Origin of the sequence: Cellulomonas marina (assembly GCF_900111925.1) — a bacterium.
Classification (GTDB): Bacteria; Actinomycetota; Actinomycetes; order Actinomycetales; family Cellulomonadaceae; genus Cellulomonas; species Cellulomonas marina.
The window spans coordinates 1-57,671 of record NZ_FOKA01000001.1 but is presented as its reverse complement, the minus strand read 5'-3'; the positions used below and the strand labels follow the sequence as shown (position 1 = coordinate 57,671).

Annotated in this window: 43 protein-coding genes (1 of these 43 running past the window's edge); 22 read left to right on the top strand and 21 right to left on the bottom strand. The window is 77.2% G+C overall.

What is annotated here, in order from left to right; genetic code table 11:
- Positions 1–1,720, bottom strand: partial view of a glycosyltransferase gene (locus tag BM048_RS00210; RefSeq protein WP_239078939.1) — the 5' end (the start) only. It extends 2,036 nt beyond the left edge of the window; only the first 1,720 of its 3,756 coding nucleotides appear in the window; it begins with the start codon at positions 1,718–1,720; its stop codon lies off the left edge, out of view.
- A 78-nt stretch (positions 1,721–1,798) separates the two neighbouring features.
- Positions 1,799–2,128, bottom strand: coding sequence for a WhiB family transcriptional regulator (locus BM048_RS00205; RefSeq protein WP_090029729.1), 330 nt, complete (start codon positions 2,126–2,128; stop codon positions 1,799–1,801).
- Between the two features lie 197 nt (positions 2,129–2,325).
- Between BM048_RS00205 and BM048_RS00200 the strand changes: the two genes are divergently transcribed.
- From BM048_RS00200 to rfbA, 5 genes are all read left to right on the top strand, one after another.
- A complete protein-coding gene (locus BM048_RS00200) occupies positions 2,326–3,096 on the top strand; it encodes a TIGR03089 family protein (RefSeq protein WP_239078940.1) in 771 nt (256 codons plus the stop codon).
- Positions 3,097–3,121: 25 nt separating this feature from the next.
- Positions 3,122–3,982, top strand: coding sequence for a glycosyltransferase family 2 protein (locus tag BM048_RS00195; RefSeq protein WP_090029727.1), 861 nt, complete (start codon positions 3,122–3,124; stop codon positions 3,980–3,982).
- Positions 3,983–3,990: 8 nt separating this feature from the next.
- Positions 3,991–5,307, top strand: a complete 1,317-nt coding sequence (locus BM048_RS00190; RefSeq protein ID WP_090029725.1) for a hypothetical protein — start codon at positions 3,991–3,993, stop codon at positions 5,305–5,307.
- Between the two features lie 153 nt (positions 5,308–5,460).
- Positions 5,461–6,291 carry a polyprenol monophosphomannose synthase gene (locus BM048_RS00185; RefSeq protein ID WP_203708944.1) on the top strand — a complete coding sequence of 277 codons (831 nt, stop codon included), beginning with the start codon at positions 5,461–5,463 and terminating at the stop codon, positions 6,289–6,291.
- Between the two features lie 32 nt (positions 6,292–6,323).
- Positions 6,324–7,199 carry a glucose-1-phosphate thymidylyltransferase RfbA gene (gene rfbA, locus BM048_RS00180; RefSeq protein WP_090030346.1) on the top strand — a complete coding sequence of 292 codons (876 nt, stop codon included), beginning with the start codon at positions 6,324–6,326 and terminating at the stop codon, positions 7,197–7,199.
- Positions 7,200–7,225: 26 nt separating this feature from the next.
- Here the strand turns inward: rfbA and BM048_RS00175 are convergent, their stop codons facing one another.
- On the bottom strand, positions 7,226–9,097 hold the full coding sequence (locus BM048_RS00175) for a S8 family serine peptidase (protein WP_090029721.1): 1,872 nt from the start codon (positions 9,095–9,097) through the stop codon (positions 7,226–7,228).
- A gap of 193 nt (positions 9,098–9,290) precedes the next feature.
- Entirely contained in the window at positions 9,291–10,139 is an 849-nt protein-coding gene (gene rfbD, locus BM048_RS00170; RefSeq protein WP_090030344.1) for a dTDP-4-dehydrorhamnose reductase, read from the bottom strand.
- 170 nt (positions 10,140–10,309) lie between these two features.
- On the opposite strand from rfbD, the gene BM048_RS00165 reads away from it, so the two are divergent.
- Complete coding sequence (locus BM048_RS00165) at positions 10,310–10,924, top strand: dTDP-4-dehydrorhamnose 3,5-epimerase family protein (RefSeq protein ID WP_090029719.1); 615 nt, start codon at positions 10,310–10,312, stop codon at positions 10,922–10,924.
- Between the two features lie 52 nt (positions 10,925–10,976).
- Here the strand turns inward: BM048_RS00165 and BM048_RS00160 are convergent, their stop codons facing one another.
- The gene (locus BM048_RS00160; RefSeq protein WP_090029718.1) at positions 10,977–12,152 is read right to left on the bottom strand and encodes a glycosyltransferase family 4 protein; all 1,176 of its coding nucleotides are present in this window, start codon (positions 12,150–12,152) and stop codon (positions 10,977–10,979) included.
- The gene (locus BM048_RS00155) at positions 12,149–13,132 is read right to left on the bottom strand and encodes a glycosyltransferase family 2 protein (protein WP_175499154.1); all 984 of its coding nucleotides are present in this window, start codon (positions 13,130–13,132) and stop codon (positions 12,149–12,151) included. The genes BM048_RS00160 and BM048_RS00155 overlap by 4 nt, the downstream gene beginning before the upstream one ends.
- 268 nt (positions 13,133–13,400) lie before the next feature.
- On the opposite strand from BM048_RS00155, the gene BM048_RS00150 reads away from it, so the two are divergent.
- The 6 genes from BM048_RS00150 (at position 13,401) to BM048_RS00125 (ending at position 21,885) form a co-directional block, all read left to right on the top strand.
- The gene (locus BM048_RS00150) at positions 13,401–14,615 is read left to right on the top strand and encodes a DUF4214 domain-containing protein (protein ID WP_175499153.1); all 1,215 of its coding nucleotides are present in this window, start codon (positions 13,401–13,403) and stop codon (positions 14,613–14,615) included.
- A gap of 110 nt (positions 14,616–14,725) precedes the next feature.
- Positions 14,726–17,005, top strand: a complete 2,280-nt coding sequence (locus BM048_RS00145) for a DUF4214 domain-containing protein (protein ID WP_139224249.1) — start codon at positions 14,726–14,728, stop codon at positions 17,003–17,005.
- Between the two features lie 35 nt (positions 17,006–17,040).
- Entirely contained in the window at positions 17,041–18,186 is a 1,146-nt protein-coding gene (locus tag BM048_RS00140) for a glycosyltransferase family 4 protein (RefSeq protein WP_239078941.1), read from the top strand.
- Between the two features lie 64 nt (positions 18,187–18,250).
- Positions 18,251–19,996 carry a glycosyltransferase family 4 protein gene (locus BM048_RS00135; RefSeq protein WP_175499151.1) on the top strand — a complete coding sequence of 582 codons (1,746 nt, stop codon included), beginning with the start codon at positions 18,251–18,253 and terminating at the stop codon, positions 19,994–19,996.
- Positions 19,996–20,874 carry a WavE lipopolysaccharide synthesis family protein gene (locus BM048_RS00130; RefSeq protein ID WP_139224248.1) on the top strand — a complete coding sequence of 293 codons (879 nt, stop codon included), beginning with the start codon at positions 19,996–19,998 and terminating at the stop codon, positions 20,872–20,874. The genes BM048_RS00135 and BM048_RS00130 overlap by 1 nt, the downstream gene beginning before the upstream one ends.
- 42 nt (positions 20,875–20,916) lie before the next feature.
- The gene (locus BM048_RS00125) at positions 20,917–21,885 is read left to right on the top strand and encodes a polysaccharide pyruvyl transferase family protein (RefSeq protein WP_175499148.1); all 969 of its coding nucleotides are present in this window, start codon (positions 20,917–20,919) and stop codon (positions 21,883–21,885) included.
- On the opposite strand, the gene BM048_RS17615 is transcribed toward BM048_RS00125, so the two are convergent.
- From BM048_RS17615 to BM048_RS00085, 9 genes are read right to left on the bottom strand one after another with little or no spacing between them, the layout of a single operon-like run.
- The gene (locus BM048_RS17615) at positions 21,852–23,141 is read right to left on the bottom strand and encodes a glycosyltransferase (RefSeq protein ID WP_139224247.1); all 1,290 of its coding nucleotides are present in this window, start codon (positions 23,139–23,141) and stop codon (positions 21,852–21,854) included. The genes BM048_RS00125 and BM048_RS17615 overlap by 34 nt on opposite strands.
- On the bottom strand, positions 23,138–25,135 hold the full coding sequence (locus BM048_RS17610; protein WP_139224246.1) for a glycosyltransferase family 2 protein: 1,998 nt from the start codon (positions 25,133–25,135) through the stop codon (positions 23,138–23,140). Before BM048_RS17610 ends, BM048_RS17615 begins: the two co-directional genes overlap by 4 nt.
- Positions 25,132–26,118: a class I SAM-dependent methyltransferase gene (locus BM048_RS00115; protein ID WP_139224245.1), complete on the bottom strand. Its 987-nt coding sequence runs from the start codon at positions 26,116–26,118 to the stop codon at positions 25,132–25,134. Before BM048_RS00115 ends, BM048_RS17610 begins: the two co-directional genes overlap by 4 nt.
- Positions 26,119–26,125: 7 nt before the next feature.
- A complete protein-coding gene (locus tag BM048_RS00110) occupies positions 26,126–28,231 on the bottom strand; it encodes a hypothetical protein (protein WP_090029705.1) in 2,106 nt (701 codons plus the stop codon).
- Positions 28,228–28,575, bottom strand: a complete 348-nt coding sequence (locus tag BM048_RS00105; RefSeq protein WP_090029703.1) for a cupin domain-containing protein — start codon at positions 28,573–28,575, stop codon at positions 28,228–28,230. The genes BM048_RS00110 and BM048_RS00105 overlap by 4 nt, the downstream gene beginning before the upstream one ends.
- Entirely contained in the window at positions 28,572–29,306 is a 735-nt protein-coding gene (locus BM048_RS00100) for a sugar phosphate nucleotidyltransferase (protein ID WP_090029701.1), read from the bottom strand. The genes BM048_RS00105 and BM048_RS00100 overlap by 4 nt, the downstream gene beginning before the upstream one ends.
- Positions 29,303–29,935 (bottom strand): HAD family hydrolase, encoded by a 633-nt coding sequence (locus BM048_RS00095; RefSeq protein ID WP_090029700.1) that lies wholly within the window; start codon positions 29,933–29,935, stop codon positions 29,303–29,305. The genes BM048_RS00100 and BM048_RS00095 overlap by 4 nt, the downstream gene beginning before the upstream one ends.
- Complete coding sequence (locus BM048_RS00090) at positions 29,932–30,642, bottom strand: PI-PLC domain-containing protein (RefSeq protein ID WP_090029698.1); 711 nt, start codon at positions 30,640–30,642, stop codon at positions 29,932–29,934. The genes BM048_RS00095 and BM048_RS00090 overlap by 4 nt, the downstream gene beginning before the upstream one ends.
- Entirely contained in the window at positions 30,639–31,394 is a 756-nt protein-coding gene (locus BM048_RS00085; protein WP_090029697.1) for a glycosyltransferase family 2 protein, read from the bottom strand. Before BM048_RS00085 ends, BM048_RS00090 begins: the two co-directional genes overlap by 4 nt.
- Positions 31,395–31,709: 315 nt before the next feature.
- Here BM048_RS00085 and BM048_RS00080 point away from each other — a divergent pair, with 315 nt between their 5' ends.
- Positions 31,710–34,229, top strand: coding sequence for a glycosyltransferase (locus tag BM048_RS00080; RefSeq protein ID WP_090029695.1), 2,520 nt, complete (start codon positions 31,710–31,712; stop codon positions 34,227–34,229).
- 55 nt (positions 34,230–34,284) lie between these two features.
- Here the strand turns inward: BM048_RS00080 and BM048_RS00075 are convergent, their stop codons facing one another.
- The 3 genes from BM048_RS00075 to BM048_RS00065 are packed head-to-tail and all read right to left on the bottom strand — an operon-like array spanning position 34,285 to position 38,774.
- A complete protein-coding gene (locus tag BM048_RS00075; protein ID WP_203708942.1) occupies positions 34,285–36,810 on the bottom strand; it encodes a glycosyltransferase in 2,526 nt (841 codons plus the stop codon).
- A complete protein-coding gene (locus BM048_RS00070; RefSeq protein WP_090029693.1) occupies positions 36,807–37,784 on the bottom strand; it encodes a GDP-mannose 4,6-dehydratase in 978 nt (325 codons plus the stop codon). Before BM048_RS00070 ends, BM048_RS00075 begins: the two co-directional genes overlap by 4 nt.
- A gap of 3 nt (positions 37,785–37,787) precedes the next feature.
- Positions 37,788–38,774, bottom strand: a complete 987-nt coding sequence (locus BM048_RS00065) for a GDP-mannose 4,6-dehydratase (RefSeq protein ID WP_090029691.1) — start codon at positions 38,772–38,774, stop codon at positions 37,788–37,790.
- A gap of 107 nt (positions 38,775–38,881) precedes the next feature.
- Between BM048_RS00065 and BM048_RS00060 the strand changes: the two genes are divergently transcribed.
- The 5 genes from BM048_RS00060 to BM048_RS00040 all read left to right on the top strand — a co-directional run bounded on the left by BM048_RS00060 (position 38,882) and on the right by BM048_RS00040 (position 45,272).
- Entirely contained in the window at positions 38,882–39,820 is a 939-nt protein-coding gene (locus BM048_RS00060) for an FkbM family methyltransferase (RefSeq protein WP_239078945.1), read from the top strand.
- A 68-nt stretch (positions 39,821–39,888) separates the two neighbouring features.
- On the top strand, positions 39,889–41,403 hold the full coding sequence (locus BM048_RS00055; protein ID WP_139224244.1) for a glycosyltransferase: 1,515 nt from the start codon (positions 39,889–39,891) through the stop codon (positions 41,401–41,403).
- A complete protein-coding gene (locus BM048_RS00050) occupies positions 41,400–43,037 on the top strand; it encodes a glycosyltransferase (protein ID WP_090029685.1) in 1,638 nt (545 codons plus the stop codon). The genes BM048_RS00055 and BM048_RS00050 overlap by 4 nt, the downstream gene beginning before the upstream one ends.
- A 70-nt stretch (positions 43,038–43,107) precedes the next feature.
- Positions 43,108–44,010: an ABC transporter permease gene (locus BM048_RS00045; RefSeq protein ID WP_090029683.1), complete on the top strand. Its 903-nt coding sequence runs from the start codon at positions 43,108–43,110 to the stop codon at positions 44,008–44,010.
- Positions 44,010–45,272 carry an ABC transporter ATP-binding protein gene (locus tag BM048_RS00040; protein ID WP_090029682.1) on the top strand — a complete coding sequence of 421 codons (1,263 nt, stop codon included), beginning with the start codon at positions 44,010–44,012 and terminating at the stop codon, positions 45,270–45,272. The genes BM048_RS00045 and BM048_RS00040 overlap by 1 nt, the downstream gene beginning before the upstream one ends.
- Positions 45,273–45,364: 92 nt before the next feature.
- Here the strand turns inward: BM048_RS00040 and BM048_RS00035 are convergent, their stop codons facing one another.
- The gene (locus BM048_RS00035; protein ID WP_090029680.1) at positions 45,365–47,044 is read right to left on the bottom strand and encodes a hypothetical protein; all 1,680 of its coding nucleotides are present in this window, start codon (positions 47,042–47,044) and stop codon (positions 45,365–45,367) included.
- A 329-nt stretch (positions 47,045–47,373) separates the two neighbouring features.
- Here BM048_RS00035 and BM048_RS00030 point away from each other — a divergent pair, with 329 nt between their 5' ends.
- Positions 47,374–48,465, top strand: a complete 1,092-nt coding sequence (locus tag BM048_RS00030; protein ID WP_139224243.1) for a glycosyltransferase family 2 protein — start codon at positions 47,374–47,376, stop codon at positions 48,463–48,465.
- A 78-nt stretch (positions 48,466–48,543) separates the two neighbouring features.
- On the opposite strand, the gene BM048_RS00025 is transcribed toward BM048_RS00030, so the two are convergent.
- A complete protein-coding gene (locus tag BM048_RS00025) occupies positions 48,544–50,634 on the bottom strand; it encodes a DUF4214 domain-containing protein (RefSeq protein ID WP_090029677.1) in 2,091 nt (696 codons plus the stop codon).
- Positions 50,631–52,640 (bottom strand): DUF4214 domain-containing protein, encoded by a 2,010-nt coding sequence (locus BM048_RS00020; protein WP_090029675.1) that lies wholly within the window; start codon positions 52,638–52,640, stop codon positions 50,631–50,633. Before BM048_RS00020 ends, BM048_RS00025 begins: the two co-directional genes overlap by 4 nt.
- A gap of 270 nt (positions 52,641–52,910) precedes the next feature.
- Here BM048_RS00020 and rfbB point away from each other — a divergent pair, with 270 nt between their 5' ends.
- From rfbB to BM048_RS00005, 3 genes are all read left to right on the top strand, one after another.
- On the top strand, positions 52,911–53,906 hold the full coding sequence (gene rfbB, locus BM048_RS00015) for a dTDP-glucose 4,6-dehydratase (RefSeq protein WP_090029673.1): 996 nt from the start codon (positions 52,911–52,913) through the stop codon (positions 53,904–53,906).
- Positions 53,907–54,140: 234 nt separating this feature from the next.
- Positions 54,141–55,391 carry an LCP family protein gene (locus BM048_RS00010; protein ID WP_239078942.1) on the top strand — a complete coding sequence of 417 codons (1,251 nt, stop codon included), beginning with the start codon at positions 54,141–54,143 and terminating at the stop codon, positions 55,389–55,391.
- A 736-nt stretch (positions 55,392–56,127) separates the two neighbouring features.
- The gene (locus tag BM048_RS00005; protein WP_239078943.1) at positions 56,128–57,033 is read left to right on the top strand and encodes an LCP family protein; all 906 of its coding nucleotides are present in this window, start codon (positions 56,128–56,130) and stop codon (positions 57,031–57,033) included.
- Positions 57,034–57,671: the final 638 nt, after the last annotated feature.

Genomic DNA, 57,671 nt, shown 5'->3' with positions numbered 1-57,671 from the left:
CGTCCACGCGCGCCACCTCGTCGCGGCGCTGCACCCCGACGGCGCGGGCCAGGCCGAGCGCGGCCCACGGCAGCGCGGCGTGCGCGACGACCGCGCCGAGGCGCCCCTGCCCGAGGGCGACGAGCAGCGCCGGCGCCCCCGCCCACACGAGTGCCGCCCACGCCCGCACGGCGACGGACCGCGTTCCGGCCCCGGCGGCGGCCCACGCACCCCAGCCCGCCAGCACGACGCCGCCCAGCAGCAGCACCGCCACCGCCGCCGATGCCGACCCGCCGGTCACCACGGCGGCCGGCGCCAGGACGGCCAGCAGCGCGTCCACCGGCCCGGCGTGCCCGAGGTCCGCCCCCACCCAGGCGGCGGTGGCGGCGTCCCACAGGTCCCCGGCGCTGCCGGTGGCCGGGGCCAGCGCCTCCCCGACGAGCCGCGCCCCGCGCGTGACCGGCCCGACGAGGGGCCCCAGCGCGACGGCGACGAGCGCGACGAGCCCGACGAGGAGCGCGCCGAGGCCCGCGCGCCGCCGAGCGGTCAGCGCCGCCAGCTCGCGCAGCTCGATCTCGCTCGGGGCGACCACGACCCGGCGCGACTCCGCGCGCGTGAGCCGCTGGTCCCGCCACAGGCGCCACACGTCGCGGACGCCGGCGCGCAACGGCCGCAGGGACCGCCGGGGCCGCGTGCGGGTGCGCGCGTCGAGCCGGCGCGCCCGGAGCAGGTCCCCGGGGTGGGCGAGCAGGCCCGCCGTGGCCGACAGCTCGGCCCGGGCGAGGCCCGGCTCCTTCGTCGCCAGCCGGACGAGGGCCCGCAGCACGCCCGACACCACCGCCGCGAGCAGGACGAACGGCACCGCGACGCCCACGACGCCGGCCGTGCGCACGTGCAGCTGCGCGCGCCGCCGCGCCGCGTAGGAGCGGCGCGGGTCGCCGTGGTCGTGCCCGTCGCGGACGCCCTGGTAGGCGGCCTGCGCGTGGCGCACCACGGCGTCGGGGACGACGACGACGCGGTGCCCGGCCAGGTGCGCGCGCCGGCACAGGTCGAGCCCGTCGCCGAAGGGTCCGAGCGCCGGGTCGGGCCCGCCGAGCTCGTCCCAGACGTCGCGCCGCACGAGCGCGCCGGCCGTGCCGACCGCGAGGACGTCCTCGACGGCGTCGTGCTGGCCCTGGTCGAGCTCGCCCGGCTCCACGCCCGTGAGGCGGCGACCCGAGGCCGAGGTCCGCACGCCGACCTCGAGGAGCCGCTCGGGCTCGGACCACGTGCGCTGCTTGGCACCGGCGACCGCCACGGACGGCGCCCGCGCCACGACGCGCAGGAGCGCCGCCAGCGCCCCCGGGCCGGGGGCGGAGTCGTCGTGCAGCAGCCACAGCCACGGGGTGCGGGACGCGCCGTCGGCGGCCAGCGCGATGCGGACGGCGTCGCCGAAGGTCCGGGCCGCGGGCGCGTGGACGACCCGCACGTCGGGCGCGGCCCCCGACGCCTCGCCCCGTGCGGCTGCCTCGGCGGCGCCGGCGACGAGGGCGTCGACGACCACGTCGGCCAGCCAGGGCTCGGCCTGCTCCCCCACGTCGACGACGAGCACGCGGACGGGCCGGCGGGTCTGGACCGCCAGCGCGCGCACGGTCGGCGGCAGCCACGGCGTGGTCCCGCGCGTCACGAGGACCGCCGTCACCGGCGTCAGCACCGGCAGCGACGCGGTGGTCGACGGTGGGGGGTCCACGGTCAGGTCCACGGTCACCAGGGTCTCAGAGGCGGCCGCGGGCCCCCGGCCCACGACCGGGGCGTGCGGCGGCCTCACGCCCGCCCGGCGTCAGACGACACGCCGCTTGAGCTTGCGCCGCTCGCGCTCGGACAGGCCGCCCCAGATGCCGAACCGCTCGTCGTTGGCGAGGGCGTAGTCGAGGCACTCGGCCCGCACCTCGCAGGAGACGCACACCTTCTTGGCCTCGCGCGTCGAGCCGCCCTTCTCGGGGAAGAACGCCTCGGGGTCGGTCTGGGCGCACAGCGCGCGCTCCTGCCACCCCATCGGCCCCTCGTCCTCGCCCGTGTCGGCGAAGAGCGCCAGGACGTTGTCCGCGACGGGTGCCACCGGCCGCGCCGCCGGGCGCTCGCCGTCCTCGTCGTCGAGCAGGTTCCACATGGCGTCCTCCGGTGCGGTCGAGGGGGTCGGGGTGCTGCTCGGGCCGGGCGGTCGCGCCCCTCGTCGGGCCGCCCGACGACGGGCCCCACGGCGGGCCGTGTCCAGAGAATTACACGCGTGTCGTTCCCTGGCGTCAAGCGGAGCGGTGGTAGGAGCGCGCACCCCGGTGGCCACGGGCCGCCGGTAGCCTCGCCGCCGTGACCGCGACCGGCGTCGACGCCCTCCTGCCCCTCCTCGTGTCCGACCCGGGCCGCCCCCGCCTGACCTGGTACGGCGGCGACGGGGAGCGCGTGGAGCTGTCCGGCGCCGTGCTCGTCAACTGGGTGCACAAGACCGCCAACCTCCTCGTCGACGAGCTGGACGGCGGGCCCGGGACGGTGCTCGCGCTCGACCTGCCGCCCCACTGGCGCACGCTCGTGTGGGCCCTGGCCGCCTGGCGCACGGGCACGACGGTCGCGCCGGGGGACGCCACCGCGGGCGGAGGCGTCGACGTGCTCGTGACGGACCGGCCCGTGGCCGGCGGCGACGGTGCCGAAGGACGCGCCGGTGCGCTCGTGGTCGCTCAGCCGCTGCCCGCGCTCGCCCGCCGCTGGGACGGGCCCCTGCCCGTGGGCGTCCTCGACGCCGGCCCCGCCGTCATGGGCTCCGGCGACGCGCTGGGCTGGGTCCCGCCCGCCGAGCCCGCGCGGCCCGCCCTCCTGCCGGACGGGCCGACCTTCGCCGACCTGCCCGCGGCCGCGACGGCCGCCCGCCCGGGCGCCCCCAGGGACCGCGTCCTCGTCCGGCCCGGCACCGCGCGCGACGCCGCCGCCACGACCGCGCTCCTGCTCGCCGCGCTCGGCGTCTGGGCCGACGGAGGCTCCCTCGTCCTGCTCGTCCCGGGCGCCGACGCCGCCACCCGCGACGACGCCCTCGACCGGCTCGTGGCCGCCGAGCGGGTGGACCTCGTCGTGGACCTGCCGCGCTGACGCCCGCGTATCCTCTGCTCCCGCCATGGTCACCCTCCCCTCCGCCGACGTCGTGCGGGTCGTCTGCGTCGCCTACCACCCGGGCGCGGAGCTGGCGTCCTTCGCGGCCACCCTGCAGTCCGCCACCCGCCGGCCCCTCGAGCTCGTCCTCGTCGACAACGGCACCGACCACGCGGTGACGGAGGACGTCGCCGCCCGGTACGGCGCGACCCTCCTGGTCACCGGCCGCAACCTCGGCTACGGCGCGGCCGCCAACCGGGGCGCGTCGGGGGCCCACGGCCGCTGGCTCGTCGTCGCCAACACGGACGTGGAGTGGGAGCCGGGGTCCCTGGACGTCCTGCTGGACGCGGCGGAGGCCGACGGGCGCACCGGCGCCGCCGGCCCCGCGCTCCTCAACCCCGACGGCACCGTGTACCCCTCGGCGCGCGAGCTGCCGTCGCTGGGGACGGGCGTCGGGCACGCGCTGCTGGCCAAGGTCTGGCCCCGCAACCCGTGGACGCGGGCCTACCAGGCCCGGCAGGAGCGTGCCGGCGAGGAGCGGGACACGGGCTGGCTGTCCGGCGCGTGCCTCGCCGTGCGCCGCGAGGCCTACGAGGCCGTCGGCGGGTTCGACGAGGGCTACTTCATGTTCTTCGAGGACGTCGACCTGGGCGAGCGGCTCGGCCGGGCCGGCTGGCGCAACCGCTACGTCCCGGCCGCCCGGGTGCAGCACGTGGGCGGCACCTCCTGGCGGGACCGGCCGGCGCCCATGATCCGCGCGCACCACCGCAGCGCCGCGCGCTACCTCGGCCGCCGCTACCCGGGGCCGGCACGCCTGCCCCTGCGTCTGGCCCTGCGCGCCGGGCTGCGCGTGCGCGAGCTGCTCGAGCTGCGTGCCGCCCGCTGAGGGGCTGCGTGCCGCCCGCTGAGGGCCGCGACGCACCACCGCGCCGGGTCGCGGCGCTCGCGCTGGCCGTCGGACTGCTGGCACCCCTCGTCGCCTGGCTGCGGCTGCCGCCGGTCGCGCGCGGCACGCTGTGGGCGGAGGACGGCGCGGTCTTCCTCGCCGGGGCGGCCGCGGAGCCGGTGGGCACCGCCTGGCTGCGGCCCTACGACGGCTACCTCCACCTCGTCCCGCGCGTGCTGGCCGACCTCGTCACGGGGCTGCTGCCGGCGCCGGCGTGGGCCCTGGGCACCACCGCGGCCGCCTGCGCCCTCGCCGGGGTCGTGGCGGCCCTCGTCGTGCTGCTGTCGGGCGGGCTGGGCGTCGGCCTGCCCGCGCGCGGCGTCCTGGGGCTGCTGACGGTCGGCGTCCCGGGCCTGCCGGTGGAGGTGCTGGGCAACCTGGCCAACGCGCACGCGCTGCTGCTGTGGCTGGTCCCGTGGCTCCTCGTGCACCGCGTGCGCAGCCGGTCGGGTGCGGTCGGCGTCGGGCTCGTCGCCCTCGTCGTCGCGCTGAGCGAGGTGCAGGCGGTCGTGCTGGCTCCGCTCGGGCTCTGGCGGCTGCGGGACCGGGCCGGCCTGCCGGCCCGGCTGGGGCTCGCGCTGGGGCTCGCGGCGCAGGCCGTGGCCGTGCTGGGCACGGACCGGTCCCCTGCCCTCGGCGACGCCCCCGCGGGGCACCTCGTCGCCCTCGCCCTCGGCGCGGGGGTGCTCCTGCCGCTCTGGACGGGCCAGGTCGGCGCGGGGTCGTGGCTGCTCGCCCACGCCGGGCCCGTCGCCCTCGGCGCGGCCGTCCTGCTCGCCGCCGTGCCCTCGCTCCTCGCGCTGGTCGCGGCCCGCCGGGCGGACGGAGGCCGGCGGGCGCTCCTCGTCGCCCTGCCCGTCGGGGCGGTCGCGCTGTGGGCCGTCGCGGTGCTCGTCAACCGGCCGCCGCTGCTGCTGCCCGCCGGGCCCGGGCAGGAGGGGCCGGTGCTGACGGTGCTCCGCTACGCCCCCGCGGTCGAGCTGCTGCTGGCCGCGGCGCTCGTGCTGGCCGCCGGCGGGCTCCGCGCCCGGCGCGGCGGGCAGGCCCTCGTCGCCGGCGGCGCCGCGCTCCTGCTCCTGGCGGCGCTCGCCGGGGCCCGGCCGGAGGCGACGACGCGCTCGACGGGACCGCTCTGGGAGCCCGGCGCGCGTGGCGCGGCCACGTCGTGCGCCCGGCCGGGGGCGTCCGCGACCGTGCCCGTGCCGGTCGCCCCCGCGCCCACCTGGGTGGCCGTCGTACCCTGCTCCGAGGTCACGGAGGGCTGAGCCGCGACCCCCGCCCTCGGCACCGTCGACGGGCCCGACCGTCAGGAGTCCTGCGTGCCCACCCGCGTGCCCGACGAGGCGCACCCCCGCCCGGCGGCCCCCGCACCCGCCGACGACCCGGCCGGGCCCGCGTCCCGTCCCACGCCCCGCACGCTGGTCGTCGTGCCGACGTACGACGAGCGCGACAGCATCGCGCCGCTCGTCGAGGCCGTCCGGGACCGGCTGCCCGCGGCCGACGTGCTCGTCGTCGACGACGCCAGCCCGGACGGCACGGGCGAGCTCGTCGAGAAGATGGCCGAGACGGACGGCCAGCTGCACGTCCTGCACCGCACGGGCAAGCTCGGTCTCGGCTCCGCGTACGTGGCCGGGTTCCGGTGGGGGCTCGAGCGCGGCTACGACGTGCTCGTCGAGATGGACGCGGACGGGTCGCACCCCGCCGCGACGCTGCCCGCCCTCGTCGGGGCCGTCACCGGGGCCGTCACCACGTGCGGCGGAGGGCCCGGCGGCGGGTCGGGTAGCCGCTCCGGTGACCACACCGGTGGCCGCACCGGTGGCGCGACGCCCGGGCTGGCCATCGGCTCCCGGTGGGTCCCCGGCGGCAGCGTCGTGGACTGGCCGCGCTCGCGCGAGGCGCTCAGCCGGCTCGGCAACCTGTACGTGCGCGTCCTGCTGGCCCTGCCGGTGCGGGACGCGACGGCCGGCTTCCGGGCCTACCGCGCGGAGGTCCTGCGCGCCCTCGACCTCGGCGCGGTGCACTCGCGCGGCTACTGCTTCCAGGTCGACATGACGCTGCGCACCCGGGACGCCGGCTTCGGGGTCGTCGAGCTGCCCATCCAGTTCCGCGAGCGCGTGGCGGGGCGGTCGAAGATGAGCCGGGCGATCGTCGGGGAGGCGATGGCCCGCGTCACCGTGTGGGGCGTGCGCCGGCTGGCGCGGCGCGTCGCCGGACGCGCGGTGGGCCGCGTCACGCGCCGACCGGCGTGACGGCCCCGGCCGCGCTGCCACACTGGTCCACCATGCGCGGAATCATCCTGGCCGGCGGCTCGGGCACCCGGCTGCACCCGATCACGCTCGGCGTGAGCAAGCAGCTCGTCCCCGTCTACGACAAGCCGATGGTCTACTACCCGCTGAGCACCCTCATGCTCGCGGGCATCCGCGACGTGCTCGTCATCACGACCCCGCACGACGCGGCCGCGTTCACCCGGCTGCTGGGCGACGGGTCGCAGTTCGGCATCGACATCCGCTACACGGTGCAGGAGCAGCCGAACGGCCTGGCGCAGGCGTTCGTGCTCGGGGCGGACTTCGTCGGCGACGACAGCGCCGCGCTCGTGCTCGGCGACAACATCTTCTACGGTCCCGGCCTCGGCTCGCGGCTGCAGCGGTTCGAGCGGATCGACGGGGCCGCCGTCTTCGCCTACCGCGTCGCGGACCCCACCGCCTACGGCGTCGTGGAGTTCGACGCCGAGGGCCGGGCGCTGTCGCTGGAGGAGAAGCCCACCGCGCCGCGTTCGTCCTTCGCCGTCCCCGGGCTGTACTTCTACGACAACGACGTCGTCGCCATCGCCCGCGACCTGCGCCCCTCCGCGCGCGGCGAGTACGAGATCACGGACGTCAACCGCACCTACCTCGAGCAGGGCCGGCTGCAGGTGGAGGTCCTGCCCCGCGGCACCGCCTGGCTCGACACGGGCACGTTCGACTCCCTGCTGGAGGCCTCGGACTACGTCCGCACCATCGAGCACCGCCAGGGCCTGAAGATCGGCGCTCCCGAGGAGGTCGCGTGGCGGCGCGGCTTCCTGTCCGACGAGGAGCTGCGCGTGCGCGCCGAGGCCCTCGTCAAGTCGGGCTACGGCTCCTACCTGCTGGGCCTGCTCGAGCGCGGCCGCGACGACTGAGACCGGGTCCGCCCGTCGGGGGCGCGTCAGGGCGCGACGGCCCAGAGGCGGCGGCCGCCGGCGGTGACGGCGACCGCGTCGTCCGCGACGGCGACGACCGCGCCGGCACCGGCCGAGGCCGTGCCGGACTGCCAGAGGGCGCGGCGGCCGTCGGCCGTGTAGACGACGAGGTTGCCGTCGCGCTGCAGGACCGCGTACGCGCCGGCGTTGCCGTGGCTGCCCGAGGACCAGAACGCCCGGCCGTGCGCGTACCCGACGAGGTTCCCGTCGCCCTGCATCGCCAGGGTCAGGACGCCTCCCGCGCTGACGAGCTCGTCGCCGGGCCGCAGCACGGCCTCGGCCGTGAGGACGTCCGCGGCGACCGAGGTCCCCGACTGCCAGCGCGCGACGCCGCCGCCGTCGTAGACCACCGCGTTGCCGTCGTCCTGCACGACGAGGCGGGCGCCGGGACGGTTGGCCGTGCCCGCCTGCCACAGCGGGCGCCCGCCCGGCGCGTAGACCACGGCGTTGCCGTCCCCCTGGACGACGAGCGAGGCGCCGGGGTGCCCGCCGGTGCCGCTGTGCCACCGCGCGACGTCCGCGCCGCCGGGGCGGGCGACGTAGAGCACGAGGTTGCCGTCGGCCTGCATCTCCAGGTGCGCCTCGGCCCGCGGGCCGCCCTCCCGCAGCCCCTGACCCGCGACGAGGACCTCGCCGGCGCCCAGCCCCGCCCGGGCCGGCAGCACGCGCAGGAGCCGGTCCGGGCTCGCCCCGAGCGGGCCGCCGAGGACGCCCGTCGTCGCGTCGCCGAGGAGGCGCGCGGCCACGGCCGCCGGGGACGCCCCCGGGTCGACGGACAGCACCGCCGCGGCGGCGCCCGCGACGTGCGGCGCCGCCATCGACGTGCCCGACCGGGCCGCCGTGGCCGTGGCGGTGGCCGGCCAGGCCGACACGACGTCCGTCCCCGGTGCGAACAGGTCCAGGCAGGGCCCGGTGTTGGAGAACGGGGCGACCGCGTCCGCCGGCGTGCTGGCGCCCACGGTCAGGGCGGAGGGCAGCCGGGCCGGAGAGGTCGTGCAGGCGTCGGTGGCCTCGTTGCCCGCCGCGACGGCGACCGTGACGCCGTCGTCGACGACGGCCTGGACCGCCGCGTCCAGGGCCGCGGAGGCCGGTCCGCCCAGGCTGAGGTTGGCGACCGCCGGCCGCCCCGCGGCGTGGTCGCGCACCACCCAGTCCAGCCCCGCGACGACCTGGGAGTAGGTGCCCGTCCCGTCGCAGCCCGCGACGCGGACGGCGACGACCGTCGCGGCCTTCACCACGCCATGGCGCGTCCCGGCGGCCGTCCCGGCGACGTGCGTGCCGTGGCCGTGGCAGTCCTGCGTGCCGCGGCCGTCGTCCACCGCGGTCGCGCCCGGCCGGACCCGGCCCAGCAGGTCGACGTGGTCGGCGCGCACCCCGGTGTCGAGGACGTAGACGTCGACCCCCGCCCCGTCCGCCGTCCAGGTGTAGGACCCGGACAGCGGCAGGGCCGCCTGGTCCACCCGGTCCAGGCCCCAGCTCGGCGCGGGCGCCTGCGTGCCGAGCGTCCGCGCCACCGCGTCCGGCTCGACCGACAGCACCCGCGGGTCCTGCCGGAGCTCCGCCACGGCGTCGGCGGGCAGCTCGGCGGCGAAGCCCTGCACCGCGTGGCGGTACACGTGCTCGACCTCACCGCCGTCGGCGGCCGTGGCCACCGCGCCGGGGTCGACCCCCGGGCGCAGCGCGACGATCACCGCGCTCGTCGGCGGGGACGGGAGCACCGGCGCCTGCGCCGCGGCCGGCGTGGCGACGAGCGCGGCGCACGCGGCGGCGACGGCGACGGCGACGAGAGCGGGTCGGTGGTCGCGACGGCGCTGGCCGTCGACGGGCCGTGCGGGCATGGGGCTCCTCCGGTCGCCGCCCCCGCGGGCCCGGCGACGTGCCGGGCCGCGGCGGAACGGTGTGCCGCCGTCCCATCGACCGGCGGGCCCGCCCGCTGAGGGCGTCACAGTGCCGTCGTCGCCCGTCGTCGCGCCCGCCGGCGGGCCCGCCGTCGTGCCGGTCGTCGTGCCGGTCGTCGTGCCGGCGGGCCCGTCAGCCCCCGAGCACCACGTCCGCGGCCACGTCCCAGCGCGACCGCCAGTCCCCGATCGGCGCCACGCCGGCGGCGACGAGGGCGTCGTGGCCCAGCACCGACCACGCGGGCCGCGGCGCCGGCCGGGCGAAGGCGGCGCTCGTCGTCGTCCGCACCACCGCCGGGTCGAGGCCCGCCGCCGCGACCGCCGCCTGCGCGAAGCCGTGCCACGACGTCCGGCCCGAAGCGGTGCCGTGGTACGTGCCCGCCGGTGCGCCCGCGTCGACGAGCCGCACGACGAGGTCCGCGAGGTCCGCCGTCCAGGTCGGCTGGCCCACCTGGTCGTCGACGACGTCCAGGCCGGCCCGCTCGCGCGCCACGCGCACGATCGTCCGGGGGAAGCACGGCCCGCCGGCGCCGTAGAGCCAGGCCGTGCGCACGACGAGGTGGTCGGGGCACAGGGCCCGCACGGCCCACTCCCCGGCGGCCTTCGTCCGGCCGTAGGCCGACCGCGGCGCGACCGGCGCGTCCTCGGCGTACGGGGTCGTGGCGTGCCCGTCGAAGACGTAGTCCGTCGAGACCTGCACGAGCCGCGCCCCGGCGGCGGCCGCGCCGCGGGCGAGATGGGCGGCCGCGGTGGCGTTGACGTCGAAGGCGGCGGGCTCGTCGTCCTCGGCCGCGTCGACCGCGGTGTACGCCGCGCAGTTGACGACGACGTCCGCGCCGACGAGGGCCGCGCGCACCGCGTCCGGGTCGAGGACGTCGAGCGTGGCCCGGCCCAGGGCCACGACCTCGTCGTCCCGCCTGCCGAGCGTCGCGACCACGTCCTGCCCGAGCATCCCGCCCGCTCCGACGACCACCCAGCGCACCCGCGTCCCCCGCTCCCGCCGACCCCGCGCGGCCGCGTGCCGGCCCGCGCGCCCGGCCGCCGGACGGCCAGGACCCCCGCAGCCTAGGGCCCGGTCGCGGCCGAGCCCGCGCCCGTAGGGTGTGACGCGCGCGGCCGCCGGGCCGCCGACCGACGCCGGGAGGACCACCCATGACGTACCGCGAGCTCGCCGTCCCCGGGGCCTTCGAGATCACGCCCCGCCAGCACGGCGACCCGCGCGGCGTCTTCCTCGAGTGGTTCCAGGGCGCCCCCTTCCGCGAGGCCGCCGGGCACGGGCTCGACCTGCAGCAGGCCAACCTGTCCGTGTCCGCGGCCGGGGTGCTGCGCGGGGTGCACTTCGCCGACGTGCCCCCCGGGCAGGCCAAGTACGTGACCTGCGCGCGCGGCGCCGTGCTGGACGTCGTCGTCGACCTGCGCGTGGGGTCCCCCACCTTCGGCACGTGGGACACGGTCCTGCTCGACGACGTCGACCGCCGCGCGGTCTACCTCTCCGAGGGGCTGGGGCACGCGTTCTGCTCCCTCGAGGACGGGTCGACGGTGCTGTACCTGTGCTCGACGCCGTACGCGCCGGGGCGCGAGCACGGCGTGCACCCGCTGGACCCGGCGCTGGGCATCGCGTGGCCGACGGTCGGCCGGGACGGGTCGCCGCTGACGCACCAGCTCTCGGAGAAGGACACCGCCGCCCCGGGCCTGGAGGAGGCCGCCGCGGCGGGTCTGCTGCCGCGGTGGGAGGACGTGCGGGAGTTCGTCGCCACGCTGGCCTGAGCCGTCGAACCGGACTGCGGCCGTACTCAGCCGGCCCGGCCCGGCGGGGCGCTCAGCCGCCCGCGAGCGCCGCCGACGCGGCGGCGAGGTGCACGCGCGCCGCCGCGTCCCAGGTGAAGAGCGCCGCCCGCTGCCGGGCCGCGGCGCGGAGCCGGGCCGGCGCGGCCGCGTCGTCGAGCAGCGCGGCCAGACCCTGCGCGACCGACGCCTCGTCCGTGCCGCAGTAGGCCACCGCGTCGCCCCCGACCTCCGGCAGCGACAGCTCGCGCGTCGTGAGGACGGTCGCGCCGCACGCCATCGCCTCGAGCACGGGCAGGCCGAAGCCCTCCCCGAGGCTCGGGTAGGCGACGACCGCCGCGCCGCTGAGCAGCGGCGCGAGCTCCGGCAGCGGCAGGTAGCCCGTCCGCAGCACGGTCAGCCCGGGCGGAACCGCCGCGATCGCAGGCTCGACGTCCCCGTCCCAGCCGGGACCGCCGGCGAGCACGAGCGCGGGCCGGTCCGGGTGCGTCGCGGCGACGCGTGCCCACGCCCGCACCAGCGCCGGCACGTTCTTGCGCGGCTCGAGCGTCCCGAGGAACGCCACGTAGGGCCGGGTCCCGAGCCCGAGGCGCTCCCGCAGCCGGCGCTGCGCGTCCTCGTCGGCGGGGTGGAACACCGTCCGGTCGACCCCGTGGTGCGCCACGTGGAAGCGCTCGGCCCGCGCGCCGGGCCCGCCCACGTGGCGCAGCACCTCGTCGCGCGTGGCCGCCGACGGCACGACGAGCGCCCCCGCCCGCCGCACCGCCAGCCGCGTCGCTGCCCGGAAGAACCGCGCCTTCACCGGCGAGTGCAGCTCCGGGTGGCTGAAGAAGGTGGCGTCGTGCAGCGTCACGACGACGGGCAGCGGGGCCCGGACCGGCATCGTGTAGTGCGGGCTGAGGAGGACCTGCGCCCCCGTGCGCCGCGCGAGCGCCGGCAGGCCCGCCTGCTCCCAGGCCAGGCGCACCGGCACCCGGGCCGCCGGACCGGGCGCCGTGACGACCTCCGCCGCGGGTGCCAGGCCCGCCAGCAGCGCGGCGTCCCGCTCCTGGCACGCGACGACGAGCCGCGCGCCCGCCGCCACGAGCGCGGGCACCAGCGCGTCCACGTACCGGCCGACGCCGCCGCGGTCGGCCGGCACGGCGGTGGCGTCGAGGAGCAGCCGGGGGGAGGCGGCGGGACCCAGCGGCACCGACGCGTCGCCGCTCATGCCCGGCCCCCGCGCGGCGGGGCCACCAGCAGCCGCGCGACCTCGGCGCGCGGCACCGCCGCGCCCGCCCAGATCCGCCGACGCTCCTGCAGCGTCCGCGGCAGCCGCCGCGCCGCGTCGCGCAGACCCCGCACCCGGGCACGCACAAGGGGGTCGCGCAGCCCGGCGGCCAGCGCGGCCCGCACCGCGCCGAGCACCTGCCGGCCCCAGGACCGGGCCAGCACGGCTGCCGGCGCGTGCCGCCCGACGACCACGAGCGAGTTGCGGGTGTTCTGGTACCGGAACAGCGGCGACCCGGCGTCCGACGACGCGGCGTGCCGGTGCAGCGCCACCGCCGCGGGCTCGTGGTGGACGTCCCACCCGGCCGCCCGCAGGCGCCAGCTGAGGTCGGTGTCCTCGTAGTAGAGGAACAGCCACGGGTCGAACGTGCCCACCTCGCGCAGCGCCGCCACCCGCAGGAGCGCCGCCGCGCCGCAGAACCCGAACACCTGCTCCGCGCGCGACTCCTGGCCGCGCGGGACCAGCCAGTCGCGGTCCTGGCCCGTCCCGCGGCGTGTCACCTCCAGCCCGGTGGAGTTCACGCGCGGGGGGCGGCGATCCTCGTCGAGCAGGACGGTGGCGGTCACCGCACCGACCCGCTCCGCACCCGGTCGTCGGGCGTGCGCGACGAGCGCCGCCACGGCCCCCGGCTCGAAGCGGGCGTCGTTGTTGAGCAGGACGACGAACTCCCCGTCGAATCCCTCCGTGCCCCGCGCGGCCCCGCCCGCGAAGCCCAGGTTCCGCCCGGCCTCGACGACGGTCACGGTCGGGTACCTCTCCGCGAGGAGCGCGACCGTGCCGTCCGTCGAGCCGTTGTCGACGACGAGCGTCTCCATCCCGCCGGGCACGTGCTGCGCGAGGAGGGAGTCCAGGCAGGCGGGCAGCAGGTGGGCCCCGTTCCAGGTGACGACGACGGCACGCACGGACGGGGGGCTCACCACGCGACCACTGTAGGCGGGCGGCCCTCCTGCCCGACGTACCCCTCCCGCGCCGGTCGCGCACCCCGCGCGGCCCCGCGGCACCCGTCGCGCACCCGTCGTGCACCCGTCGTGCACCCGGTCGGGTGATGGCGCCTCCCCCGGCTGCAGTCCCCGCCACCGCCTGCCGACGGGAGGGGACGAGAGCGGGGCCGGCTGCACGGGCCCTGCGGGGCGGTCCCGCCGCGGCGGGAGCGGCCGAGGGACGAGCGGACGGGAAGAGGTGGCGAGGGTGAGCGGCACGCACGCGCGGACGACGGGCCGGACGGGCACGGGGGCGACGGCACGGGCCCGACGGGTGGCCCTGCTCGCCGGCGGCCTCCTCGTCGGCACGCTCGCGGGCGTCGTCGTCGCCCCGGCCGCGCAGGCCGCCGACGACTACGCCTGGGCCTGCGTCGCGGACGGCGGGGACGCCTCCCCGAGCCCGACGGCGCCCCCGACGACGAGCCCGACCACGAGCCCGACCACCCGACCCACCACTGCGCCGACGACCGCGCCCACGACCGCGCCCACCACCGCGCCCGTCACCCCGCCCGTCACCGCACCGGCCGTCCTCGCCGTCACCCCCGCCGCGAGCAGCGTGACCGTCCGGTGGGCTGCGACCCCGGGCGCCCAGCAGTACGTCGTCGCCGCGACGCCGGGCGGCGCCCGGGTCACCGTCGCCGGCACGACGACCAGCGCGGTCGTCGCCGGGCTGACCAACGGCACGTCGTACCGCTTCACCGTCACGGTCACGACCGCCGCGGGGTCGGCCACCTCGGCGACGTCCGCCGCCGTCGTCCCGACGGTGCCCGCGCTCGACCGGCGCTCGCTGCCGCAGGCGCGCTCGCTCGTCGAGTCGCTCTACGAGGACCTCCTCGGTCGTGATGCGGACCCCGACGGTGCCGCCGGCTGGGCGCGCCTCGTCGCCGGCGGGGCGTCGTCGGAGCAGCTCGTCGCCCTGCTCACCGCCAGCGAGGAGTACCGCCGGCTGCGCGTCGCCGACGCCTACTCCTCCGTCCTGGGTCGGACCCCCGACGAGGACGGGCTGCGCGGCTGGGTCGCCGGCATCGGCCGCGGCGCGGTGGACGTCGACGACGTCGCCCAGCTCTTCTACGAGTCCCCGGAGTTCTACGTGCGCTCCGGCAACGAGGACGGCGCCTTCATCGCCCGCCTCTACCAGGTCATGCTCGGCCGCGCGCCGAGCGCCGCCGAGACGGCCTTCTGGCGCACGCAGATCGCCACCCGCGGACGCGGGGAGGTCGCCCACGTCGTGTGGCTGTCGATGGAGGCCGCCCAGCAGCGCTCGGGCATCTACTACGGGCTGCTGCTCAAGCGCGAGCCCGAGTGGGAGGGCCGGGTCTACTGGGCGCGCCTCATGCTCGAGCAGGGCCAGGACGCGGTCCGCATCGGGCTGGCCGGGTCCGACGAGTACTGGGTGCGGGCGCTCAGCCGGAACCCCGCCTGACCGATGGGAGGGGCGGGGACGTGACGAGTCCCCCGTGCGGTCCCGGTCACTGCGCCCGGGGCCGCCGCCGTGGCACGATGCCGTTCGCTGCCGACCCCTCTGGAGCCACCATGCCCCTCGGGCACCCGCGCACGCCCGCCGTCACCGTCGACGGAGCCGTGCCCCCCGCCGAGACGCCCGTCGACCGCACCGCCACCGGTCCGCGCGGACCGCGCCCCGGCGCCGGCCGGTCGCGTGCCCGGCGCCTCGTCGCCCTCGTCGCCGCGGCGACGGCCCTGGCCCCGCTCGCGGCACTGCCGGAGGCGCCCGAGGCGCACGCCGCCTCCGCCCAGCTCACCCCCGTCACGACGAACGGCGGCCCCTTCTCGGTGCAGCCGCTCACGCCGTTCGGCGGGCCCGTGCTCGACTCGGGCGCGACGGGCGAGATCTGGTCGTCGGCGGCGGTGGGCGACGTGTCGGGCGACGGCGTGCCGGAGATCGTCGTCGGCGGCGGCCTGAGCAGCGCCCTCAAGGTCTACTCCCTCGACGGCGGGCTGCGGCACCTCGTCGACCTCGGTGGGGTGGACGTGGGCGCCCGCAGCGGCGGCGTCCAGCCCTCGCCGGTGCTCGTCGACCTCGACCTGGACGGCGTGCTCGACGTCGCGGCCGCCTCGACGGCCAACGTCGTGGCCGGCTACCGGTTCCGCGGCGGCTCGGTCACCACGCTGTGGCGGCGGCAGGACCCGCCGATCGTGCCCAGCGGACCGAACGGCATCCTCGGCACCCCGGCCACCGGGTACGTCGACGCCGACGGCTACCCCGACCTCGTCACCGGGAGCTGGGGCCAGGGCCTCACGGCCATGTCCGGCGGCAACGGCGGCAACATCGCCGGCTGGCCGAAGTGGCTGTGGGACACCATCTGGTCCTCCCCGGCCGTGGGCGACGTGGACGGGGACGGCGCGGACGAGGTCGTCGTCGGCGGCGACTGCGCGGGCAACGACATCGGCACCCAGCCCTGCGGCAACGTCGGCGGCGGGTACGTGTGGGTCTTCAACCGCGACGGCTCGGAGAAGTGGCGCTGGTTCCTGCAGGGCCAGGTCGTCTGGTCCTCCCCGGCGCTGGCCGACCTCAACGGCGACGGGGGCCTCGACGTGGTCGTCGGCACCGGCGGCTACTTCGACGACCCGGCCGGGCGCGTGCTGACCGCGCTCGACGGGCGCACCGGGCGCGTCCTGTGGCAGGCGGGCATGCCGGCGCGGGTCGTCGGCTCCCCGTCCGTCGCGGACGTCACGGGCGACGGCCGCGCCGACGTCTTCGTCGTCTCCTACGGCGGCTGGCTGCTGTCGGTGGACGGGGCCACGGGCGCGCCGCGCTGGCGCGCCTGCCTCACCGACGGCGGCACGTGCGGCGACCCGGGCATCGGCACGAAGTCCGGCGTCGCGCTGGCGGACGTCGACGGGGACGGGGCGATCGAGGCCATCACCCAGGGCGAGCAGCAGCTGCGCGTCTACGACGCCCACAGCGGCCGGCTCGAGTGGAGCCGCGGCAGCGGCTACGCCGGCACGGTGCTGGCCCCGGCGAACACCCCGACGGTGGCCCAGGTCGACGGGCAGACGTGGATCGTCCAGCCCCTGCGCGGGTACCGGGACGTCAACGGCCAGCGTCAGCACGAGCTCGTCGTGGGCGTCTGGCGCACGGGCGCCGCGCTGGGCGCCGCGCCGTGGCGGACGGCGCGCGGGAACATGGCCCGCACCGGCGCCGTGCCCGTCCCCGGCCCGTCCTCGGCGCAGCTGCGGCAGTTCGTCGACCAGGTGTACCGGGACTTCCTCGGGCGGCCGCCGAGCGCGGGCGACCTGTCGGGCTGGACGGACCGCCTGGTGCGGCGCCAGGCCTCCCGCTACGAGGTGGCGACGAGCCTGTCGCGCTCGGACGAGTGGGTGCGGCACGTCATCACCGAGTTCTACCGGGACACGCTGGGGCGCGAGCCCGACGCCGCCGGCCTCGCCGGCTGGGTGCGGGCCGCCCAGGGCGGCATGCCCGTCGCCCAGGTGGCCGCCGCGTTCTACGCCTCGCCGGAGTACTACGCCCGCACGGCCGGCAACGACCCCGGCCGCTGGGTCTCGGACCTGTACACGAAGCTGCTCGGCCGCGGTGCCGACGCCTCCGGCCGCGCCGGCTGGGTGGGCGCCATGGCTGCGGGCATGCCCCGCGACCAGCTCGCGCTCGGCTTCTACCAGTCCGACGAGAGCGTCCAGGTCCGCGTCGACGGCCTGTACCGCGAGCTGCTCGGCCGACCGGCGGACGCCGGCGGCGTCGGGAGCTGGCGCCAGTTCGTGCGGGACCACGGGGACCTCGTCCTCGCCTCCGCGCTGGCCGCGTCGGCGGAGTACCTGACGCGCGCCCGGTCCTGAGCGGCGGCGGGGCGGGGCTGCCCCACACTGGGCGCGTGCCCCGCCCTGCCCCGTCCGCGTCCCCGGACGCCGCCCTGCACGTGGCCATGACCGTGGAGCAGTGCTGGCAGCGCGTGCCGGGCGGGTCCGCGACCTACCTCGTCGAGCTCGCGGCGGCCCTGTCGGCGCGGGACGACGTGCGGGTCACGGGCCTGCGCGCGGCGCACCGGCCCGGCAGCCGCCCGGACCCCGAGCCGCCCGTCCCCGTGCGGTCCGCCGCGCTCCCGCGGGTGGCGCTGTACGAGGCGTGGAACCGCACCCGGCTCCCCCGGGCGGAGTGGGCGGTGCCCGGGGCCGACGTGGTGCACGCGACGACGTGGGCGGTGCCGGGCACGCGGCGTCCGCTGGTGGTGACCGTGCACGACCTCGCGTTCCTGCGCGACCCCGCGCTCTTCACCCCGCGCGGCGTCCGGTTCTTCACCGACGCCCTCGCCCGCGTCCGCGACGAGGCCGCGGTCGTCCTGGTGCCCTCGCAGGCCACAGCCGACGACTGCGCCGCCCACGGCATCGAGCCGGCCCGCGTCGTCGTCGTGCCGCACGGCGCCCCGGGCTGGACGGTCACGTCCGCGGACGTGGCCCGCGTACGGGCGCGGTACGGCCTGCCCGAGCGGTACGTCCTGTGGTGCGGCACCCACGAGCCGCGCAAGAACCTGCCCGGGCTGCTCCGCGCGTGGGAGCTGCTGGCGCCGCAGGAGCCGGACCTGCACCTCGTCCTCGTCGGTCCGCGTGGCTGGGGCGACGACGGGGCCGCCGCCGGTGCGGACCTCCCGCGCGTGCACGCGCCGGGTCGCCTGCCGGCGGGCGACCTGCCGGCCGCCTACGCCGCCGCGGAGGCGTTCTGCTTCCCCTCGACGTGGGAGGGCTTCGGGCTCCCCGTGCTGGAGGCCATGAGCACCGGCACCCCGGTCGTCACGTCCGCGGGCACGGCCATGGCGGAGGTCGTGGGCGACCACGCCGGGCTCCTCGTCGACCCGCTCGACCCCGCGGCGGTCGCGGCCGCGGTGCAGGACGCGGTCGGGCCCCGGCACGAGGTGCTCTCCGGGGCCGCCCGGCGGCGGGCGCAGGGCTACTCCTGGACAGCGACCGCCGCGACGACGCGCGCGGCCTACGCGACCGCCGCCGGGCGCACCGGCATCGCCTAGGGTGACCGGGTCCGCCGGCCGTCGGCGGCCGGGGACGAGCAGGAGGCAGCGCGAGGTGTCGACCGTGACCAGGCCGGGGCGGGCACCCGCACGCCTGCGCCTCGGGCTCGTCGTCCACGAGTTCGGGCGCACCCGCAACCACGGCGGCATCGCGGCCGTGGCGGCCGACCTCGTCGAGGCGCTGGGCGAGGTGCCGGGCCTCGAGGTCCACGTCGTCACGACGCAGGAGGCGCCGGAGGACGGCGAGCTCGTCGTGCCGGCCAACTGCCGCGTGCACCGGGTGCGGCACCACGAGCAGCGCCACTTCGCGGCGGTCGCCGACCTCCTCGACGCGCTCGACCTGCACCACGTCGAGGTAGCGGACGCCTACGCCCTGGGGGTGCAGTTCCTCGTCCGCCGGGAGCTGGGCCTGACCCGGACGCGGCCCGTCGTCGAGGTGTGCCACCACACGGGCCACCGGGAGATCTGGGAGTGGGGCACCGGTCGACGCGGGCTGGCGGGGGCGCCGGACCACTTCCGGCGCACCGCCCGCCTGGAGGAGGTCCAGACCCGGCTCGCGGACGCGAGCACGGCGCCGTCCACCTTCCTGGCCCGGTACCTGGAGGGGCGCACCCCCGGCCTGCAGGTGGGCGAGCGCCGCTTCCCGACGGTCGACCTGCTGGCGGCTGACCCCGCTGAGGTCTGGCGGCCGGGCACCGCCACGACGGTCCTCTCGCTCGGCCGCTGGGAGGCGCGCAAGCGCCAGGAGGACCTGCTGACCGCCGCCCGCGCCGTGTCGGCCGACGAGCCGGACCTGCTCGTCCACCTCGTCGGCAACACGATCGCGGACCCGCGCACGGGCATCGACTACCGGTACTCCTGCTACGCCGCGCTGCCGCCCACCGCCCGCCGGACCTTCCGCATGCACGAGTTCGCCTCGGCGAGCGCCATGGGCCGCCTCTACGAGGAGGCCGGCTGGTTCTGCGTGCCCTCGCCGCGGGAGAACTTCCCGACGACGGCCGTCGAGGCGCTCGCGCGCGGCCTGCCCGTGCTCGCGTCCGCGGCGTCCGGGGTGGCCGACTACTCCGGCGACGTCCCCGAGGTCCTGTTCGACCCGGACGTGCCGGGCGACCTCGAGCGCGTCCTGCGCTGGGCCGTCGTGCAGGGCCCGAAGGTGCGCGAGACCGTCTGGCGCAGCCAGTTCGACGCGGCCCGACGACTGCTGTCCCGGGAGGCGACGGCGACGCCGCGCGTCGCGGCGGTGGAGCGGGCCGCCGCCCGCGCCGACGCACGCGTCGCCGGTCCGTCCGCGCCCCCGGCGGAGGGGCCGTCCGCGGCCGGCCTGCGCACCCTCCTCCTGCTCCCGCCCGGGTCCGACCAGCCGAGCGCCGCGTCCTTCGCCCTCGGGTGGCAGCTGCGGGTGTCGTCCATCGAGGACATGAGCGACCCCGCCCTCGCCTGGGCGCAGGTCGTCGTGTCCTACCCCTCCGCCCCCGGCGACGAGCGGCTGGAGCGGCTGCACACCCTGCTGGGCAGGTGGGACCTGTCGGCCGTCGCGGGGGGCGCGGTCACCCTGACGGGACGCGACGACGCGGCGCTCGACCTCGACGACGGGGCGCACCACGGCACGGTGCCGGCCGTGGTGCTCGTCCCCACGGCCGAGGACCTCGCGGAGCCCGTGCTGCTCGACGTCGTCGCGGGCCGGCTCGCACGACCCGGGTCGCTGCTGCCGCTGGTGGACGCGCGGGCGGGCGCCACGGGCCACTCCGTCCGCCTCATGCTCGAGCTGCGGGACCGGTCCGCCGGCGTCCGCGAGGAGGTGCGCCCGTGATGTCGCGAGACGTCACCGTGCTCGTGCACGGACCCGTGACGCCCTTCACGCGCCGGACCCTCACGGATGCGCTGCGCCACGCCCGGCAGGACCGGCGGGTCGTGCGCGTGGTGCTGGCCACCTGGGACGACGCGGACACCGACCCCCTCGGCGCGCTGCTCGACGAGGTCGAGGTCCTGCGCGCCCCCGACGTCGCCAACCCGGGCTTCGCCAACCTCAACCGGCAGGTCCGGCTCGTGCGGCTCGGGCTCGACGCGGTCCCCGAGGACCACGTCGTGGTCAAGCTGCGCACCGACCAGACCGTCGACCACGCCGCGCTGCTGCGCCGGCTCGACGAGCGCGCCGCCCGGCTCGAGGCGGACGTCGTCTTCACGACCGACTGCTTCACGCGCACGGACCGGCGCTACCACCCCTCGGACATGCTGCTCGTCGCGCGCCGGCCCGCGCTCGCGCTCTACTACGACCTGCCCGAGGTGCCGACGACCCACCTCGACGACGTCCTCGCCGTCCGGGAGGACCTGCGGCGCGGCGCCGTCGCGGACGTGCGGGACCTGCACCTGTGGCCCGAGGCGCGGCTCTTCATGGCCTACCTGCGGCGCCGTGGCGAGGCGGTGAGCGACACCGACGAGGACAGCGCGCGGTGCCTGGCGCGCTACTGCGAGCTGCTGTCCGCCTCGGACGTGGGCCTGCGCTGGGAGAAGTTCTACGGCGGCCGGCTGCCGCTCGTGCCCTACCGGTTCTCCATGGCGCCCTTCGAGGGGGGCCCGGTCGAGGAGGCCCGGTGCGTGCCCACGTCCGGCTCGCCCGTGCGGCAGGCCGTCAAGGACCGCCTCGGCGCGCTGCTGTGGGGACCGCGGCTCGCGAGGCTGCGCGCATGACGCCCCCGCGCGGACGCCGGCCCCACCCCGATCGGAGAGCCCGTGCCTGACCCCGTCGCCGTACTCCTGCCCCAGACCGTGGACAACCTGGGCAACGACTGGATCGCCCAGGGCTGCACCGCCCTGCTGGACGAGGTCGTGCCGCCCGCGGGGGCGGTGCGCGTGCGCCTCGGGCGCGCGGCCGACCCGGCCCTGCCGCCGCTGCCGCGCTCCGTGGCGGCGGCGGTGGACCGCTCGTGCTCGGCCGTCGTCGTGCCCTGCGGGTCGCTCGTCCACACGGGGGCCGGCGGCATCGTCGACCTCCTCGCGTCCTTCACCGTGCCCGTGCACCTGCTGGGCCTGGGCTTCGCCGGCTACGTGCCCGAGGAGGGCGGGGTGGCCGCCCGCCTCACCGCCCTCGCCCGGACCGTGGTCTGGCGTGACGCCACCTCCCGGGCGCTCGGCGCCGAGCTGGGGACGCCCGGCGCCGAGGACCGTGACGCGCTGCTCCCCGACCTCGCGCTGTTCGCCCCCCTGCCCACGCCGGTGCTCCCCGGGCGCGGGGGCCACGTGGTGTGGGTGGTCGACTCCGACCACGACGAGGACGCCGCGCGCGCCGCCCGCGACGCGCTGCTGGCGGACCCCGCCGGCGGGTCCGTCGTCGTGACCTCGCAGGACTGCGCCTGGGAACCCCACCCCGGCCCGTACCTCACCGACCTGCCCGCCCCGGTCGAGGTCACCGCGCTCGCCCTGGGTGAGCCCGACGCGGTGCTGCACCTGCTGGCCGGCGCCCGGCTCGTGGTGACGTCCCGGATCCACGTCGTGTTCCTCGCGGCGCGGCTCGGGGTGCCGTGCCACTTCGTCGGCCGCGACGCCGACCACCCCAACGGCCGGCGCTCGCTCCTCTTCTCGCGCCTCGGGCTCGCCCTGCGCACCGGGGAGGTGCTGGCCGGGGTCGCCGACAGGCTCGCGGCGCTCGCGGCGGTCGAACGGCCGGCCTACACGGCGCTGCTGGCGGACCGCCTCCGCTGAGGCACCGTGGCGCGCACGGACCGCACGAAGGGCCCGTCCGGGCCGCCGATCCGGTCCACGAGCGCCAGCGTCGCCGCGCGCAGGGCCGTTCCGCGCAGGAGGGGCGCGCCCGAGGCCAGCACGTCGAGCGCGCGCCGGACCGCCGACGCGGAGCCGTCGGACAGCTCGAGGGCGGGCTCGAGGCACAGCCCGGCGCTGCCCGACCACCCTCCGGCGACGACCGGCAGGCCGCAGACCTGCGCCTCGAGGATCGGCAGACCCAGCCCCTCGTAGCGGGAGGGGAACAGCAGCGCGTCGTGGCAGGCGTACTGCGCCTGCAGCAGCGCGTCCGAGGCGTCGCGGTACCACACGACGTCGGCCCCGGCGTCCGCGAGCGCGGTCAGGGCGCGCCGCGCGTCGTCGGGGGGCATGCGCTCGGCGCCGACGACCGTCACGGCGACGGGCCGCTCCGCCGCCAGCCCCGCGACGGCGTCGACGACCGTCGAGATGCCCTTGCGCGCGTCGAGCGCGTTGACGAGCAGGAGCCGCAGCGGCCCGTCGACGTCGCGTGCGGCGACCGCCCTCCCGGTGGCGGGGATGGCGGGGAACGTGGCGGGGTCGAAGGGCACGTCGACGAGGAGCCGGTCCTCGTCGAAGGGGTACAGCCACGCGAGGTCGTCCCGCGTGCGCGCACTGATGCACACGACGGTCCCGACCTGCCGGAGGTACGCCTCGTAGCCCCGGTGGTGCTCGCCCGCGAAGTGCGGGTCCACGACGGGGACGCCGAGGTCCAGCACGCGGGCGGCGGCGAGGTTCGGGATGGCGTCGTAGGCCACCCCGTGGGTGAAGCGCGCCCCGGGTGGCAGCACGTCGCCCAGCCAGGGGACGGTCACCACGGAGACGTCGTAGCGCTCGGGGCGTGCCGCCCCGGCGCCGGCGAGGGCGCCGGCCGTGGAGCCGTGGCGCGCGGAGCCGGACGCAACGGACGAGGGTGCCGGCGGGGTGGCGGGGCGCGGCCAGGGCTCGCCCGACCGCCAGTGCACCTCGTCCGTACCCCCGCGCCGGGCGTGCAGGACGCGCCGTGCGTGCGCCACCGCCCCCGGCGCCAGCAGCCGGAGGCCCTCCGGCCACGCGACGGCCAGGTCGACCGCCAGGCCGAGGCCCTCGAGCAGCCCGAGGTGGTGCGCGACGACGCGCCGGACGCCGACGTGCCGCTCGAGGAACGCCGGCTCGACGACGAGCAGGGCGGTCCCGGCGTCCCCCGCCGCGTCCGTCACGACCCGTCCCCCGCCGGGCCCACGGGACGCAGCACCGCGTCGTCGGCACCCACCGCCAGCAGCCCGATCCCCAGGGTGCGGTGGTCGCCACCCCGCCCCGCACGGGTCGGCGGCACCGGGGAGAGGACCTCGAACCCGACGTGCAGCACGCCGCCGCAGGTGCTGCCCGCCGGGACGGCGAGCGCGTGCCAGGTCTCCTGCACCCCCAGCTCGAGCACGCCGGCCGGCCGGCCCCCGAGGAGGACGGCGACCGTCTGCACGTCCCGGCCCGGCGGCACCATGCCGCGTGCGTGCAGCAGGAGACGCGCAGCGGGTCCGGGCTCGAGCCCCACCACGAGCGACGGGGTGCGCGAGCGCGACCACCGGCCCCAGTCCTCCGGCGCGTGCCAGCCCCGGCCCAGCAGCCGGTCGCCCGGCCCTCCCGCACCCAGCCGCGTGGTCGGGCCCTCCCCGGTGCCCGGCACCACGGCGACGCGGACCTCCTGGCCGGTCCACGGACGCCCGGCGGCGAGCCGGACCCGGAGGGTGTCGTGCGGACGCACGACCAGCGCGGGCGGGAGGCCGACGGTGCGCACGACGGACGCGCCCGTCCGCGACTCCCCCCAGGGCGGCGCGGCGCTGCCGTTCACGGTGGCCACGACGGGGCCGGGCTGACCGGGCGTCTCGACGACGAGCGACGCCCCCCGCAGGCCCCCCGCCTCCTCGCCCAGCTGCACCGAGAAGGCGAGCACGTGGGGCAGGAGCCCGTCCCCGGGCGGCGTGGCTCCGGGCGGGTCGACCACGACGGCCGGGTGGACGCCGTCCCTGACGTCGACGGCGACCGCCAGCGCGACCCCGGGCGTGCGGCCCAGGGATACCGGTCCGGGTCGCGGGCGCCGCCGCTCGAAGGCGGAGACCTGGTCCGGCCGGGACAGGACGGTCTCGAGCTGCAGGGCGCGGCTGAACCGGGGCACGACCCCGGCGGCCTGCAACCGGCGCGTGAGCTCGACGTCCTCCGCCTCGGCCCAGAAGAGCAGCTCGTTCCAGGGCACCTCGCGCAGCAGCTCCGTGCGCGCCAGCAGCGCGCCCCCGTTGAGGTACACGTCCGGGTGGTAGGCGCCGTGGGGCAGCTCGACGACCGGCGCGAGGCGCACCTCGTGGCCCAGCCCCACCCAGTCCGGGTAGCGCGTCCCGTCGGGGGTGCGTTGCGCCGGCACGACGACGTCCAGGTCCGTCCCGAAGACGCGCAGCCCCTCGAGCCAGTCCGCCGCGACCGTGTACCTGTCGTGGGCGACGAGGACGAGGTCGTGGCGCGCTGCGGCGACGAGGAGGTTCTTCTTGCGGGTGATCCAGCCGCGGTGCGCGTGCTCCTCGGGCTGCTCGACGAGCCGCACGTCGTCCCACAGGGGCGAGGCGAGGTGGTCGACGGACCCCCGGGGACCGCAGACGAGGACCTCGTAGGGCGTGCCGTGGATGCCGCGCACGCCACGCACGCTCTCGACGAACTCGCGCACCCGCTCGGGCTGCCGCCCGTCCGTGACGAGCGCGAACGACAGCCCCGCAGGGGGACGGCCCGGGCCGCCCGTGCGCCCCACCTCCACCGCGGTGACCTGCTGCCCGGTGCCCGCCCACTCCTGGCGGTGCACGATCCGGCAGCGGCCGCCCGACCGGCGGTGCAGCAGGCCCATGAGACCGTGCGCGGCCATGAACGGTCCCGGCGAGTGCCGCACGACGAGCGTGCCGGCGCCGTCGAGCGCCCGCAGCGCCTCGTCGACCACCCAGGGCCAGTGCGGCGAGGCGGACAGGTCGTCCTCGAGCAGCAGCACGGTGTCGACCTGCCCGTGGAGCGCGGGGTCGAGCCGGCAGTCGGCCGCGGGGTCGAGGATCGTGGTGCTCGACAGCGCCCCCGGCACCGGCGGGTGCAGACCCGCCCACAGCGAGCGCCGTCCCGGTGCGACGAGGTCCGCCGCCACCTGCAGCGCGGTCCGGTCGAGCGCGGGCGTCCGCCCGCTCACCGGCCCGCCCGCCCGTGGCGCAGGCCGCCCAGCCGCCGCACCGGTGACGTCCAGCGCCACGAGGAGGAGGCCATCACCTCGTGCAGCGCCACGCGGGTCCGCGCGAGCTCGGCCTCCAGCTGCTCGACCCGCCCGCGCTCGTCCGCGAGCTCGTCCGCCAGCGTCGCGACCTCACCGCCGAGCTGCTCGAGCACCGCGACCAGCCGGACCGCCTCGTCGCGCGCGGCATCGCGCTCCCGCACCGCCGCCCGCCGCGCCGCCAGCTCCCGACCCACCTCCGTGCGTGCCGCCACCACGACGCGGTCGGCGTCCTGCAGCCGCGTGCCGACCGCGTCGACCGACGCCGCGCTCGCGCAGGGCACGGCCCAGTAGCGCGAGCCGTCGTACGGCGGCACACCACGCAGGTGCCGCTCCCCCTCGACCGCGGCGAGCGTGCCCGCCCCGCGCGCGAACACGACGTCGAGCTCGGCCGTCGCCGCGTCGTGCGGCGTCGCGTGCTCGACGACGAACCCGAGCGCCCGGAGGCGCACCACGGCCTCGACCAGGTCGGGCGGCGCGTCCTCGCCGGGCGCCTGCCTCGCCACCGTGGGCGCCACGAGCATCCCGGCGCGCACGTGCGGCAGCCGGTCCCCGCCGCCCGCCAGGACGTCGAGGGGCGCCTCCCGCCCCCCGAGCCGGAGGAAGTCGACGACGTCCGCACCCTGCTCGTCGAGGAGCGCCGCCAGCGTGACGACCTCGACCGCGGGCGGGTGGGGCGTCCCGCGCGTGCCGCCGGCGAGGTCCTGCGTCGCCGACGGCGCCGCCCCGAGGGCGACCTCCACGACCCGGACCCCGCGGAGACCCTCGACGTCCGCCGTGCGCCGCACCGCCGCCGCGAGCGCGGGGTCGGGCTCGACGCAGAGCACGAGGAGGCCGGGGTTGCGGCGGGCGACCTCGAGCCCGAACCCGCCCGTCGCGGCGCCGACGTCCACGACGGCGTGCACCGGTTCCTCACCCACGGCGTCCCCCGGCGAGGAGCGCGTCCCGGAGCCGGTCCGCGAACCCGTCCCACCCGTCGTCCCGCCCGTCGTCCGGCCGCTCGTCGGGCGCGCCGTCCCCGCCGTGCGTCGAGGTGCGAGCGCCGTCCCGGAGCGCGGCGGCGCACCGGTCGGCGAGAGCGCTGGGGCCGAGCTCGTCCACGTCGACGCGGACGCACGGTCGACCCGCCGCCGCGGCGAGCAGCTCCGGCACCGCCGCGAGCGCACCGGGGAGGACCACGACGAGCGCGACCTCGTGGGCGAGCGCGGCGTCGACCCCGGGCGGCAGCGGTCCGGTGGCGGTCACCCGCGTCCCGCCCGCTGCCAGGCGGTCGATCCGGGCCGCCGCCCGTGGCCCGGGCGCGTCACCCGCGACGAGCACGTCCAGCGGCCCGTGCCCGGCGGCCACCACCTCGAGGGCGGCGAGGACCGCGACGAGCACGGTCGGGTCGGCCCCCGGGCTGCTGCGGACGAGCACCGCCGGCCGCAGGGGCGCGGACCGCAGCGCGCGGGCGGCCAGCACGTCCGCAGCCGTCGGCGCCGGTTCGACGACCTGGGCCGGCAGGGCGACGTGCACCACCTCGGCCGCCCCGCCGCGGCCGGCCCGGGCCGTCAGCACGGCCGCTTCCTGCCGTCCGTGCGTCCCCCCGGGCAGCACCAGCCGTCGCGCGTGCCGGGCACCACGCGCGCGGGCGTCGGCGACGTCGTCCTCCGGACCCGTCGGCGCGAGCGTCTCCGGGTAGGCCCACAGCACCTCGGTGCCCGCGGCGGCCAGCGCGGCCGGCACGTCGGGCGCGGCTGCGGCCGCCGCGCCGAGGACGACGACGCGGCCCCCGCCCGGCAGCACCGCGGCGCCGTCCTCCGGCCCGGGGTCGTGCGGGTCGTCGTCGACGTCCTGGTCCGCCCGGCCGTCACCGACCGCCGCTGCCGCGGGTCCGGCCGCACCGCCGAGGACGCGCAGCACGCGGTGCGCGGCGTCGAGCACGACGGCCACCCCGCCCCGCTCGCGCCACCGGGGCGCGAGGCGCGCCGCCAGGAGCGCGCTGCCGTCCCCCGTCGTGGGGTCGGCGACGAGCAGGAGGTCGGCGCCGGGCAGGGACCGCGCCCGTACCACTCCGGTCCCCGGGTCGTCGGTCCCGCCGGGCGTGCCGCCGGCCAGCCCGAGCACCGCGCTGCGCAGACCGGTGCCCGCGCGCCGGTCGGCGAGGGCCTCGAGGTCCGCGGCGCGCGGCACCGCACCGCGCGCCGCCGTGGCCGCGGCCCACCAGGCGGAGGAGCCGTCGGCCTCGTCGTCGAGGCGTGCGACCAGCGCGGCCACCGGGTCGCCCGCGTCCTCCGCGCCCACGGCGCGGGCCGCGTCGACCAGCGCCTCGGGGACCACAGCGGGCAGCCCTCGTGCCACCGGCCCGCGAGGGACCGGCGCGTCGTCCTCGCCGGTGCTCAGCGCGTCGGGGTCCAGGGCCACGAGACGCTCGCGCAGCCGGTGCGAGACCGCGAGCTCGCGACGCCAGGCCCGCTGCGCGTCCCCGGCCCAGCGGACCGCCGCGTCCGCGAAGCCTCGACGGGCCGCGCCGGCCAGCACCGGCACGTCGTCGTCGCCCTGCGGCAGGAGCCCGACGAGGCGCCGGGCGCGCGCCACGGGCACCCCGACGGTCCACCCGTCGGCGCACCGGAGGAGCACGTCGCCCTCCACGCCGCCGGCGCCCGCCGGGTCGTCCGACCGGAGCACCACCCCCGTGGCGCCCAGGTCCTGCCAGCCCCGGGGCCGCGGCCGCGCCGGGTCGTGCGCCACGACCACGATCGTCGGAGGTCCGCCGAGCAGGCCGACCAGGTCCCGCAGGACGGCAGGCACGGGCGGCCCCGGCACGTGGTGCACCCCGGGCACATCGCTGCCCGTCGGCTCGTCGTCCCCGTGGCCCACCGCCACGCCCTGCCACCCGACCGCCGCCAGGGACTCCCAGCCTCCGGCCGGACCGCCGAGCAGCACGAACGACCGCGGCACGACGTCGGCGAAGACCTCGCGCACGAGGTCGACCGCGTCCGCGGGGGTGCGGACCCGGGGCCCCGCGGCCTCGCTCATCGGTCCTGGCCCGCACCCGTCGGCTCGACGAGGTGCTTGTCCCCGATGACCGACGGCCGCTTCACCGCGACCGTCACGGCGTCGGTCAGCGCCCGGAACCCCGTCGCCTCGCCCTTCTCGACGGTGACGATGTCCCCGGCCGACCAGCGCCGGCCGCACATCTCCACCTCGCCGGAGACGACGACGGTGATCTCGTCGGCGAGGTCGTGGCGGTGCACGGGCTCGACGTCGCCGGCTGCGTAGCGCTGCACGGCCACCTCGAACTCGCCCGTCCGCAGCGCGGTCGGCTCGAAGTCGCCCACGAACCAGCCGCGGACCATGTCGTCGAGGTGGTGCTGCTTCACGCCGGCCTGCCTTCCGCCCCGGCGCGCACCTCGCGCGGGTCCGGGGACTTCATCTCGATGTACGCGTCCTGCTCGATCCGGACGGCCAGCACGAGCCCGCCGTCGAGGATGATCTCGTTGAGCACCGGGGCGACGAAGTACGAGTGCTGCACCTCGGCGCGCTTGAGGATCATGGACTTCGCGGCCTCGACGAAGGCGGTGGTCGAGGCGAACCAGTAGACGCCCGCCGTCGCGTGCCGGCTGATGGGGCTCTTCTCGGCGACCTCGACGACCTCGTCGCCCCCCTCCCCCTCGAGCCGCACGTAGGAGTAGCGCGGGTGCAGGGAGTCGAACACGAGGGTGCCGGCCGCCGCGCCGCGCTCCCGGAAGACGCCGACGGCGTCGCGGAGGTCCACGTCGGCGAAGTCGGTGAGGTTGACGACGAGGAGCTCCTCGTCCTCCTCGAGCAGGTCGACGGCCAGCAGGGCCGAGCACGCGGCACCCGCGGTGTCGTGGGCCACGACGATGAGGTGGGCGTCGGGCTCGATGAGGGACACGATGTGGTCGACGTGGTACCGCTCGGCGTCCTCGGCCCGGACCACCACGACGGACTCCCGGGCGACGCGGCCCACCGACCGCAGCGTGCGCTCGAGCATGAGCGTGCGGTCCTGCTCGCGCAGGTACGACGGCTGCTGGTCCTCCGAGCGGCGGCCGGCCCCGCGGGGTCCGGCGCCGAGCAGGACGGCCTTCATGCGACCACCCCCGCGTCGACCTCGGCGATGCGGGCGGAGATCGCCGCGAACGTCACGTCCTCGACCGACCCGACGACGAGCAGGTGGGTGCCGGCCGCACGGGCCGCCGCGATGCCGTTGTCGTTGTCCTCGACGACGAGCACCTCGGACGGGTCGAGCCCGAGCCGCTCGCTGGCCAGGAGGTAGATCTCCGGGTCCGGCTTCGCGCGGGCGACGTCGGCGTTGCAGAGGCTGAAGTCGAGGTACCCGCCGAGCGCGGACCGGCTCATCATGAGGTCCACGGACTCCCGGACGGAGTTCGAGGCGAGCGCGAGGCGGTAGCCCCGCTCGCGCAGCCGGGACAGCGCGTACTCGTGGGCGAACACCGGCCGGCATCGCTCGTGCACGAGCTCGAGCGTGTAGGACTGCTTGAGGTCGTTGATGAACGCGTGCAGCCGGCGCGGCAGGCCCGTGCGCTGCGAGAGCATCTCGAGCTTGGCCCGGGTGGGCAGGCCGTCGTAGATCGCGAGGTGGTCGGCCCGCTCGATCTGCGCGCCGAACAGGGCGAGCGCGCGGTTCAGCGCCTCGTAGTGCCAGTCCTTGGCGTCGATGAGCACGCCGTCCATGTCGAACACCACCGCGCGGATCACGGGACCACCGCCGACCCCGCCGGCACCCCGGCGCCCGGCACGACGCCCGGCACGTCGCCCGGCACGTCGCCCGGCACGGCGCCCGGACCCGCGCCCCACACCGCGGGCCGGTCGGTGCACACGAGCACCTCGCGCTCGTCGAGCCCGTCCGTGGCGAGCAGCGCGTCCGCCAGGGGACGCGGGTCCCGCCCGTGCAGCTCGGGCGAGACGACGACGACGAGCCGGCCGGCGTCCGCGTGCCGCAGCACCTCGGCCGGCCCGAACCAGTCGGACCGGAAGGCGTCGAGCCACACGCCGCGGGCGCCGGCCAGCAGGACCGGCTCGGGCTCGACGTCGCTGTGCCGCGTGAGGTACGGCAGGCCGAGCGCCGCGTAGCGCACGGTCTCGGGCACGGACATGTCGAACGCGAACCACGGCCGTGGCACGTCGGCCAGCGCGGCCGCGAGCGCGGGGGCGATCCCGTCCGCCTTGACGTTGACGGCGAGCGGCCCCCCGCCCGCGGGCATCCCGAGGAACACGTCGGCGAGCGTCGGCTCGCCACCGCGCGGCGGGTCGTGGCTGACGACGAGGGTGCCGCCGCCGTCGCGGACGTCCGTCTCCAGGCCGAACCCGGCGGCCAGCGCCGCGCGCAGCGCGCCCGGGGAGTTGGGCGCGTCGGCGGTGCCCTCCCAGAGCCCCCGGTGCGCCAGGACGCGTGCGGGCCTCACGCCGGCGTGCCGAGCCGGGCGGCGGTGGCCGAGGCGAGGAAGGCGTCGAGGTCGGCGGGCGTACCGAGGCCGTGCATCCCCGCGCCCACCTGCCCCACGTCGTGCACGACGACGCGGTGCCCGGCGCGGATGAGCCCGTTGTAGACCGGCGCGACGTAGAACTCGCCGTTGACGCGCTCGTCCGCGGCGATCATCGCGTCGGCGGCGTCGACGAAGTCCCGGCCGCGGGCGAACAGGTAGATGCCCACCGTCGCCTGGTCGGAGACGACCTCCTTCTCGACGACGCGCGTGACGAGACCCGCGTCGTCGAGCTCGACGAAGGACCACTTCGGGTCGTCCGCCTCCATGGTGAGGATGAGGCCGTCCACGTCCGGCGCCAGGCCGGCGGACACCCAGTCGTCGGCGGGGACGTCGACGTACTGGTCGCTGTTGGCGATGACGAGCGGGTCGTCGGGGTCGATGTGCTCCCGCGCGTGCAGGACCGTCACGGCGGCGCCCTCCGTGATGCCGTCCAGCGGCACGACGACCGCGCCCGGCGCGATGCGCGGCAGGAGGGTGCCGAGGTCGTAGCGCGCCACGTGCTCGGCCTGGCAGATGAACACGAACCGGTGCGGGACCGAGGGCCGGAGGTTCTCCACGACGAGCTCGATCATCGGGCGCCCCAGCACGGGGATGAGCGGCTTCGGCGCCTCGTACCCGGCGTCGGCGAACCGGCTGCCCCGGCCTGCCATCGGCACGACGATGTTCAGCAACTGCTCCCCCTGCGGTGGTCCCGGTGCGGACGGTGACGGCGGGCGTCCTCCCGCCGCTGCTCGGCGTCACTCTAGCCAGGCTTCACCCGCCCGAGGGGCGCTGCGCACCCGGTGGCGGGTCGTGCTGCGGGTCGTGCGGGGGTCGTGCGGGGGTCGTGCGGGGCTCGGTCGCGGTCGGTCGCGGTCGGCCGCGGTCGGCCGCGGTCGGCCGCGGTCGGCCGCGGTCGGCCGGGGCTCGCCGGTCCGGCACGATGGGACTGCCCCGCACACCCCGAACCGGTCCGCGGACCCACCACGCGCAGGAGGACCCCGCCCGTGCCGGTCGTCACCGACCCCCGACTCCTCCTCGCCACGAGCGCGGCGACCGCCCGCGCGGCGGCGCTGACGGTCGCCGCGGCGCGCGCCGTCCTGCCGGGCCTCGCCGTGCACGTGCTGGACCTCGACGGCACCTTCGACCCGGCGGTCCCGGCGCTGCCGGCCGCCCTGCGCACGGATCCCGGCACGGACCTCCCCGCGGCCCCTCGCGCGGAGGGCCGTCACGACCTGCCCCCCGACGTGCGCGACGCCGCCGGGTGGGGCGTCCCCGTCGGGCGCCTGCACGCCCTCGCGCTGCGGCACGGCGGTGCAGGTGCGGCCCGGGCCCTCCTGCCGGACCTGGTGGCGGCGGTGGGCCGGGAGGTGCCCGCCGGCACGCCGCTGCTCGTCCTGGCCCCCGGCGTCCTGCCCCTGCGTCGGCCGGACGCCCTGCTGGCGGGCCTGTCCGACGCCGACCTCGCGCTCGTCCCGCGGGCGCCGGCCCACCCGGGCGACGGGGCGGGGGCGTCGGTCCCGGGCCGCGGCTGGTGGCACCCCGGCGCGCTCGCCCTGCGCGCACCGGGCACCTCCGTGGTGGCCTGGTGGCGCACCGCGACACCCGACGACGACCGGTGGCTCGACGCGCTGGCCGCGGCGGTGCCCCACGCGGCCGTGCGTGAGCCGGCGGCCGTGCTGTCCGCGTGGTCCGGCGCGCCGACGTCCGGCCTCGCCGTCGCCGGTCGTCCGGTCGAGCTGCTCGACCTGTCGGGGCTCGACCCGGTGCGTCCCCGGCTGCTGGACGCGCGCCCGGGCGTGCCGCAGCGGCGGCTCGACGACGAGCGCGACCTCGCGGCCCTCGTCGCCGCCGTCGCGCGCAGCCTGCGCGACGCGCCCGCCCCCGTCGTGCCGGCGGACGCCTTCGACCCCGCCCGCACCGCGCTCGGCGTGCCCGTCGACGACCTCCTGCGCGACGCGCTCGTCGCCCTCGGGGCGCCGCCGGAAGAAGCCGCACCGGGGTCCGGACCCGGCACGCACCCGACGACCCCCGGAGGGGCCGGGGACCCCTACGACCCGCGCACCGCGGACGACCTGCTCGGCCGCCTCACGGCACCCGGGCCGGCCGGTGCCCCGGCACCGGTCCTCGCCGCCCTGCTCGCACGTCGGCCGGACCTGCGGCGCGCCTTTCCTCGCGTGCCGGGGGCCGACACGCCGCGGTTCCTCGCCTGGACACGCGAGCACGCGGTCGCCGACGGGGCCCCGGCAGCCCTCGTCGAGCCCGCCCTCCGGCGCGCCGCCGCCGCACCGCCGCCACCGCCCGCCCCCGCCGGCGCGCCCGAGCCGGGTGTCACCGTCGTCGGCTTCCTGCGCGGCGAGCTCGGGCTCGGGGAGTCGGCGCGCGGCCTCGTCGCCGCGCTCGACGCCGTCGGCGTGCCGCACGCCGCCCTCACCGTCGGGGACGACCTCGTCCGCAGCCGGCAGCGGGCCGTGCGCACGGCCGGGCGCGCCGAGCGGGACGCGGAGGCCGTCACCTTCGACACCACCGTGGTCTGCGTCAACGCCGACCTCACGCCGACGGTCGTCGCGTCGCTGCCGCCGCGCCTGCGCGACCGCAGCCTGCGCGTGGGCATGTGGTACTGGGAGGTGGAGGACTTCCCCGCGGACCAGCACGGCGGCTTCGCGGCCGTCGACGAGGTGTGGGTCGCCACGGACTTCGTCCGCGCGGCGATCGCCCCGCACAGCCCGGTCCCCGTGGTGACGCTCACGCCCCCGCTGCCCCAGCGCGGGCCCGCCCCCGTGGTGCCGCCGCGCGACCTCGGCGTGCCCGACCGGCCCTACGTGCTGTTCGCGTTCGACCACCTCAGCACGCTGGACCGCAAGAACCCCCTCGGCCTGGTCGACGCCTTCACGGCGGCCGTCACGCCCGACGACGGGCCCGTGCTGGTGCTCAAGACCATCAACGCCGAGCACCGGCCGCAGGACGCCGAACGGCTGCGCCGCCGGGTCGTCGACCTCGAGCACGTGGTCCTCCTCGAGGACTACCTCGACGCCGCGGAGCGGGACGCCCTCGTGGCGGGGTGCGCCGCCTACGCCTCGCTGCACCGCAGCGAGGGCCTGGGCCTGACCATGGCGGAGGCGATGGCGTGGGGCCGGCCCGTCGTCGCGACGGGGTACAGCGGGAACCTGCAGTTCATGACGGAGGAGAACAGCTGGCTCGTGCCGTGCTCGCCGGGCACCATCCCGGCGGGCGCCGCGCCCTACCCGGCCGGTGGTCGGTGGGCGGAACCCGACCTCGACGCCGCCGCGGCGGCGCTGCGCGCGGTCCTCGACGACCCCGCCGCCGCAGCCGTGCGCGGACGCCGGGCCGCGAGCGACATCCGCGAGCGGCACAGCCCCGCGGTGGCCGGTCGCGCGATCGCCGCGCACCTCGAGGAGGTCGCCGGACGGCGCCGGGCCCGCGCGCGCGGGGACCTGCGGTTCCGGCTGCGGCAGGTCCGGGGCGCGGCGGGTGCGGCGGCGCGTCGCACCGGTCTCGTCCGCTGACCCCGCCCACCGGACCGGCGGACGGTCCGACGGGCGGGCCGGACCACCGTCCCCGTCAGCCCCGCCGCAGCACCCGCGTCACGCGCCCGGAGGCGCGCCGCGCCACCTCCTGCACGCCGCCCGCCCGCAGGTAGCCCAGCGCCAGCTCCACGTCCTGCCGGACCGTCGGCCGCGGGCGGCGCCGCACCGCCCGGCGCGGCCCCTCCGGCTCGCCGGGCACGGCCAGGTCGGCGGCCCGGCGCGGGAAACGGCAGAACGCGACGAGCGGTGCCAGCGTCCGCGACCAGGCGAACCGCGGGGCGAAGGCCCGCACGGCGGCCCGCGCGGCGTCGGCGGCGCCCTCGTCGTACAGCATCTCGGCCAGCGCCCCGGCGAGCGCGTCCACGTCCTCGGCCGGCACCGCGCGCCCGAGCCCGTGCTCGCGGATGAGCCCCCCGAAGGTGTCGCCGTCCGTGGCGACGACCGGCAGGCCCGCCCAGAGGTAGTCGAGGATGCGCGTGCGGAAGCTGAACGCCGTCTCCACGTGGTGGAAGTGCGTCGACACGCCGACGTCGGCGTCGAGCAGGTAGTCCGCCCGCTCGTCGTAGGGCACCCAGTCCTCGTTGAAGAACACGTGCGTGCCGACCAGGCCCAGCGACTCGGCCAGCTCCCGCGTCTCCCAGGCCACCCGCATGCGCGGGACCCCGGGGTTGGGGTGCTTCATGCCGAGGAAGAACAGCCGCACGTCGGGGTGGTCGTCCTTCAGCCGGTTCACCGCGCGCACGAGCGTGAGCGGGTCGAACCAGTTGTAGACGCCCCCGCCCCAGAGGACGACCTTGTCGTCGGGCCCGATGCCGGGGACGCTGCCCTTGATCCCGTGCCGGCGCTGCACGGGCGGCGCGTCCTCGATGCCGAAGGGCACGACGGCCAGGAGGTTGTCGAGGGTGGCGTCCTCGTCGTACACCGCCGGGCTCACGCGCCCCTGCCCCGCGAGCTGGCCCAGCCAGAAGTCGCGCTGCTTGTCCGAGGCGCACAGCAGGAAGTCCGCGCGGCGCAGCTGCTCGTTGAGCACGCGCGTCGTCGTGGTGACCGCGTCGAGGCGGCCCTCCGCGCCCAGGTCGCGCGCCTGCTCGAGCTGCTCGAGGTGCATGGGGTCGTACACGTCGGCGACGAGCACCTTCGACGAGCCCGCCAGCCACGGCGCGTGCTCGAGGAGGAAGCCCTGGAACACGATGACGTCGGCCCAGTCCGTGGGCTCGCGCAGCCCCGTGCCGCCGGCGTACGACACGGCGAAGTCCGGGCTGCTGCGCCGCGCGCCGGCCGTCGTCACGAGCCGCACGTCGTGCTCGGGCGCCAGCGCCTTCGCGATCTCCCACGCGCGGATCGCCGGGCCCGCCAGGCGCTCCCCCAACGGCTCGCCCGTGACGACGAGGACGCGGTGCCGGCTGCGGAAGTGCTCGTCGAGCCCGAGGGCCTCCACGAGCAGGTCGTGCGTCCCGACGTACGCGGGCTCGCCGTAGGCGGGCTCGATCGCCTCGCGGAAGAGCGGGAACAGGTCGCGGTCGCTGCGGCGGCGGCGGGCCTGCAGGTCCCGGCGCGTCTCGAGCAGGCCGGGCAGCTGCTCGGCGAGGTACTCCAGCGCCCAGGGCCCCGTCAGCGCCGTCTTCGGCACCTCGATGGTGCCCACGTCGTCGCCGCCGGGCGAGCGCTGCAGGTCCAGCGCCGTCGCGTCGACCCCGCTGCGCGCCACCGCGCGCCGCACGGCCAGCAGCATCGCCGCCGGCAGCGTCCGCGCCAGCGTGCCGTCCTCGTAGTTCTTCACCATGGACAGCAGCGCGTTGCGCTCGAGCAGGTAGCTCTCGCGGTAGTCGCCGAACTTCTTCATCGTCACGTGGTGGCGGTGGTAGGCGACCGACCCCGGCACGTACCGCACCCGGTGGCCGAGGAGGTTCAGGCGCCAGCCGAGGTCCACGTCCTCGTAGAACATGAAGAACCGCTCGTCGAACCCGCCCACCTCGCGGTACAGGTCCGCGCGCACGAACATCGCCGCGCCCGTGCCGAACAGCACGTCCTTCGGGGTGTCCCACTGCCCGGCGTCCGGCCGCTCGACCTCGCGCTTGTAGCCCATGCCGAACCACGTGAGCGAGCCGTCGACGTAGTCGACGAGGCGGCCCTCCCAGTCGAGGACCTTGCTGGCGACGGCCCCGACCGTCGGGTCCTCGAACGCCTCGACCGCGGCGCGGACCCAGCCCGCGTCCGGACGGGCGTCGTTGTTGAGGAACGCGACGTACTCGCCCGTGCTGTGCGCCACGCCCAGGTTGCAGCCGCCCGCGAACCCGGTGTTCGACCCCGCGTCGACGACCCGCGCGTGCGGGACGGCGACGCGGATGCGGTCCGCGCCGCCGTCGCCGGAGTCGTTGTCGACGACGACGAGCTCGAGCCGGTCCGCGGGCCAGTCGACCTGCTCGAAGGCCCGCAGCGCCGTGATCGTGTCGTCCGCGCCCCGGTAGTTGACCAGCACGACCGACACGACGCCGGGCCGCACCACCGGCCCCGCGCCGTGCCCGGCCCCGCCCGTCGCGCCGCCGGTCGCCCCGCTCACGCCCCCTCCGCCGCGAGCAGCGCGACGTCGTGGTCGACCATCCGCCCGACGAGCTCGGTGAACGTCACCGTCGGCTCCCAGCCCAGCAGGGTGCGGGCCTTCGTCGGGTCCCCGACGAGGACCGCGGCGTCCACCGGCCGGAAGAACGCCGGGTCGACCTCCACGTGCTGCGCCCAGTCGTCGCCGATGCCCGCGCGGCGCAGCGCCGCCTCCGCGAACTCGCCGACGGAGTGCGTCTGTCCGGTCGCGACGACGAAGTCCTCCGCCGTGGTGTGCCGCGCGGCACGCACCATCGCGTCCACGTAGTCCGGGGCCCAGCCCCAGTCCCGCCGCGCCTCGAGGTTGCCCAGCCGCATGACCCCGTGCCCGTCGTGACCGATGCGGGCCGCGGCGGCGGTGATCTTGCGGGTGACGAACGCCGTGGGCCGCCGCGGCGACTCGTGGTTGAAGAGGATGCACGAGGCCACGTGCAGGTCCCGCCCGCGGTAGACCGCGGCCATGTGGTGCGCGTACGCCTTGGCGGCGCCGTACGGCGAGACCGGCGCGACCGGCGTGCGCTCGTCCTGCGGTGAGCGCTCGGCCTGGCCGAAGATCTCCGCCGACGACGCCTGGACGCACGCGACGCGCCGGCCCGTCCGCTCCTGCAGGGCGTGGGCCGCCTCGAGCAGCACCGCGGCGGCCACCCCGGACAGCTGCGCGGTCAGCGTCGGGTGCTCCCAGGAGTACGCCACGGAGCTGATGCCCGCGAGGTTGTACACCTCGTCGGGCTCGACCTCGTCGACCAGGCCGCGCAGCCCGTCGTGGTCGGCCAGGTCACCGGTGTGCAGGACGAGCTCCGGGTGCGCGGCCGCGAGGTCCGCGGCCGCGCCGTCCCGGGACTGGACGAGGCCGTGCACCTGCACGCCGTCGGCCAGCAGCCGCTCGACGAGGTAGCCGCCGTCCTGCCCCGTGACGCCGGTGACGAGGGCGCGCACCGCTTACTTGCCGGCGAGCGCGCGCTGCTCGACGAGGTCGTTCTCGACCATCATCGTGACGAGCTCGCGGAAGCCGACCTGCGGGGTCCAGCCGAGGACCTCGCGCGCCTTGGCCGGGTCGCCGATGAGCAGGTCGACCTCGGCCGGGCGCATGAAGCGCGGGTCCTGCTTGACGATGCCGGACCAGTCCTCGATGCCGACGGCCGAGAAGGCGACGTCGAGCAGCTCGCCGATGGAGTGCGTCTCCCCCGTCGCCACGACGTAGTCGTCGCCCTCCGGCTGCTGCAGCATGCGCCACATGGCGTCGACGTAGTCGCCGGCGAAGCCCCAGTCGCGCTTGGCGTCGAGGTTGCCCATGACGAGCTCGTCCTGCAGGCCGAGCTTGATGCGCGCCACGGCCTGCGAGACCTTGCGCGTGACGAACTCCGGGCCGCGGCGCGGCGACTCGTGGTTGAAGAGGATCCCCGAGGAGGCGTGCAGGCCGTACGACTCGCGGTAGTTGATCGTCATGTAGTGGCCGAAGACCTTGGCCACGCCGTACGGCGAGCGGGGCCACAGCAGCGTCGACTCGCGCTGCGGCACCTCCTGCACCTTGCCGAACATCTCCGACGACGAGGCCTGGTAGAAGCGGACCTTCGACAGGTCGTCGCCCGCGTAGAGGCGGACGGCCTCGAGCATGTTGAGCACGCCCTTGCCCGTGACGTCGGACGTCAGCATCGCGTTCTCCCAGGAGTACGCGACGAAGGAGATGGCGCCGAGGTTGTAGACCTCGTCCGGCTTCGCGACCTCCATGGCGCGCAGCAGGGACGAGAGGTCCGTCAGGTCGCCCGTGAGGAGCGTGACGTCCGGCACCGTGCGGCGCACCAGGTCGAGCTTCGGGTTGTTCTGGCCCCGGATGAGGCCGAAGACCTCGTAGCCCTTGCCCAGGAGGAGCTCGGCCAGGTAGAGGCCGTCCTGGCCGGTGATGCCGGTGATGAGTGCGCGCGCCATGGTCTCGTTCTCGTTCGGGGACGGTGGACAGCTCGCCGACGAGCATAGCGGCGCGGCCCGCGCCGCCCGGGGAGGCCCGGTGGGCCGCGGCTATGCTCCACGGCGTGATGCCCGGTCCTTTCGTGTCCTTCGCCCAGAACCGTGAGGACGTCGTCCTGTGGCGCGCGCTGCGCGGCGTCGCGGAAGGCCGCTACGTCGAGGTGGGGGCCAACCACCCGCGGACGTTCTCGGTCACGCGCGGCTTCTACGACCGCGGCTGGTCGGGGATCACGGTCGAGCCCGTGCCCACGCTGGCGGCCCTGCACCGCGCCGAGCGCCCGCGCGACACGCAGGTGGAGGCGGCCGTCGTCGACGTCCCCGCCGGCACGCCGGGCGGCACGGTGACGCTGCACCGCATCGGGGACACGGGCCTGTCGACCCTCGACGACCACATCGCCGAGGGCCACACGAGCGCGGGCTACGCGGCCGAGGACCTGCAGGTGCCCGCGCGCCGGCTCGACGAGGTGCTGGCCTCCGCGGGCTGGTCGCCGGCCGACGACCTCCACTTCGTCGTCGTCGACGTCGAGGGCGCCGAGGGCGCCGTCCTGCGCAGCGTCGACCTGCGCACGTGGCGGCCCTGGGTGCTCGTCGTCGAGGCCACCGAGCCGCGCACCACGGCGCCGACGCACGGCGCGTGGGAGCCGGACCTGCTGGCGGCGGGCTACCGCTTCTGCCTCTTCGACGGGCTGTCGCGCTTCTACGTCGCCGAGGAGCACGCCGACCGGCTGGGCCCCCTGCTCTCCTACCCCGCCTGCCCGCTCGACGAGTACGACACCGACCTCGACCTGCAGCGGCGCGCGACCATCGACGGGCTCACGGAGGACCTCGTCCGGTGGCGGTCCGCCGCCCTGGGGCGCTGGGCCGACGCCGTGGCCTCCGCGAGCGCGCCCCCGCCGGACGGCACGGCCGACCACCTGCGCGGCGAGCTCGAGGCCATGCGCCGGACGGTCTCCTGGCGGGTGACCGCGCCCCTGCGCGCCGTCCGCCGCCGGGCCGCGACCCGATGACGCCGACCGCCCGCGCCGCCCGTGCCGCCGGCAGGTCGGCCGGCGCGCCGACGCGCACCTCGACCGGCATGCCCGACGACGAGCCCGACGTCGCCGAGCGCGTCGAGGAGGCCACGGCCGCCCGCCTGCTGGAGGTCGCCCGGGTCGTCCTGGGCCACGTCCCCGACGCCGGCTGGGGCCCGCGGACGCAGGCGTCCGAGGCGCTGTCGGAGCTCGCGCGGGAGCTGGCCCGCACGCGTCGCGCGGACCTGGCGTGGCTGCTGCTCGCCGCCCTCGCCGGCGCCTACCCGTCCGCCGCGGAGGTGCGCACGCTGCAGCGCAGCGCGGCCCTGCAGGGCGAGCGGGAGCTCACGTTGAGCCTCCTCGACGCCGGCGTCGCGCTCGCCCGCCGCTTCCGTTCGGCCCTGCGGCCGCTGCGGGTCGTGACCGGCACGCTCGTCGACGTCGACTCCTGCGCCCGCTACGACTTCCACAACGGCATCCAGCGCGTCGCCCGCGAGGTGGCCCGCGTCTGGGCGGTCGAGCGGGACGTCGAGCTGGCGGGCTGGACGTGGGGCGGCGGCGGGCTGCGCGCCCTCACCCCGGCCGAGACGGAGCGCGCGGCCCGGTGGACCGGCCCCGTCGAGCAGACGGAGGAGGAGGCCGCCGCGGAGGACCGCGCGCGCGACCTGACCCCGCTGCTCGTGCCCTGGCACGCCACCGTCGTGCTCCTCGAGGTGCCGGCGCCCGACCCGCGCTGCTCGCGGCTGGCCGCGCTCGCCGAGCTGTCGGGCTCGCGCGTCGTCGGCATCGGCTACGACGCGATCCCCGTCGTCAGCGCCGACCTGCGACCCCTGGGCGAGCCGAACGGGTTCGCCGAGTACCTCACCGTCGTCAAGCACACACGGCGCATGGCCGGGATCAGCTCCTCGGCGGCGCAGGAGTTCGCCGGGTACGCCGCGGCCATGGCGGCGCAGGGCCTGCCGGGCCCCCGCGTGAGCGAGGTCGCGCTGCCGACGACCGTCCCGCCCGCGCCGCCCGGCTGGACGCGCCCGCGTCGCGAGCGTCCCCTCGTCCTGTCCGTCGGGCGCCTCGAGCCGCACAAGAACCACGGCGCCCTGCTGCACGCCGCCGAGCGGCTCTGGCGCGAGGGCGCGCAGTTCGACCTGTGCCTCGTCGGGCGTCCCGGGTGGGACGTCAGCCGCGTGCAGGGCCAGCTCGACCGGATCCGCGCCGCGGGCCGGCCGCTCGACTGGCGCACCGGCGTCGACGACGACGAGCTGTGGACGCTGCTGCGCTCCGCGTCGTGCACGGCGTTCGTGTCGCTGCACGAGGGGTTCGGCCTGCCCGTCGCGGAGTCCCTGGCCTGCGGCACGCCCGTGCTGACGACCCGGTACGGCAGCCAGGGCGAGATCGCGGCCCTCGGCGGCTGCGTCACCGTCGACCCGCGTGACGACGACGACGTGCTCGCGGGCCTCCGCCGCCTCGTCACCGACGCCGACCTGCGCGCCCGGCTGCGCGCGGAGGCCGCCGCCATCCCGGCGCGGACGTGGGCGGACTACGCCGACGAGCTCTGGGCCGACCTCGTCGAGGAGACCGCATGAGCGCCGCCGGCCGCACCACCTCCGCGGGGGCGTCCGCGCTCGCCCGCTCCGCCGCCGGGCGGGCCGCAGCCGTCGTGCGCCGGGCCGCCCGCGCCGCTGCGCCCGCCGTGCTGCCCGCCGTCCTTCCCGCCGTGCTCCCGGCGCGCGTCCCCGCCGACGTGTGGGAGCGGCGCCTGCGCGTCCTGCTGGCCGCGCTCGACGGCACCGACCCCCTGCGCCCCGTGCGCGGGGGCAGCGCCGCCGACCTCGAGCGGGAGGCCGTCGCCCTGCTGCGCGACGCCGACGACCCGACCACCTGGCTCGCCCTCGCGGTGCTCGCCGCCCGCCTCCCGACGGCCGACGAGGTCGTCGACGCCCGGCGCGCCGCCACCCTCGACGGACCCGCGGCTGTGCTGCACGCGGCCCGCGCCGCGACGACGGGCGCCTCCGCCACCCGCGAGGTGCGCGTGGAGGCGGAGGGGACGCTCGTCGACATGGGCGACCTCGTCCTGTACCCGCTCGGCACGGGGATCCAGCGCGTCGCCCGGCACGTCGGCCGCGCGTGGCGGGACGCGCACGACTACACCGCGGTCGCGTGGACGCCCGACATGGACGCCCTCGTCCCGCTCGCGGACGCCGACCGGGACGCCGCGCTGGCAGGCTGCGCCGTCGCCTCCCCGGCAGGGACGGCTGCCGCGGACACGCGCGGCACGCGCGGCACCACCGTCGTCGTGCCGTGGCGCGGGGCCACCTACGTCCTGCCCGAGCTGGCCATCCAGCCGCGCCGGTGCGCGTCGCTGCAGGGCCTGGGCCGGTACTCCGCGGCCCGCTGCGCCGTCATCGGGTTCGACCTCGTGCCGCTCACGTCGAGCGAGACCTCCGCGCACGGCTTCGCGGCCGTGTTCGCGCTGAACCTCGCCGCCGTCGCCACGTTCGACGTCGTCGGCACCATCTCGCAGGCGGCCGCCACCGAGTACGGCGGCTGGTGCCGCATGCTCGAGGGGGCGGGGCTGACCGGCCCCCGCGTGGCACCCGTGCTCCTGCCGGCGCACGCCCCGGTACCCGACGCCGACGCGCTGGCGGACGCCCGCGAGCGGTTCCTCGTCGGGGACCTGCCCCTCGTGCTGTGCGTCGGCTCCCACGAGCCCCGCAAGAACCACCTCGCGGTGCTGCAGGCGGCGGAGCTGCTGTGGCGGCGCGGCCGCCGGTTCAGCCTCACCTTCGTCGGCGGGAACTCGTGGAGCTCGGAGGAGTTCACCGAGCGGCTCGCCGAGCTCGTCGAGGACGGGCGGCCCGTCGAGACCGCCTCCAAGCTCGACGACCGGCTGCTGTGGGCGGCCTACCGGCTCGCGCGCTGCACCGTCTTCCCGTCCGTCAACGAGGGCTTCGGCCTGCCGCTGGCGGAGTCGCTGGCCGCCGGCACCCCGGGCATCGGCTCGGCGTTCGGCTCCATGCGGGAGATCGCGGACGGCGGCGGCGGGGCCCTGCTGGTGGACCCGCGCGACGACGAGGACCTCGCCGCCGCGCTCGACCGGCTCCTCACCGACGACACCCTGCACGCGCGGCTCGCCGCCGAGGCCCGGGCACGCCCGGTCACCTCCTGGGAGGAGTACTCCGAGCGGCTGTGGACCCTGTTCCACGAGGTGCCCGCCTAGGCCCTCCGGGCACGCCAGGTACGCTGTCGCGGCCGCTCGGTCGGCCGCCGTCCGTCGAGGGAGCACGTCCATGAGCACCAGCCACGACACGCGCGTGGCCCGGCTGGCCGCCGAGCCGCTGCGGGTCACCGGTCCGCAGCCGGGCGTCGCGAGCGGCTTCGTCGCGCAGGTCAAGGACCTGTGGGCGCACCGGGAGCTGCTGGACCTGCTCATCCGCCGCGAGCTCAAGGCGCGCTACAAGGACAGCACGCTCGGGTTCGTCTGGAGCCTGCTGCGGCCCCTGACCCTGCTGCTGATCTACGCCATCGCGATCGGGCAGTTCCTCGGTGCCGCCCGCCAGATCCCCGAGTTCGCGATCTTCATCTACGCGGGCCTGACGATCTGGAACCTCTTCACCGAGACGGTGACGTCTGGCACGGCGTCCATCGTGGGGAACTCGGGCCTCATCAAGAAGGTCTACCTGCCACGCGAGGTGTTCCCGCTGGCGGGTCTGGGCTCTGCGCTCTTCAACTTCGCGGTCCAGCTCCTGCTGCTCGTGGTCGCCACCCTCATCATCGGGGACCCGCCGACCGGCGAACGCTGGCTGTACTTCCCCGCGACCCTGGCCGTCACCGTCGTGTGGGGGCTGGCGTGGGCACTGCTGCTCGCGGCCGTCAACGTCTACCTGCGCGACGTGCAGTACCTCGTCGAGGTGGCCGTCATGGTGTTCTTCTGGGTCTCGCCCATCGTGTACTCCTGGGGTCTCGTCCAGCCCCGCCTCGACGGCTGGCTCGAGGACCTCTACCTGGCGAACCCGATGGCGCTGGCGGTCATGGGCTTCCAGAAGGTCTTCTGGGTGGCCGGGGACGGCCAACCGGTCCCCGAGAACCTCCTGACCCGGCTGGGGATCGCCTTCCTCGTCGGCGTCGTGTTCACCTTCGTCGCCCAGCGCGTCTTCGCGCGCCTCCAGGGCAACTTCGCGCAGGAGCTGTGATGGCCCGCTCGTCCGGTCCGACCGTCGTCCAGGTCGAGGGCGTCTCCAAGCGCTTCGTCATCCGCAAGGAGAAGTCGCTCAAGGAGCGCGTCGTCAACTTCGGCCGCTCCCAGCGCCACAAGGAGGACTTCTGGGCGCTGCGCGACGTCGACCTGTCGATCGAGTCGGGCACCACGGTCGGGCTCATCGGCCCCAACGGCTCCGGCAAGAGCACGCTGCTCAAGACCATCGGCGGCATCCTGCAGCCCACGAGCGGCACCGTGCGCACCCGCGGCCGGATGGCCGCGCTGCTCGAGCTCGGCGCCGGGTTCCACCCGGACCTCACCGGCCGGGAGAACGTCTACCTCAACGCGTCGATCCTCGGGCTGAGCACGAAGCAGACCGACCGGTACTTCGACGCGATCGTCGACTTCTCCGGCATCGAGCAGTTCATCGACACGCAGGTGAAGTTCTACTCCTCGGGGATGTACGTGCGCCTGGCCTTCGCGGTCGCGGTGCACGTGGACCCGGACGTCCTGCTGGTCGACGAGGTGCTGGCCGTCGGCGACGAGCCGTTCCAGCGCAAGTGCATGGACCGCATCCGCTCGTTCCAGCACGAGGGCCGCACGATCGTGCTCGTCACGCACGGCCTCGACCAGGTGGCCGACGTCTGCGACCGGGCGGTGGTCCTCGAGCACGGCCGCCTCGTCGCCGACGGGACGCCCGCGGAGGCGCTGCGCGTCCTGCGCTCGGAGTTCGACCAGATGCGCGCGGAGGACATCGAGCGCGACCAGGAGCGCCGCGCCCGCCAGGAGGCCGAGGCCGCCGCCGGCGGCGCCGTCGCCACCCCGGCGCCCGCGGAGGAGCGGCCCAAGGCGACGATCAGCGCCGTCGAGGTGCTGGACGGCGGCTCCCCGGTCGGCGTCGTCGCCCCGGGGCGGCCGCTCGCCGTGCGCGTCACCGTGGACGCCACGGAGCCGCTGACGGGCGACTGGATCCTCGGCTTCGGCTTCGAGTCCGGCTCGGGGCAGGGCATCTACGGGACCAACAGCCGCCTGCTCGGCGTGCCGCTGCCGACCGTCGTCGGGCGCGCCGCCTTCGACTTCACCATCCCCGCGCTGCACCTGGGCGAGGGCTCCTACACCGTGCACGGCGCCATCGCCGGGCCGACCGGCGCCGAGGTGCACCGCCTCCGCGACGGCGCCCAGCTCACGGTGCAGGCAGACTCCCGCGAGGTCGGGTTCGTCCGCCTCGACGTCGGGCTGGTGCCCGCGACGGCCTGACGTCGCCGACCGGCGGCCGTCCGCGCACGCGCCCGTCGCCCGGCCGCTCCTCCGCGGCCGCGTCCCGCTCGTCGGGCCTGGCGGCGCCCCCGTCAGACCGCGCCCGCGTACTCCAGCACGAGGCACTGCCGCACGGGCGGGCTGCCGAGCTGCGGGGTCGTGCCGGGCACGGGGCACGTCTCCCCCGTAGGCCGCCAGCCCGCCTGCGTCCAGAAGTCGAGGTACGTCAGGCAGAACGCCAGGTCCTCGTTGACGCACACCGCCAGGGGCGGCCCGTCGCCCTCGGCCAGCTCGCGCTCGAAGGCGGCGCGGTAGCCGACCGGGTCGCCACCGCTCTTGAACCCCGTGACGTACGTGGCGTCGCGGCCCGCGTCGAGCGTCTCGTGGAGCAGGGGCCACATGTCCCAGTAGTACCCGGCGAGGAACGTGACGTCGTTCTCCTGCACGAAGTCGCCGGTGGCGCGCACGCCCGTGAGGACGTCGGCCCGCTCCGGCGGCACGAGCGGCCCCGCCAGGGCGACGACGAGCACGCCGGCCGCCCCGACGAGCGGCACCGCCCGGGGCAGGGGCCCGCGGGAGCCGGGCGCCGTCCCCGCGCGCCCGGCCCGTGCGGACCCGCCGCGCGTGAGCCGGGCGGGCACGAGCCCGGGGCGCAGGACGCCCTCGGGCCGCACGAGGCCGACCGCGAGCGCCACGACGGGGACCACGGCGAGCACCACGAGGAACAGGACGACCGGGTAGAAGTACCGGACGGGGTAGCCGTTGACCGCCACCCACGGGTTGCCGGTGAAGACTGCCCAGTACAGGGCGCAGAACACGCCGGCCAGCGCGAGCCGCTGCAGCAGCGCCGCCCGCCGCGCGGGGGCGAGCGCCAGCACGGCCAGCCCAGAGACGACCGCGAGCAGCACGAGCGGCAGCGGCCGGAACGCCCCGGTGACGGCCCCGAGGGAGAGCGGCGTGTCCCGGAGGAACTGCGGCAGGTCGAACGCGAAGTAGCGCTGCTCGGCGTCCGGGATCGGCCCCGCGGTGCCGCCGAACCGCGCCGACAGGACCTGCCACACCGCCAGCCACGCCAGCCAGACCGCGCCGAGCACGAGCCAGCGCACCCACTGGCGGCGTCGGACCATCTCGACGACGGCGAGGAACGCCACGACGAGGACGACCGACGGGTTGAGCCCGGCGGCCGGCCCGACGAGCAGCACCGCGGCGCCGAGCGCCCACGGCGAGCGGCGCTTCCACAGCAGGAACGACCCGAGCGCCATCGACCAGGACAGGGAGTACGGCTGGCTCTCGAGCGCCAGGATGTGCAGGCGGACGGGCGCGATGAGCAGGTGCGCACCGGCCAGCAGCCCGCCGAACAGCACCGCGGTCGCCCACCGGTCCCGCGAGCCCGTCACCGCGCGGACGCCCATCCAGGCCAGCAGCAGCAGCAGCACGTGGAACGCGAGCGCGTTGACGAGCAGGCAGACGAACAGGTTGACGTCGGGGTCCGCGAAGGGCTGCGCGAGCACGGACGTGAACGCGAAGAAGCGGTTCTGGCCCCAGAAGAACAGGTCGACGTCCTGCACGGACATCACCGACTGCTGGACGCCGTCGGCCTGGAGGAAGTGCTGCGTGCGCCGCAGGACCGTCCACACGGACACCCCGACGAGGACGACACCGGCGGCGAGCCACCACAGGAGGCGGTCGCGCCCCCACCGGCCCGTCGCGCCGGTCGTCGTCGCACCGGCCGCCGTTCCGGGGCCGTGGGCGGCTGCGGTGGTCGTCGCCATGCGGGGGTTCCCTCGTTCGGTACGTGTCGGTACGTGGTCGGTACGTGGTCGGTACGTGGTCGGTACGGGCTCGTCACGGGTCCGGTACAGGTCGGCGTGCGGCGCCGCACCCTGCTGCCGCGGCGGCCGCGTACCGGCCCTCGGTCCGGGTCACGGGGCGCGCGGCGCGGGGCCACTGTAGGTCATGGCCCCCGCCCGCCCGGCTACCCTGGGCGCCGGCGGCCACGCGCCACGGCCCGGCCACCGCCGGCCGGACGCGCCCCACGACGGCCCGCCCACGCGACAGCACCCGCCGCGCACCCGCGGTGACGAGACCCGATGGGGGACCTGTGGACACGCACGACGGCACGGTGCGGCGCGAGCCCCCGGGCGGCTGGCCCTGCGAGCGCTGCGCCGGGGCCTCGGTGCTCCTCGTGGTCCCCTGCCACGACGAGGCCGCCACGATCGGCGGCGTCATCGCGGGGTTCCGGGCCGTCCTGCCGGACATCGAGGTGCTCGTCGGCGACAACCTCAGCACGGACGGGACGGGCGACGTCGCCCGCGGCGCCGGCGCGACGGTCGTGCACGTACCCATCAAGGGCAAGGGCCGCGTCGTGCGGCGGCTGCTCGAGTACAGCAACCACGACGTCACGATCATGGTCGACGGCGACGCGACGTACGACCCCGCGGCGGCCGTGCAGCTCGTGCACGAGGTCTACTGCCGCGGCTACGACCTGGTGAACGTGTCCCGGGCGAGCAAGGCCGAGGGCGACGAGTACCGGTCCGGCCACGAGTGGGGCAACGCGGCCCTCACGGGGCTGCAGCGGGCGCTCACGGGCATCGGCCTGCGCGACATCCTCACCGGCTACAAGGGCATGAGCCGCCGGTTCACCGCCTCCATGCCCGTGCGCTCGCAGGCTTTCCAGGTCGAGGTCGAGATCGCCGCGCACGCCGTCGCGCTCGACCTCGCCTACGCCGAGATCCCCGCGCCCTACGGCGCGCGGCCCGAGGGGTCGGTCTCGAAGCTGTCGACCTACGCCGACGGCTGGGCCATCCTGCGCGCGATCCTGCGGCTGTGGCGCGACCACCGGCCGCTGCAGGCGTTCGGCCTCATGTCGGTGCCGTGGCTCGTGGCCGCGGCGGTGCTCGTCGGCGTCGCGATCGCGGGCTTCGTCGAGACGGGCGAGGTGGAGCGGTTCCCGAGCCTCATCGCGGGGGTGGCGTCGTTCATCGTCGGGATGCTGCTGCTGACCGTCGGCTGGATCCTCACCCGCACGCAGACGCTGCGGCGCGACGAGCTGGCCCTCGCCGCCGCGAACGCGATCCGCGACGGCGTGTACCGGCGCCACGTCCGCACGCACCGCACCGGGCCCGACCGCGAGCAGGAGCGCGCCGAGGCGATCCTCGACCGCCAGATCGACGCGTCGGTCCCGGGCGCCTGACCCGGCCTCGACCGCGCCCGACCCGGGCGCGACCCGGCCGGACGCGACGCCCGACCGGGTGCCCGCCGGCCCTCCCGCTCAGGCCGGGAACCGCACCCGCGCGCGGGCCCAGTACTCGTCGGAGCCGGCGATGCCGACCCGCACCACGCCCTCGCCGCGCTCGAGGAGCACCTGCCCCCAGTGCACGCGGCCGGACCACTCCGGCTCGCGCCCGAGGAAGGTGCGGTAGTAGCCGGCGGCCCGCCCCTGCGCCGCCTCGAGCGACATCCACACGCCGAACCCGACGGACCCGCGCCCGGTGCTGCGCACGCGCGCGACCCAGTAGGCGGACTCCTCCGGGCTCGGCGCACGGCCGAGCATGACCGTGTACACGCGCCCGACGTAGGCCGCGTCGTCGGACCCCGACGCGAGGTAGAACTCCGGCGACTCGTACAGCAGCCGCTGCACGTCGTCGATCGTCAGCCGGCCGGCGGCCACGGCGTCGACCCATCCGCGCAGGCCGCCGTCGTCGGCGGGGCGCCCGAGCACCTCGGCGTACGCCTGCCGCACCCGGCGCTCCCGGTACTCCTGCGTCGAGGTGAGGACCCCGACGAGGTCCGCCGACGAGGCGCCGCCGATCAGCAGCCCCGACCACGAGGCGACGCCGGACGGCTCCGCGTCGCGCCCGAGCAGGTCCTGGTAGAGGGCCCGGACGAGCGCGGCGGCGTCGGCGGGCGACAGCGACACCGTGAACCAGTCGCTCTTGAGCCCGAGCGCCTGGCGCACCTCGTTCCCCGTCATCGTGCGCGTGGCCGTGGTGCCCACGACCCGCGCCGACGTGACGCGGCCGCCCTCGGCGCCGAGCCCGTTGCGGCCCGTGACGGTGAAGCTGCGCAGGACGCCGACGCCGAGCCGGGCCCCCGCCTCCCCGACCGTCGTCGCGAGGGTCCACGTGTGGTGCGGGTTGCCCGCCACGGCGTCGCCGTCGTCGACGACCGCGGGGAACGTGCCGCCCGCGGTCCAGCCGCCGGTCGAGGCGCTGAACTCCGTGCGCGCGATGCGCCCGGCCGAGGTGCGCATGACCTGCCCTGACGTCTCGGCGGTCGCCTGGTCGGAGCGGGCGTCCTCGCGCAGCGTCCGGGCCGCCCCCGGGCCCTGCGCGCCCGTCGAGAAGGCACCGCGGTAGACCTGGCACGCGGTGGTGTCGCAGAGGGTGGCGCCCGAGGCGCGCGGGGACGACGCGAGCGCGTAGCTGCGCGCGGCGACCGTCTGGGCGCGCAGGGCCGCCATGCCGTTGGGGGTGCTCCCCCACGACGGCGGCATCTCGGCCGCCGCGACGCCGCGCACGTAGTCGTCGATCTGCACGGCGTTGACGACGTAGCGCGTCCCGCCGACCACGCGCAGCTGCAGCGCACCGCGGTAGCCGGTGCTGCCGGTGGGCTCGCACGTGCGGATGAGCCCGTCGAGGCCGCCGGCGCCGCCGGCGCCCACCTCCACGGTCGTCGCGCCGACGGTCGAGGCCGTCGTCCAGGGGCCGCCGCACGACGGGCCGGTCTGGACCTCCGTGGCCGACCCGTTCCACCGCAGGCGCAGGTAGCCGTAGCCGGGCACGCTCGTCGAGCCGGCGTGCAGGCCGTAGCCCTGGACGAGGACGTCCGTGGCCGCGCCGGTGAACCGCGTCAGCTCGACGAAGACCCACGGGTTGCCGGCGTCGGCCGCCAGCCGCGTGCCGCCGTAGTAGTGGCCGAGGATCGTCTGGTACGGCGCGCCCTGCTGCGCGTAGCCGAGGGCGCCCCACTGGCCCATGCCGCGGCCGTGGCCCCAGCCGTGCCCGGTGACCGTGAGCCGGAGCGACCCGTCCTCGGCGTGCGCGGGCGCGACGGGCCCGCGCGCGGCGTCGACCGCGACGAGCCCGAGCACCACCGCCGCGACCGTCAGCAGCCGGACGGCCCTGGCGACCGCGCCGGTCCTCCCGGTCGTGCCGGCCCCGGTCGCCCGGGCCCTGATCGTCCCGGCCCTGATCGTCCCAGCCCGGGTCGTCCCGGCCCGGGTCGTCCCGGCCCGGGTCCCCGTCGTCCCGTCCTCGTCGACGCCCCTGCGCACCGTGGTCCCCTCGTCGTCCCGCTCGTCGTCGTGCTCGTCGTGCTCGTCGTCGTGCTCGTCGTGATGCCCGGAGTCGCCGTGCGTCACGCGCTGACGGCCGGGTACCGGGTCAGGGCCCGCGCCCAGTACTCGGCGGACCCCGCGATGCCGGTGCGCACGACGCCCTCGCCGCGCTCCAACAGCTGCTGCCCCCAGTACACACGCCCGGACCACTCCGGGTCACGCCCCAGGAAGGTGCGGTAGTAGCCGGACGCCCGCTGCTGGGCGGCCTCGAGCGAGGCCCAGACGCCGGCGGCCACCTGCCCGCGATTGCCGGCGGCGATGCGCGCGACCCAGAAGTCCCGCTCGGCGGCACCGGGCGCACGGCCCAGCATGACCTCGTACACCCGCGTGACGAAGGCGGCGTCGGTCGCGCCGGCGGCCTGGTAGAACTCCGGCGACTCGTAGAACAGGCGCTGCACGTCGTCGACCGTCAGGCGGCCGGCCGCGATCGCGGCGACCCAGCCGGCGGCGCCGCCCGCGTCCGGGGAGCGGCCGAGGACCTGCTCGTAGGCCTCGCGCACACGCAGGGTGCGGTACTCCGTCGAGCTGGTCAGGACGCCGACGAGGTCCGCGGAGGACGTCCCCTGCACGAGGAGCGAGGACCAGGAGGTGACGCCGCCGGCCTCGGCGGGGCGGTCGAGCAGGTCGGTGTAGAGGGCCTTCACCAGCGACGCGGCGTCGGAGGTGGTGGTGCCGGGCGCGTAGCCGGCCGCGGCGCTGCGGATCGCCGCGAGGGTCGCGTAGCCGCGGTCCCCGGGGCACGCCGTGTAGGCCACGTCCCGGTGCCCGAGCACGCGCGGGAGCGTCACCGTCCGGTTGGTGAACCGGGAGTTCTCGCCGGCGCCGGTCCAGTACTGCATCGTGCCGCGCGGGTCGACGCCGTAGGCACCCAGGCGCCACCCGACGATGCGCGCCACCGCGTCGGTCATCGCCGGCGACGGGGCCACCGTGGTGAACGTGCCGAGCATGGAGACGCCGAGCGTGCCCGTGTTGAAGCCGCCGGCGTGGACGCCGATGACGGCCTTGTCCAGGCTCCCGGCGCGGCCCTCGTAGATCGTGCCGAACTTGTCGACGATGACGTTGTAGCCCAGGTCGCACCAGCCGCGGCCCTGCATGTGGTACGCCTGGTCGTTGCGGATCTGCTGCATCGCCTGCGCCCGGTCGGCGTAGGCGTTGGAGCCGGCGGTGTGGTGCACCACCGCGCCGACCAGCGCCTTCGCGGACGCCATCTCGCAGCTCGGAGACGCGGCGCCCCAGGCGGCGCGGGTGACGACGGGCGGCATGCCGGCGGCGGCGGGCGTGGCGGCGACCGCGGGCCGGACCACGGCGGCGGGGCCGGTCGCCTCGGAGCCCACGAGCACCAGCTCGACGTCGCGCGCCGTCGTCGTCCCGTCCGCCGGGGCGGCCACCGAGACCTGGACGGCGTCGGACTCCCCGACCCACAGCGTCTGCGTGCCGGCCCGCTGGGCCGCGGCCTCGGCGTCGGGGGTGCCGGCGTCGGGCGCGTCGTCGCCGACCTCGAGGGCGGTCCAGGCGGACCAGCCGTCGTCGGTCCGGGTCCGCACCTGCACGTCCGGCGCGGGCCCGTCGGCCCAGGTGACGCCGAGGGTCTGGAAGTCGGCGACGGCCACGGGCTCGGAGACCACGCGCCCCGCGGCCCCCTCGTCGACGACGAGGGGTGCGAGCGGACCGTCCTCCTCGGTGTCCAGCGCCGCCACGGGCGCGTCGGCGGGCAGCGGCGCCAGGGGGTCGACGGCAACGGCGCCGGCCGCCGCGCCCGCGGCGTCGCCGGGCACGTCGAGCACGAGCGGGACCTCGGCGACCTGCACGTCGGCGTCGGCACCGAGGCCGGTACCGGAGTCGGTCCCCGAGCCGGTCCCCGAGCCGGTCCCGTCACCGCTCGCAGCGGCCGCGGCGTGGCGGACCACCCCCGCACCGGCGACGACCTGGCCACCGGGCGCCCCGGGCGACGGTGCGACGGCGGGCGCGGGCAGGACCCCGCCGGCGACGCCCGCGGCGAGGCCGAGCGAGAGGACGAGACGCAGCAGCATGATGCTCCAGACGGGTGACGGCAGCGTGCCCCTACCGTTTCGGCCGCCAGCATCCCACCCTTGAGCCCTCCAGCCCCTGGGTCCTCGTGCGTCACATCCGGGCACCTCCGTACCGGACGCGCCCGCCCGTGCGGCCCGCGCTGGCTATGCTCCTCGCGCGGCACGCCCCCGTGCCGACGGGCCGCCCGTGCGCACCTCGTCGGGGGCGTCCCCGGCCGGCCGCCACGGGTCCGCCGGGTCACCACACGCCGCCCGTCGAAAGGTCTCGTCGTGCACCTGCTCGTGACCGGAGGGGCCGGCTTCATCGGCGCCAACTTCGTCCACCAGACGGTGCGCGAGCACCCCGACGTCCAGGTGACCGTCCTCGACGCGCTCACCTACGCGGGCGACGAGCGCAGTCTCGACCCGGTGGCCGACCGCGTGACCTTCGTCAAGGGCGACATCGCCGACCCCGACGTGGTCGACCGCCTCGTCGGCGCCACGGACCTCGTCGTGCACTTCGCGGCGGAGTCGCACAACGACAACTCCCTGCACGACCCGTGGCCGTTCGTCCGCACGAACGTCATCGGGACGTACACACTCCTCGAGGCCGTCCGTCGGCACGGGGTCCGGTACCACCACGTCTCGACCGACGAGGTCTACGGCGACCTCGAGCTCGACGACCCCGCCAAGTTCACGCCGGACACGCCCTACAACCCGTCGAGCCCGTACTCCTCGACGAAGGCGTCCTCGGACCTGCTCGTCCGCGCGTGGGCCCGGTCCTTCGGGGTGCAGGCGACGATCTCGAACTGCTCGAACAACTACGGGCCCTACCAGCACGTGGAGAAGTTCATCCCGCGCCAGGTGACGAACGTGATCGACGGCGTGCGCCCGAAGCTGTACGGGTCCGGGCAGAACGTCCGCGACTGGATCCACGTCGAGGACCACAACGCCGCGGTCTGGACCATCCTCGAGAAGGGCCGCGCGGGCGAGACCTACCTCATCGGCGCGGACGGCGAGAAGGACAACCGGACCGTCGTCGAGACGATCCTCGAGCTCATGGGCCAGGATCCGGACGCCTACGACCTCGTGAGCGACCGGCCCGGCCACGACCTGCGGTACGCGATCGACGCGACGAAGCTGCGCACGGAGCTGGGCTGGGTGCCGCGGTACACGACGTTCCGCGACGGCCTGGCCGCGACGGTCGACTGGTACCGCGCGCACGAGGCGTGGTGGCGACCGCAGAAGGACGCCACCGAGGCCCGGTACGCGAAGCTCGGGCGCTGACGGGGCGAGCCCGACGCCACCTGCCCCGGCGGTCCGGCCGGTCCGGCCGGCGGGACCGGCGGTCCGGCCGGTCCCGCCGGCGCCGACGGATCCCTCGGGTCTGACGGGTCCCTCGGGTCGCTCGGGTCGTCGCCCGGGTCCCCCGGGTCAGCCGCGGCGATCTGCACAGGTCCTCCACCGCACCTTCCCGGGCCCGCTGCCGATCGTCCCCCCGTGCCCTCCTACCATCCTGCCGTGACCTCCCGCCACGTCGCCCCCCGGCGTCCTCGCGCGCTGCGCCACGCCCGGGCCCGTTCGCGCCACCCGCTGCTGCGCGGAGCGGCGGTCGTCGCCACCGGCGTGCTGGCCTTCGCGGTGGCCGGCACCGCCACCGTGGCCGCCAACCTGCAGGGGAACATCACGTCGGCGGACGTCAGCGACCTCGTCGTGCCGGTGGACGAGCCGAGCACGGACGCGACCCCCGACCCGCAGGACGCGAGCGCCGGGCAGGCGCTGGACATCCTCGTCATGGGCTCCGACGAGCGCGACGGCGAGAACGCGGCGATCGGCGGCTCCGTCGAGGGCATGCGGTCGGACACGACGATCCTCGTGCACGTCTCCGCCGACCGGTCGCGCGCCCAGCTCGTCTCCATCCCGCGTGACTCCCTCGTCGAGATCCCGGCCTGCACGGCGACGAACGGCCAGACCTCCCGGCCGCGCACGGACCTGTTCAATTCCGCGTTCGCCACCGGGGCGGACATGGGCGGGGACGCCGCGTCCGCCGCGGCGTGCGCCATCTCGGCCGTCCAGGTCAACACCGGCGTGACCGTCGACCACTACGTCGTCGTCGACTTCGTCGGGTTCACGAAGATGGTCGACGCGCTGGGTGGTGTCACGATGTGCATCCCCGAGGACATGTCGAGCCCCATGGCGGGCCTGCAGCTCTCCGCCGGCGTCCAGACGCTCGACGGCACGACCGCGCTGGCCTTCGCCCGCGCGCGCAAGGGCGTCGGTGACGGGTCCGACACCAGCCGGCTCGGCCGCCAGCAGCAGCTCCTCGCCGCGACGCTCCAGGGGCTGCTGTCCAAGAACTTCCTGACCGACACCGGCCAGCTCATCGGGTTCTTCGACGCCGCCACCGAGTCGCTCACCACCGACCCTGGGCTGAGCTCGATCGCCGACCTGACCGGCCTGGCGTTCTCGCTGCGCGGCATCGACCCCGCGAGCATCACGTTCCTCACGATCCCGTTCGGCCCGGCGCCGTCCGACCCGAACCGGGTGGTGTGGACGCCGGAGGCGGACGCCGTCTGGGCCGCCATCGCCGCGGACCAGCCCCTGCCGAGCAGCGAGCCGGCCGCGCCCGCCGCCCCCGCGACCACCGACCCGGCGGCCCCTGCCGACCCGGCCGCGTCGGCGCCCGCCGCGCCCGAGCCCACGCCGACCGAGACGAAGGCCGCCGGGCAGGAGGCGTTCACCGGCGCCGACGTGACGGCCGTCTGCTCGTGACCCGCGTCCCACCGGCGGCGGCCGGGCGGTGGCACCATCAGCGCATGGTCCGACGCCAGGTCCGTCCGGCGCGCCCGGCGGCTCGACGATGAGCGGCACCTCGGGCGACGAGGGCCGCCCCCCGAGCTTCGCCCCCGGCGCCCGCCGCACCGGTGGCGGAGCGTCCCCGTCTCGTCCCGTCCCCCCGCCGGCGCGCCCGGTCGTCCCGCCCACGCGCCCACCGGCCCCGCCCACGCGCCAATCGGCCCCGTCAGCGCGTCCCATGCCCGCCGACGCGGGCCCGGGCTCGACGAACCCCGGTGCACGCCGTCCGGCCGCCCCGCGCCAGACCACGAGCGCACCCCGTCCGTCGTCGCCCCCCGCGGCGCCCCGGTCGACGGCCCCCGCGGCGCCCCGGTCGACGGTGACGGCGTCGACGGCGCCCAGCGCGACGACGCCACCCGCCGCGCGCCCCACCGGCGCGCCCAGCCCTGCGGCCCCTCGCGCGCCGAGGAGCACGGCCTCCCGTGCACACGTCCTCCAGGCGGGCGGCGCGGCAGGCGCCGCACCCCCCCACAGTGCAGCGACCGACGGTGGAACCGCCCAGGGTGGCCCCGCGCGCAGCGGTCCGAACGCCTTCGGACCGGCGCCACGATCGGCGGGCGACGTGTCCGGTGTACCCATCGGCAGCACACCGGGCGATCGCGCGCCTCGAACCGGCCGTCGGCGACGTGCCGTCCTCCTGGGCGTCGCCGCGGTGCTCGTGCTGCTCCTCGCGTGGCCCGTCGCGCTGCTCGTGCGTGCCCAGGACCGCATCCAGCACGTCGCCGCGCTGTCAGGTGCCGCCGGGACGCCGGGCACGACGTACCTCCTCGCCGGGTCCGACTCCCGCGCGGACGGCGCCGTCGGCGGGGAAGCCGTCGAGGGTGCGCGCACCGACAGCATCCTCCTGCTGCACGTGCCGAGCAGCGGGCCGTCCGCGCTCATCTCGCTGCCGCGGGACACGTACGTCGAGGTCCCGGGCTACGGGCCGGCGAAGCTGAACTCGGCGTACGCCTGGGGCCAGGCGCCCCTGCTCGTGGCGACCGTCGAGGGGCTGACCGGTCTCACCGTGGACCACTACGTGGAGATCGGCATGGGCGGCGTCGAGCAGGTCGTGGACGCCGTGGGGGGCGTCAACCTCTGCTACGACGCCGACGTCTCCGACCCCGACTCGGGCATGGTCTGGACCGCCGGGTGCCACGACGTCGACGGCGAGCAGGCACTGGCCTTCGCGCGGATGCGCAAGGCCGACCCCCTGGGCGACGTCGGGCGTGCGCAGCGGCAGCGCCAGCTCATCGGGGCCGTCATGGCTGCGGTGTCCCCCGCGTCGCTCGCCCTGCACCCGGGCCGGCAGACCGACCTGCTCGACGCCGGCCTCGGCGCCGTCCGCGTGGACGACGGGATGGGTGTCACCGACCTCGCGCGGCTCGCCCTGGCCTTCCGCTCGGCGACCGGCCCCGGCGGCGTCACGGGCGCGCCGCCCATCGCCGACAACGACTACCGTCCGGGCAACATCGGCTCGACCGTCCTGCTCGACGAGACCGCCGCACCCCAGTTCTTCGCCGACGTCCGCGACGGCGTCCTCCCGCCCGGACCGGTGGGCGGCGCTCCAGCAGCCTGACGGCTCGGCGGCACCACGCAGCCCGACCGCACGCAGCGGCACGTACACAGTCGAACCCGCGGCAAGCACCACCCTGGCACCAGCCCTCAGCAGCGCGAGCACCCGACCCGGTCCCACAACACGTTCCCTCCGGACGACGGCGACGCAGCTCGTCGCCCGCGGCCCGACGAACCGCTGCTGGCTCTCGGGCACGACGACGCAGCTCCGCGCCCGGGCACAGCGACGCAGCGCATCGCCCGCGGCCCGACGAACCGCTGCTGGCTCTCGGGCACGACGCAGCTCCGCGCCCGGGCACGGCGACGCAGCGGCCCGCCCCGGACGCGACGACGCAGCTGCTCGCCCCGGACGCGACGACGCAACTGTCTGCGCCGGCGTCCCGCCCCGGACGCGACGACGCAGCTGCTCGCCCGGGACACGGGGACGCAGTCGCTCGCCTCGGCGGGCAGGGCGAACACGGTTGGCCGCTCTCGAGCACGACGACGCCCGGGGGCAGCACGTGGCACGGCGACGACGCCGACCGCACGCCGTCAGAGACGCCGCCCACGCGTGGTCAGAAGGGGATGGGTCCGGCCCAGGGGTCCGGGACCGGTTCGGGTGCCGGTGGCGGTGGTGGTGGCGCTGGTGGCAGGGGCAGGACC

Coding starts and splice junctions, on each gene's coding strand:
- BM048_RS00055 (WP_139224244.1), top strand. CDS start 39,889: ATGCCCGACGACGAGCCCGACGTCGCCGAGCGCGTCGAGGAGGCCACG.
- BM048_RS00205 (WP_090029729.1), bottom strand. CDS start 2,128: ATGTGGAACCTGCTCGACGACGAGGACGGCGAGCGCCCGGCGGCGCGG.
- BM048_RS00040 (WP_090029682.1), top strand. CDS start 44,010: ATGGCCCGCTCGTCCGGTCCGACCGTCGTCCAGGTCGAGGGCGTCTCC.
- BM048_RS00145 (WP_139224249.1), top strand. CDS start 14,726: ATGCCCCTCGGGCACCCGCGCACGCCCGCCGTCACCGTCGACGGAGCC.
- BM048_RS00100 (WP_090029701.1), bottom strand. CDS start 29,306: ATGAAGGCCGTCCTGCTCGGCGCCGGACCCCGCGGGGCCGGCCGCCGC.
- BM048_RS00195 (WP_090029727.1), top strand. CDS start 3,122: ATGGTCACCCTCCCCTCCGCCGACGTCGTGCGGGTCGTCTGCGTCGCC.
- BM048_RS00045 (WP_090029683.1), top strand. CDS start 43,108: ATGAGCACCAGCCACGACACGCGCGTGGCCCGGCTGGCCGCCGAGCCG.
- BM048_RS00165 (WP_090029719.1), top strand. CDS start 10,310: ATGACGTACCGCGAGCTCGCCGTCCCCGGGGCCTTCGAGATCACGCCC.
- BM048_RS00035 (WP_090029680.1), bottom strand. CDS start 47,044: ATGGCGACGACCACCGCAGCCGCCCACGGCCCCGGAACGGCGGCCGGT.
- BM048_RS00050 (WP_090029685.1), top strand. CDS start 41,400: ATGAGCGCCGCCGGCCGCACCACCTCCGCGGGGGCGTCCGCGCTCGCC.
- BM048_RS00020 (WP_090029675.1), bottom strand. CDS start 52,640: ATGCTGCTGCGTCTCGTCCTCTCGCTCGGCCTCGCCGCGGGCGTCGCC.
- BM048_RS00065 (WP_090029691.1), bottom strand. CDS start 38,774: ATGGCGCGCGCACTCATCACCGGCATCACCGGCCAGGACGGCCTCTAC.
- BM048_RS00110 (WP_090029705.1), bottom strand. CDS start 28,231: ATGAGCGAGGCCGCGGGGCCCCGGGTCCGCACCCCCGCGGACGCGGTC.
- rfbA (WP_090030346.1), top strand. CDS start 6,324: ATGCGCGGAATCATCCTGGCCGGCGGCTCGGGCACCCGGCTGCACCCG.
- BM048_RS00175 (WP_090029721.1), bottom strand. CDS start 9,097: ATGCCCGCACGGCCCGTCGACGGCCAGCGCCGTCGCGACCACCGACCC.
- BM048_RS00160 (WP_090029718.1), bottom strand. CDS start 12,152: ATGAGCGGCGACGCGTCGGTGCCGCTGGGTCCCGCCGCCTCCCCCCGG.
- BM048_RS00130 (WP_139224248.1), top strand. CDS start 19,996: ATGTCGCGAGACGTCACCGTGCTCGTGCACGGACCCGTGACGCCCTTC.
- BM048_RS00060 (WP_239078945.1), top strand. CDS start 38,882: ATGCCCGGTCCTTTCGTGTCCTTCGCCCAGAACCGTGAGGACGTCGTC.